Below are 56193 nucleotides of genomic sequence, written 5' to 3'. Positions count from 1 at the left end.
AGGCCGCGGTGAGGGCGGCCAGGACCGCCCCGGGGAGCTCGAACTCGGCGCCGAACAACACGCGGATGAGCCACGGTCCCACGAGCCAGGCGGCGCCCGCGCCCACCAGGCCGACCGCGGTGACCAGGCCGAGGGGCGCGGCCAGGGCGCGCGGTCCGAGCTCGCGACGCTGCACGAAGTAGACGATGATCGCGCTCTGGAAGCTGGTCAGCGGCACGAGCAGGGGGGCGCGGGTGAGGGTGATGGCCAGGATGACCGCGCCGACCAGTGGCGCGGGGTCCGACTCGCGGACGGTGGCGGTGACGAACACGGGGAAGCCCACCACGAGCGCCGCCGTCCCCGCCGAGGCCAGCATCGCCGAGGCGGTGTTGCGCCAGAACCGTCGACGCCCCACGTCGAGCGCGCGGGCCAGCGCCTCGCGGGTGGCCGGGGAGAGCGAGACCATCAGGGCCCAGGTGAGCGTGCCCGCGACGGTGGCGAGCGCGAACCCGAGTCCGGCGTCGCCGGCCCACCACGCCAGCCCGGCCACCACCAGTCGCAGTGCGGCGTCCACGGTGAGCAACACCGCGTACAGGCCCCAGCGCTCGGACCCCGAGAGCGCCCCGGCCGTAGCGGCCTGGAGGCTGAAGCCGAGGATCCCGACCGCCATCACCGCGACGCCCACCCCGGAGAAGGTGGGCAGGCCCAGGGCGGGCCAGGCGGGAGCGCTCACCGCCACGACCGCGGCCAGCGCCAGGCCCAGCATCAGCCCGGCGGGCAGGAGTCGGACCCGGCCGCCCGTACCCGGGGCCGGGGCGTGGCCCCTCGTGTCCGGTGCCGGGGCGTGACCCAATCGCACGGTGTCCGGTGTCGGGCCCACCCGCGCCGACCGCACGGCCCGCGTGGCCTCCTGCATGAGTCCGTTGGCCACCCCGCCCAGGGCGAAGAACGCGCCCCAGTAGGTGGCGAAGAGGGGGTAGTCCGCCGGGCCCAGCGCCCGGCCGGCGACCAGCATGACCAGGTAGCCGGAGGCGGCGGCGAACACCGTCGCCAGAGTCAGGGCCCGCATCCCACCCGCGGCGCGGCGGCCGGCCGTGGGCGTCGGTTCAGCGGCGGCCGGCGTGGTCATCGGGGATGCCGAGGGTGGGTGGCAGCGGTTCCGAGAACAGCCACGCGGACCACAGGGGACGCAGGTCGACGGGGGAGTGGTCGGCGGCCATGTGCAGGAAGTCGTCGGTGGTCGCGGTGCTGCCCGAGTACTTGGTCACCCAGTCACGCAGCAGCTGGAAGAACTGCTCGTCGCCGATCGTCAGGCGAAGGGCGTGCAGGGTGAGCGCGCCGCGCTTGTAGACGCGGTCGTCGAACATGTCCTTGGGGCCGGGGTCGGCCAGGAGCAGGTCCTGGGGTGAGTTCTGCAGCTTGGAGTAGTAGCGCAGCGCGTGGCTGCCCGCGTCCGCGCCGCCGGAGAACTCGGTCCACAGCCACTCGGCGTAGCAGGCGAAGCCCTCGTGGAGCCAGATGTGCTTCCATTCGGCGGCGGTGACGGCGTTGCCGAACCACTGGTGCGCGAGTTCGTGGGCGATCAGCCGCTCGTCGTCCGTGCCCGCCTCGGCGGTGTTGCGGCCGAACGTGGACATGCCCATCGCCTCGAGGGGGATCTCCAGCTCGTCGTCGGTCACCACCACCTTGTACTCACCGAACGGGTACGGGCCGAACAGGTCGGTGAAGACCTCGATCATCTCGAGCTGCCGGGCGAACGCCACCCGGAAGTCCCGCTTGAGGTCCGCGGGCAGGTAGGCGTGGAACGGCACCGCCCCACCCGTCACCTCCAGGTGCTCGTACTGCCCCAGGTTGATCGTCACGAGGTAGGTGGAGGTGGGCTGCGGGAGGTCGAACTCCCAGGTGGTGGTGCTGCCGCTGCGCTTCTTGCCCACCAGCGAACCGGTCACGACCGCGCGGTACGGGGAGTCGGTGGTGAGCCGGATCCGGAACGGGGCCTTGGACGACGGGTGGTCGTCGCACGGGAACCAGCTGGCGGCGCCGTTGGGCTGGTTGGCCACCAGGACCCCGTCGGTCAGTTCCTCCCACCCGACCTCACCCCATGCGCCACGGATCGGGCGCGGGTTGCCCGCGTACCGGATGGTGAGCGTGAACGCGGCACCGACGGGGATCGGCTCGGCCGGGGTGACGGTGAGCTTGCCCCGCGGTCGGCTGTACCTGGCGACCCGACCGCGGTCGAGAGACACCTTGGACACGTCGAGGTGGGGGGACAGGTCGAGCTGCACCGAGTCGAGCGGTTCGGTGGCCGTGGCGGTGATGACGGCCTGGCCACGCAGGTTGTTGGAGCTCATCTTGTAGGTGAGGTCCAGTTCGTACCGGGTCACCCGGTAGCCGTGGTTCCCGGCGCTGGGCAGGTAGGGGTCGACCGGATCGGCGCGCGACGAATCGCGGGGGGCTGCGATCTTGGCGATGAGGTCCTTCTTGACTGCCTTCAATTCCATGACCTGCGCGAGTGTAGTGGACCCGGGGTGATCGGCACCGCCCCCGGCGGCCGGGCGGCAGAAACTACTTGCCAAAGTGGAAAGTAGTTGCCTATGGTCTAGTCATTTCCCGGGTGGACACTCCCGGGACCGTCACGAGGAAGGTGTCGTCATGACCACGGAGAACCGCACCACCGGCGAGCTCGATCGCGCCGAGGCCGCCCGGCTCCTCGCGGAGGTCGAGGGTCGCCCGCCGGTGAGCTCCACGCGCGACGCCCAGGTCTTCGCCTGGTTCGCCGCCGTCATCGCGGTGGTGATGGGTGCCGGGACCATCGCGATAATTTTCTCCAACTGGGCAATGGTGGCGTACGTGGTGCTGCTGTTCGCCGTGATCTTCTGGCAGCGGCGATCGATCGGCGCCAGTCACCGTGGTTCGGCCCGGACGTACCTCTGGGGGGTCGCGGGCTCCGGCGTGGTGGTCCTCGTCGTCGTCACCGGGTTGCACGTCATCCGCACCACGATCGGCCTCACCCCCTGGTGGTACCTCCTCGGTGCGGTGCTGGTGGCGGTGCCCGGACTGATCGCCGCCGCGCGCATCGCACGCCGGGGTGCCGCCCGGTGACCGGCCCGCAGGGCGATGCCCCTGCCGCGCCCGTCGCCCCCGACACCGCCGCCCCCGACGCCGCCGCACCCGCCCACGACGGTGCCGCCCCTGACGCAGGCACCCGGCCGGACGGGCACGCGCGGCACCGGCTCGACGAGGTCATCCACGCGCCGGTGAGGTTCTCCATCGTCGCCGCCCTGGCGGGGGTCGACGACGCCGAGTTCGCCACGATCCGCGACGCCGTCGAGGTGTCCGACTCGACGCTGTCCAAGCAGGTCGCGGTGCTCGAGAAGGCCGGGTACGTCAAAGTCCGCAAAGGGTACGTGGGCAAGCGACCCCGGACCTGGTTGGCGCTCAGTCGCGAGGGGCGCAGGGCCTACGGGTCACACCTGGAGGCGCTCCGCGCGATCGCCGGCGGCTGACACACGCGGGCGCCTCTGCCCTCGTGCGTCCCGCCCGGGTGCGCCCCGCTCAGCCCCGCCAGGGCGCGATCGGGTTGCCCTGCCAGCGGGTGCCCGGGGGGATACGGTCGCCGCGCATGACGAGCGACGCCGGGCCCACGGTGGAGCCGTCGCCGATCGAGGACGCCGGGAGGGTCACACAGTGGCAGCCCAGGGTGGCGCCGTCGGCCATGTCCACCCGGTCGATCTGCATGATGCGGTCGTGGAACAGGTGGGTCTGCACCACGCAGCCGCGGTTGACGGTGACGGCGTCGCCCAGGGAGACCAGGTCGGCCTCGGGGAGCCAGTAGGACTCGCACCACACACCCCGGCCGATGCGCGACCCGAGCAGCCGCAGCATGACGGTGAGGATCGGGGTGCCGGAGGCGGGGCGGGCCATCCAGGGCGCGGCGAGGAGTTCGACGAACGAGTCGGCGACCTCGTTGCGCCACACGAAGGAGGACCACAGGGGTTGTTCGCCCGCGCGGATCCTGCCCACCAGGAGCCACTTGGCCAGCACCGAGACGAACAGGGCCACGAGTCCGGCGTACGCGAGGGTGACCCCGGAGGCCAGCGCCGCGACGCCGAAGCCCCATTCCCGGTGGATCTCCTGCATCACGACCAGGACGCTGACCAGCAGCAGGAACGAGAGCCACACGGGGACCAGGCGCAGGGTCTCCCAGGCGCCGCGGGCCACCTTGAGGCGCCGGGGCGGCTGGTAGGTGCGCACATCGCTCTCGCCGTCGGTCACGGCCCTGGGCAATTTCTGCGGCGGTGAACCGAGCCACGAGGTGCCCTTCTTGGCCTTCTGCGGCGCGGAGGACAGCACGGCGACCAGCCCGCGCGCGGGGACCTTGCGGCCGGCGGACGCGATTCCGGAGTTGCCCAGGAACGCGCGTTTGCCGACCTGCGCCTGCTCCAACCGCATCCAGCCCGATCCCAGTTCGTACGGCGCGACCATCGTGTCGTCGGCGAGGAACGCCCCGTCCCGGACGGTGGTGAGCGAGGGGATGAGCAGGACGGTCGAGGCCTCCACGTCCTTGCCGATCCGCGCGCCCAGCGCCCGGAGCCACATCGGGGTGAGCATCGAGGCGTAGAGCGGGTACAGCCAGTTCCGCGAGGCGTCCATGATGCGCTCGCTGCACCAGGCCTGCCACGCGATGCGCGAGTGAACCGGGTGGAACCCCTCCTCGAGGCCCACCGAGAGCGCACGGACCGACACCAGCGTGAGCGCGGCGAACAACGCGAGCGCGAGCAGCGTCCCGGGGACCGACCACAGGGTGGTACTCAGGAACAGCTGGCCGGGGGTCGTGGCGTCCCGCGCCCCCCAGGCCACCACCGCGAGTCCGGCGGCCAGGGCGAGTAGCGGCATCGCGCCGAGGGCCACCGCCGAGAGCTGGTAGATCACGCTCCACACGCGACTGCGGGGTGCGGGTTCGGCCGGCCAGCTCGAGCCCCGCTTGCCCCGCTTGAGGGCGGGTGAGCCCGCGTAGCGCTTCCCGGCCTTGACGGTGCCCACCACGGCGGACCCGATCTCCACGTGCGCGCCGCTGCCGACCACCGCGCCGGGCAGCAGTGTGGACCGGGCTCCCACCACCGCGTTCTCGCCGATCGCCACGGCTCCGATGTGCAGGACGTCGCCGTCGATCCAGTGCCCGGCCAGGTCGACCTCGGGCTCGATGGAGGCCCCGTCGCCCACGGTCAGCAGCCCGGTGACGGGGGGCAGGGTGTGCATGTCCACGCCGTGGCCGATCGACGCGCCGAGAAGCCGCGCGAACGGTGTGAGCCAGCCGGCGCCCTCGAGGTTGGCGACGCCGGAGGCCTCGACCAGCCGTTCGGCCGCCCAGAGGCGAAGGTGGACCGAGCCGCCCCGCGGATAGGTGCCCGGGGTGACCCCGGCCATGAGGACCCGGCAGAGGAGCCCCGTCACCACCGTGCGGCCCGCGGGCAACAGCAGCAACACCGCGAGGATCCCGAGCACCCACCACGAGACCGGGCGCGCCCAGGGGATTCCCACGGAGGCGGCGACGTTGTTGGCGATCCCCAGCCAGGTGAGCCACTGCAGCCCCGTGACCGTCAGCAGCGGGAGGGTCGCCAGGACCTGCACCACCTGCGCACCGCGGCCGACCGGTCTGACGTGTCGCGGTTCCACCGTGGCCACCGGCTCGAGCTCGTCGAGGTATCCCGCGAAGTCGCCCAGGCGCGGGCGGTCGTAGATGTCCCCCACGGTGACGCCGGGGAAGCGCTCCCGGACCGCCACCACCACGTGGGCGGCGGCGAGCGAGCCCCCTCCCAGTGCGAAGAAGTCCTCGTCCACCCCGGAGACGTCGGCACCGAGGGCCGAGGACCACAGTTCGGCCACCCACGCGTCGGTGCCGTCCAGCTCGGTCTCGGCGGCCGAGGTCTGTGCGAGGGGCCACGGCAGGGCCGCGCGGTCGACCTTCCCCGAGGTGCGGGTGGGCAACTCGTCGACGAGGGTCAGCCGGGGGACCACACCCGCCGGCAGGCGGTCGCGCAGGATCCCGGCGGCGTCGGCGAGGTCGAAGCCCACGGGGTCGTCGGCCACGAGATAGGCCACCAGCACGGACTGGCCCGCGTCGGTCTTCTTGACCGCGGCGGCTCCCGCGCTCACGCCGGGCAGGGCGGACACGGCGGTGTCGACCTCACCCAGCTCGAGACGGCGTCCACCGATCTTGACCTGGTCGTCCACGCGGCCGGTGAAGTACAGGCCGTCGGCCTCGAGGCGCACGACGTCGCCGGACCGGTAGGCGCGCTCCCACCCGAGGGTCTCCATGGGCGCGTACTTCTCGGCGTCCTTGTCCGGGTCGAGGTATCGGGCCAGTCCGACGCCACCGATCACCAGCTCGCCGGACTCGCCGTAGCCGACAGGCAGTCCCGTGGCGTCGACCACGGCCAGGTCCCATCCGTCCAGCGGCAGGCCGATCGAGACCTCACCCCTGCCGTCCAGCTGCGCCGCGCACGCCACCACGGTGGCCTCGGTCGGCCCGTAGGTGTTCCAGACCTCCCGGCCGTCTCCCGCGAGTCGCGCGGCGAGCTCGGGCGGGCAGGCCTCGCCGCCGAGGATCACCAGGCGGATGTCGGCGAGCATCTCCTCCGGCCATATCGAGGCCAGGGTCGGGACGGTGGAGATCACCGTGATCCCGCGGTCGCGCAGCCACGGGCCCAGGTCGAGCCCGGACTTGACGATCGACCGGGGCGCGGGCACCAGGCACGCCCCGTGTGCCCAGGCCAACCACATCTCCTCGCAGGAGGCGTCGAACGCCACGGACAACCCCGCCAGCACCCGGTCGCCCGGGCCGAGCGGGGCGCCGGTGAGGAAGATCCGCGATTCGGCGTCCACGAACGCGGCCGCGCTGCGGTGGGTCACCGCCACACCCTTCGGCAGGCCGGTGGTGCCGGAGGTGAAGATGATCCAGCAGTCGTCGTCGACGGTGGGGGCCCGGTGTCGCGACGGGTCGGCCGGACGTCCGGGGTCGGTGACCCGCATCCCCTGGGCGGTGTAGACGGCCGCCACCTGCGCCTGCCCGAACACCAGCTCGGCGCGGTCGGCCGGATCGTCCACGTCCACGGGGACGTACGCCGCCCCGGCGGCGAGGGTCGACAGGATCGCCAGGTACAACTCGACGCCGCCGGAGGGCATGTGGATGCCCACCCGGTCGCCCGCCCCGACCCCCTGCTGCTGCATCCAGCGTGCCGAGGTGTGGATCTCCTCCCACACCTCGCGGTAGCTCAACACGCGCGCTCCGTCGTCGAGGCACGGGGCGTCCGGGTGACCCTGGGCCGCGGAGCCCAGGACGTCCAGCAATGTCCGGGGGCTCGGGGCCTGTGAGCTGCGAAGATACTGCTCAGGGATGGTGTGCACGTGCGGATGGTATCCCGGTCGGATGAACTTCCCCCCACAGCGTGGGTAGAACTGGTTCTATTGACTCATGTCAGAACCTCTCCAGGGCAAGACCGTCGTGATCGTGGGAGCGGGGCCCGGTTTCGGGCGGACCCTCGCCCTGCGGGCAGCCGAACAGGGGGCGACCGTCGTCGTGGCCGCCCGCACCGCCTCCCGGCTCGACGGGATCGTCGACGAGGTCCGTGCCGCCGGTGGCACCGCGATCGCCGCCGCGGTGGACGCCACGGAGCCCGACTCCGTGCGGGCGCTGCGGGAGACCGTCGCCCAGCACACCGACGCGGTCCACGGCCTGGTCTACAGCGCGTTCGCCGTGCCCAGCATGAAGCCGCTGGCCCAGACCGACCACGAGCAGATCTCGCGGGGGATCGACCTGTCGGTCCTCGGCGCGCTCCGCACCACCCAGGAGTTCACCCCGTTGCTCGAGGCGGGCGCGGAGACCCCGGATGCGGAGCAGATCGACGCCGCGCCCGCGAGCAGCTCCGTGGTGATGATGGCCTCGGCCGTCATCCACCATTCCCGCGAGCGCTACGCCGGCTACAAGATCGCCAAGACCGCCCTCGTCGCGCTGGGGCATTCCCTGGCCACCGAGCTCGGACCGCGTGGGATCCGCGTCAACACCGTGGCGCCCGGGTACATCTACGGCGAGACCCTCAAGGGGTACTTCGAACACCTGGCGGGCAAGTACGGCGGGACCGTGGAGGACGTCTACGCCCACACCGCCGAGAAGATGGACCTGCGCCGCCTGCCCGGCGAGCGCGAGATCGTCGACCCGGTGGTGTTCCTGCTCTCGGACGCCGCGTCGGCGATCACCGGCCAGACCCTCACCGTGGACTGCGGCGAGTTCCACACCTGAGGGCGAGTTCCACAGCTGAGTCCGCGCCCGCTCCCGCGTCCCCACCCCGAGGCGCGGTTCAGGGTCGGATTCGGGGTCCGTCCCGGATGTGGTGGACGCTGCGGGGGAGGAGACTGGAGGTCATCGGGGAGAGGTCCCCGGCCACCAATTTCCGACGACGACGAGGTGACACGTCATGACCTACCCTTCAGACTCCCAGCCCAAGCGACTGACCAGGTCCGAGGACCGCTGGATCGGGGGCGTGTGCGGCGGACTGGCCGACTACTTCGGGCTGGACCCGGTGTTGGTCCGCGTCCTGTTCGTGGCCTCGCTGCTGCTGCCCGGGCCGCAGGTGCTGCTCTACGTGATCCTGTGGTTCGTCATGCCTGACGCCCGCGCCTGAGGAGGCCATGGCAGGCTGAGCGCATGAGCACTCCAGACACCTCAGCCGCGCCCGGTCAGTACTCCTCCGTCCGCATCGAGAAGGGGGTCCGGGACCCGTTCGTCGCGCAGGTGACGCTGATCGGGCCCGGCCCCCACAACGGTATGGGGCCCGACTTCTGGGCGGAGATGCCCCGTGTGATGGCGGAACTCGACGCCGATCCGGAGGTCCGCGCCGCCGTCATCGCCGGTGAGGGCCGGAACTTCTCCTACGGGTTGGATCTGATGGCGATGATGCCGCAGTTCATGGACTTCCTGCCCCAGGACAAGACCCCGGACGCCTCTCGTAACGAGCGGATCCTGGACTTCGTGGAGAACATGCGCCGCGCCATCGACTCGGTGGCGTCGGCCAAGACCCCGACTGTCGCGGCGGTCCAGGGCCGCTGCATCGGGGGCGCCGTGGACCTGATCTCCGCGTGCGACGTCCGCCACGGTGCCGCCGATTCCTCCTACTCGATCCGCGAGGTCAAGGTGGGGATCGTGGCCGACATGGGGTCGCTCGCGCGGCTGCCCCACATCATCGGCCAGGGGCTGACCCGGGAGCTCGCCCTGACCGGACGGGACATCGACGCGGAGACCGCCCTGCGCTACGGGCTGGTCACCCACGTGGCCGAGGACGCCGCCGGCGTGTTGGACTCGGCCCACGCCACCGCCGCCGAGATCGCGGGCAACCCCCCGCTCGTCGTCCGCGGGACCCGCGAGGTGTTGAACCGCGGCATCGAGGGACAGATCTACGAGAACAACCGCTACGTGGCCACGTGGAACGCGGGCTTCCTCGCCTCCGCCGACATGATGGAGGCCATCTCGGCGACGCTGGAGAAGCGCGAGGCCAGGTTCACCGGCCGCTGAGTCCCGGCGCAGACCGCCCCGCCAGGCTCGCCCCGCCCCGCCCCGCCCCGCCTCGCCTGGCCCGGCCGGCACACCCGCCTCCTGCATCGACAAGAGCGTTCCGCGCACCCGCCTCTCGGGCGATGTGTGCGGAACGCTCTTCGCGTCGTCGTGGGACGGGATGCGGCGGGCCGGGGTCAGCCGCGGTTGGGCTCGGCCTTCTCCTCAGGATGCGTGCCATAGTTCTCGATCCCCTCGGCCACGAGCTTCTCGCCGTGGGCCTTGTCCCGCCACTCGCCGGGGGTGACGTGCTTGCCCGGCTCGAGGTCCTTGTAGTGGAGGAAGAAGTGCTCGATCGCCTTGAGCTCGTACTCCGGGACGTCGTTCACGTCCTGGATGTGCTCCCACCGCGGGTCCAGGGCCGGCACGCACAGCAGCTTGTCGTCGCCGCCGGCCTCGTCCGACATCGTGTAGACGCCCACGACGCGGGAGTTGACGATCACGCCGGGGTACACCGACTCGTCGAGCAGGACCAGCGCGTCGCACGGGTCGCCGTCGTCGGCCAGGGTGTGGTCGATGTAGCCGTAGTCGGCCGGGTAGCCCATCGAGGTGAACAGGAACCGGTCGAGGTAGATCTTCCCGGTCTCGTGGTGGATCTCGTACTTGTTGCGCGAGCCCTTGGGGATCTCGATGGTCACTTCGACGGACACTGGCGTACCTCGCTGATCGGCGTTCTCGGGACCCCGGACGCGCGCCCGGGAATTCGCGTCGAGTGTAGTAGGCCGGTTCGGCACCGGGGGCGCTCGTCGTCAGGTCGCCCGCTAGCGTGGGTGGTTGATGGCCGCTGCCCGGTCGGGTGCGGGGTGAGTCCGGGAGGGTGGGGGTCGGTGACCGAACGGCGCGTGTGGCGGGGGCGGGGCCCGGCGTGGCGGATCGGGGTCGTCCTCGTCACCGTCGCGCTGCTGGTGGCGGGCCTCGTGGTGGCGGCACTCCTCACCGATGTCGAGGGGGAGCTGCGTGCCGGCCGGGACGTGTCCGCGTCCGCCTCGCCCCCGCCGTCGCCCGGACTCGTGGCCGCCGGTGACGACGCACCGACGCCCGACCCGGCCGCCCTCGACGGCATCCTGGGGCCGCTGGCCTCGTCGCCCGCGGTCGGGGACCTCACCGCGAGCGTGGTGGACGACGCCACCGGGCAGGTTTTGTGGGAGCGCCGCCCACGCGACGCCAGGGTCCCGGCCTCCACCGTCAAGCTGCTCACGGCCGTCGCCGCGCTCAGCCGACTGCCCGCCGACGCCCGCGTCGACACCGTCCTGGCGCGCGGCACCCGGCCCGACACCCTCGTGGTGATCCCGGGTGGCGACCCCACCATGTCCGGCTCCGCCGAACCCGGCCCGCTCTTCCCCGGCGCAGCCACGATCGCGCAGGCCGCGGGGGTCGTGCGCACGGCCGGCCAGACCCCCGCGCGCATCGTGGTGGCCCCGGGTCCGTACACCGGCCCGCGCCTCGGCCCCGGGTGGTCCCCGGTCGACATCGCGGCGGGGAACATCGCCCCGGTCCAGGCGTGGATGCTCGACGCCGGTCGGCTGGACCCGGCGGACGAGTACTCGCCCCGCACCTCCGAGCCCACGCTGGCGGCCGGCCGGGCACTGGCCCGTGAGCTGGGCGTGGACCCCGCCGAGGTGCAGGTCTCGGAGGAGCCGGTGGAGACGACGGAGGAGTTCGGTCGCGTGTCCTCCGCGCCGCTCACCGAGCGGGTGCGGTCGATGCTCGTCCACTCGGACAACGTGCTGGCGGAGGCGATCTGCCGGGAGGTGGCGCTCGACCGGAACCCGGACCAGGCGGTCGGGTTCACGGCCGGGACCACCGCCGTGGTGGACACCCTCGCCGAGCGGGGTCTCGACATGTCCGGGGTCCGACTCGACGACTGCTCGGGCATGAGCGCCGGCAACCGGCTCTCGGCGGCCGCCCTGACCGACGTCCTGCGCACCGCCGCCGCCCCCGACGCGACCAGGGAGTTGCGCGACCTGCTCGACGCCCTGCCCGTCGCGGCGGGGTCGGGGACGCTCGCGGACCGCTTCGACGGCCCGTCGGCGGCGGGTGCGGGGTGGGTGCGTGCCAAGACCGGCACCCTGAGGGGGACCAGCGCGCTGGCCGGGACCGTGACCAGCGCCGACGGCCGCACGATGAGCTTCGCGTTGCTGGCCTCCGGCACCGACCCGACCGTCGCTCGCCCGGTCCTCGACCGGATCGCCGCCGAGCTGCGCAGCTGTGGCTGCCGCTAGCGGATCGGACCGGGCCCAGGCCCGGTCCGCCGGCGCCCAGTCCACCGGCGCTCCACCCACCAGTGCCCGGTGGACCGGCCCGGCGTGGACGGTCCGCGCGGCCGTGCGGGCGTTCCGCCGCACCCATCCCGAGGTGGGCGACGAGGTGTGCGTGGCGCTGTCCGGGGGTGCGGACTCGCTCGCCCTCACCGCGGCCGCGGTGACCGAGTTCGCGGACGTGACCGCCCTGGTCGTGGACCACGGCCTGCAGACCGGATCCGACGAGGTCGCCCGGAGTGCATGCCAGGCGGCGCAGCGACTGGGTGCGAGGTCGCGGGCCCTCGTCGTCGTCGTCGACCCGGACGGTTCCGGCCCCGAGGCCGCCGCGCGCACCGCGCGGTACGCCGCGCTCGACGCCTCGCGCGAGGGACGACCCGTCCTCCTGGCCCACACCCTCGACGACCAGGCCGAGACCGTCCTGCTGGGCCTCGGCCGCGGTTCGGGCGCGCGGTCCCTGCGCGGGATGGCCGCCTGGGACGCGCCGTGGGGCCGCCCGCTGCTCGGTGTGCGCGCGACCGACACCCGCGCCGCCTGCCGTGCACTGGGCCTGGACTGGTGGGACGATCCGCACAACGTCGACCCGGCCTTCACCCGGGTGCGGCTGCGCCGCGAGGTGCTCCCCCTCCTCGAGGACGTCCTGGGGGGCGGGGTGGCGGAGGGGTTGGCGCGGACCGCGGAGCTGCTCCGGACCGACGACGACGAGCTGGACCGTCTCGCCGCCGCCGTGCCCGTCTCCGGAGACGGCGGACTGGACGTCTCCGTCCTCGAACCGTTGCCGACCGCCGTACTGACCCGGGTCCTGCGGCGATGGCTGCTGGCCCACGGCTGCGCCTCGCCCACGTACGCGCACCTGTCGTCGGTGGCCGCCCTCGTCACCGACTGGCACGGGCAGGGGGGAGTGGCGGTCGGGGGCACGGGCCCGGACGGGTCGGGTGTGTCGGCGGGCCGGGGCAGGTTGGTCGCTCGGCGACGGCATGGAAAGGTGGTCCTCGAGATCGACCGGGCGAGTGGAGCGGGGACGTAGATGAGCACGGACAAGTACGCCGACGAGATCGAGTCGGTGCTCATCGACACCGATGTGATCCGCGACCGGATCGCCGAGATGGGCGCGACGATCGGGGAGCGCTACCGGGACTCCGAACAGGAGGTCGTGCTGGTCGCCGTGCTCAAGGGCGCGGCGATCTTCGTCTCCGACTTCGCCCGGGCGCTGACCATCCCCTCCGAGCTGGAGTTCATGGCGGTCAGTTCCTACGGCTCCTCCACCAGCTCCTCGGGAGTGGTGCGGATCCTCAAGGACCTCGACCGCGACATCGCGGACCGCGACGTGATCATCGTGGAGGACATCATCGACTCGGGCCTGACCCTGTCGTGGCTGATGCGCAACCTCCGCACCCGCAATCCGCGCTCGCTGGAGATCGTCACCCTGCTGCGCAAGCCCGACGCGGTCAAGGCCGACCTGGACATCCTGGAGATCGGGTTCGACATCCCCAACGAGTTCGTGGTGGGGTACGGCCTGGACTTCGCCGAGCGGTACCGCGACCTGCCGTACATCGGCCGGCTGCACCCGCGCATGTACTCCTGACCGACGCTGTTGGACACATGTCTGGCAATTTCGTGATCCAGGTCACGCGAGGCGGTTAGCCTGGCGACATGTTCCCGGGAACCTTCGCCGCCACCACGCCCGACAAGCCCGCCGTGATCCGCCCCGCGACGGGCGAGCAGATCACCTACGCCGAGCTCGAGGCCAGGTCGGCCCAGCTCGCGCACGTCCTGACCGACGACTGGGGGCTTCGGCCCGGCGACACCATCGCCGTGGTCTCGGACAACACCCTCGAGATGGTCGAGATCTACTGGGGGGCACTGCGGGTCGGGCTCTACATCGCCGCCATCAACCATCACCTGACGGCCGACGAGTCCTCCTACATCATCGGGGACTGCGGTGCCCGCGCCCTCTTCGTCTCCGCTCCCGTGGCCGACCACGTCGACCTGTCCCCGGACGCGCACCCCGACGTCGAGCACCGGGTGGTGTTCGGCGGGACGCTCGACGGGTTCGCGGACTACCGAGAACTGCTGGCCGACAAGCCCACTGATCCGCCCGCCGACCAGCCCCGCGGCCACGACTTCCTCTACTCCTCCGGCACCACCGGACGGCCCAAGGGCGTGCGCGTGGACCCGCCGGAGGGGCAGATCGACGAGGTCCCCGACGTCTACACCCCGGTGTTCAGCTTCCTCTACGCGTTCGACGCCGACAGCGTGTATCTGTGCCCCGCGCCGCTGTACCACGCGGCCCCGCTGCGGTTCTGCGGCGTGGTCAACTCCGTCGGCGGGACCGTGATCCTCATGGACCGCTTCGACGCCGAGGAGTCACTGCGCCTCATCGAGGAGTACCGCGTGACCCACTCGCAGTGGGTGCCGACGATGTTCGTGCGCATGCTCAAGCTGCCGGAAGAGACGCGGATGCGTTACGACGTGTCCAGCATGACCCACGCGATCCACGCCGCCGCCCCGTGCCCGCCCGAGGTCAAGCGCCGGATGATCGAGTGGTGGGGCTCGGTGATCCACGAGTACTACTCGGCCACCGAGGGCATGGGGATCACGTTCATCAACTCGCAGGAGGCGCTCGAACGCCCCGGATCGGTGGGCCGCGACGGGCTCAAGGGCATCGCGCACATCTGCGACGAGGAGGGCCGCGAGCTGCCCATCGGCGAGATCGGCACCATCTATTGGCAGCAGGACGAGGGCACCTTCGCCTACCACGGCGATCCGGACAAGACCGCGTCCGTCTTCCACCCCGAGCACCCCAACTGGTCCACCTTCGGCGACGTGGGTTACCTGGACTCCGACCGCTTCCTCTACCTCACCGACCGCAAGGCGTTCACCATCATCTCCGGCGGCGTGAACATCTACCCGCAGGAGATCGAGAACGCACTCGCGCTGCACCCGGCGGTCGAGGACGTCGCGGTGATCGGGATCCCGGACGAGGAGATGGGGGAGAAGGTCCACGCCGTGGTGGTGCCCGCTCCCGACCGCGCCGACGACCCCGACCTGGGCGAGGAGATCCTCGGATCGCTCCGCGGCCACATCTCGGACTTCAAGATCCCGCGGGCGGTGGACTTCGTCGACGAGCTACCCCGCACGCCCACCGGGAAACTGGTCAAGCGCCGGATCCTCGACCGCTACACGAGCGGAACCGTCGCCTGAGGCGCCGATGGACCTGACCGGCGAGTTCGAACGCGAGCGACCGAGACTCACCCGGATCGCCGCGCGAGTCCTCGGTGATCCGGCCGAGGCCGAGGACGCGGTCCAACAGGCGTGGCTGCGGCTGGCGAGGACCGACGCCGCCGCCGTCGACAACCTGCAGGGATGGCTCACCACCGTGGTCACCAGAGTGTGTCTGGACCGTCTCAAGGCCGCGGTGCCGGTGCCCGTGCCCGGGGACGCGCCCGATCGTCCGGGTGCCGATCCCGACCCCGCCGAGGAGGTGGCCCTCGCCGAGTCGGTGGGGTCGGCGCTGCACCTGGTGCTCGACCGGCTGTCCCCCGCCGAGCGGGTGGCGCTGGTCCTCCACGACTCGTTCGCCGTCGACTTCGCCACCATCGCCGGGATCCTGGACTGCACCCCGGCCGCCGCCCGCAAGCACGCCTCCAGGGCCCGGTCCAAGGTGGCGGCGCCGCCGGGCGGTCAGGGAACGGCGGACTGGGACGTGGTCGACGCCTTCCTCGCCGCGGCCCGGGACGGCGAGTTCTCCCGTCTGCTCGGGCTCCTCGCGCCGGACGTGGTGGTGGCCGGTGACCCGGTCGCCGTGGGCCTGGGGACCCCCGCGCGCATCGAGGGGCGCGACGCGGTGGCGGAGTTCTTCAACGGCGCCGCGGCCGCGGCGCTGCCGGTGTTCGTCCACGGCCGACCCGGAGCGGCGTGGTTCGACCGCGGAGTCGCCCGAGTGGCGTTCGACTTCCGCGTGTCGGGTGGACTGGTCACGCGCATCGACTTCCGCGCCCAGCCGGAGGCACTGGAGACGATCAACCGCCGGCGGGGCGGCGACCTGCGTTGACGTCCGCCGGGGAGGCGCCGCCTCTCCGGCCTCGGGTGGGTCACATCTCCGGCCCGCCGCTCGTCATCATGGTGAGGAGCGCACACCGCGCTACCCGGACACGGGAGGAACGCCCCCATGAAGACCATGACCTGCAGAGATCTCGGAGGTCCCTGCGACCTCGCCCACTCCGGTGAGACCGCCGACGACGTGATCAACGCCCAGGACGCCCATCTGAAGAAACTCGTCAAGGCGGGGGACGAGGCACACGGGCCCGCGCGGAAGGAGATGAAGGGGCGGTGGATGCGGCCCCGGCAGGCGCTCGGGTGGTACAACGACGTCAAGAAGCGCTTCGCCGAGCTGCCGGAGGACTGACCCGGAGGACTGACCCGCAGGACTGACCCGGGTGGCCCGCCCGTCGCCGTCCCGCCCGCGTCAGGCCCCGGCCCCCTCGATCTCGGCGGCCAGCGAGAGCAGGGTCGGCTCCGAACCGGGCCGCCCGACGAGTTGCACCGAGGTCGGCATGTCCCGGCCGGCCGGGGACACGGTGCGACCGCACGGGACGGACACCGCGGGCCACCCGAGCACGTTGGCCAGAGGGGTGAACGGGGAGAACCTCATCGAGGCCCACAGCGAGCGTCCCCACGACCGCCGGTGCCAGTCGGTCGCCTCGGGTGGCAGGTCGGCCAGGGCCGGGGTGAGCCACACGTCCACGCCGGCGGTGTCCATCGTGCGCTCGACCTCAGTGCGCAGCGCCTCGGTCGCCCGGTTCCACCGGGTGTCCCCGTCGCCCGCCCCGCCGTTCCGGAACGCGGTGCGGCCCAACAGGGCGTGGTGTCGGGTGCGGCGCTCCATCGCGGAGAGCGGGAGGTTCTCGTCCTCCGCGGCGCGGGCCACCGCGGACGTCCACCGCGCCAGATAGAGCACCGGGTCGCGAGGTGACGGCAGCGTGGTGTCGACGACGACGAGGTCCCGGGCCCGGAGCAGATCGGCAGCCTCCCGGGCCGCGCGCGTCCACGGCTCCCGGACGCGGACCAGATCCCGGCCCAGCCGGATCGGGCTCATCACGGACAAGCCCACGCGCGTCCCGCCGGGCACGGCTCCGACGGAGGCGAGCTCCGGTCGCCCCGCCATCACGGACAGTGCCAGTGCCACGTCCCCGACGGTCCGGGCCAGGGGCCCCGACTCCGCGAGGCCGCCCCAGTTGTCGCCGGCCAGTCGGGTGGGGACGACCCCCGGTCCGGGCTTGATGGTGACGATCCCGCAGGCGGCCGCGGGGATCCGTAGGGAACCCATCCCGTCGTCCCCCACCGCGAGCGGGACCATGCCGGCGGCGACCGCCGCGGCCGACCCGCCCGAGGACCCGCCCGCGGACAGGTTCTCGTCGAGGGGGTTGCGGGTGATGCCGTGCTCCTCGGAATCCGTCATCCCCCACGCGCACAGCTGGGGCGCGGCGGTGATGCCCACCGGGACCGCGCCGGCCGCCAGCAGGGGAGCGATCGCCGGGTTGTCGAGGGTCACGGTGCTCTTGACGGCCAGGGGGACCCCGGCCAGGGGCAGTCCCGACCGTCCGGCCGCGTCCCGGGCGTCCACCGCCGCCGCGGCCGCACGGCCGTCAGTCCCGAGGAGAGTGGTGAAGGCACGGAGTGCCGGATCCAGGTGCGCGATCCGGTCCAGGGCGGCGTCGAGCGCCCCCGTCGCGGTGTCGGCGCCGGACCGCACCGCCTCTGCGGTCCGGGACGCGGGCGGGGTGGGGGTGATCACGAGCCCGATGGTACGGGGCGCGTACGACACGATCGCCTGTCCGCCCACGGCGATCAGCACGGTCGGCTGTCGTGCCCCGCAGGTAGCCTGGGGCGATAGGCGACGAGGTCGGTCGCATCACGAGGTCCGCCGACCGGCGGGTCCGTCCTTCGCACTCGAGGACCGAATGGAACGTAAGAGCAACACCGTTTTCCGCAACGTGGCGATCGCGGGCGTCATCATCCTGGCGATCGTCGGTTTCTCGTTCTTCGCGAACGACGAGCGGGGGTACACGGAGGTCGACACCTCGGTGGCCCTCGCGCAGATCGACGCCGGGAACGTCAGGGAGGCGACGATCGAGGACCGCGAGCAGCAGCTGCGGCTCACGCTCGAGTCGGCGATCACCCCTGAGGAGGGTGCGGACGAGACCGACCAGCTGCTCGCCAAGTACCCGGAGCGGGCGGCGGCCCAGATCTTCGACCGGATCGCCGCCGCGGAGCCGGAGAAGTACGACACCACCGTCACCCAGCAGGGCTTCCTCACCCAGATGCTGTCGTTCCTGCTGCCCATGCTCATCCTCTTCGGGCTCCTGTTCTACTTCATGACGCGCATGCAGGGCGGCAAGGGCGGCCTGTTCGGCGTCGGCAAGTCGCGGGCCGTCGAGTTCACCAAGGACATGCCGCAGACCACGTTCGCCGACGTCGCCGGTGAGGACGAGGCCGTGGAGGAGCTCAACGAGATCAAGGACTTCCTCCAGAACCCGGCGCGGTACGAGCGCCTGGGCGCCAAGATCCCCCGCGGCGTCCTCCTCTACGGGCCACCCGGAACGGGCAAGACCCTGCTGGCGCGGGCGGTGGCCGGCGAGGCAGGGGTGCCGTTCTTCTCGATCTCGGGCTCGGACTTCGTGGAGATGTTCGTGGGCGTGGGCGCCTCGCGTGTCCGCGACCTGTTCGAGAAGGCCAAGCAGAACGCGCCCTGCATCGTGTTCGTCGACGAGATCGACGCCGTCGGTCGGCACCGCGGCTCCGGGACGGGTGGCGGCCACGACGAACGCGAGCAGACCCTCAACCAGCTCCTCGTGGAGATGGACGGGTTCAGCGACCGTGAGACGGTCATCATGATCGCGGCGACCAACCGTCCCGACGTGCTCGATCCGGCCCTGCTGCGGCCCGGTCGGTTCGACCGCCAGGTGCCGGTGACCAACCCGGACCTGCGCGGTCGCGAGTCCATCCTCGCCGTCCACTCGGTGGGCAAGCCCCTGGCCGCCGACGTGGACATGCGGTCGCTGGCCCGGCGCACGATCGGCATGTCCGGCGCGGACCTGGCCAACGTGCTCAACGAGGGCGCGCTGCTGGCCGCCCGGATGGGCCGGGACGAGATCTCGATCGACATCCTCGAGGAGGCCACCGACCGGGTCGTGGGCGGACCACGCCGCAAGCACCGCGTGATCAGCGAGCACGAGAAGAAGGTCACCGCCTACCACGAGTCCGGTCACGCGCTCGCGGCGTGGGCGATGGAGGACCTGGAGCCGGTCCACAAGGTCACGATCCTCGCTCGCGGCCGCACCGGGGGGCACGCACTGGTCGTCCCGGAGGACGACAAGTCCCTCATGACCCGCGCGGACATGATCGCGCGGATCGTCATGGCCATGGGCGGCCGCGCAGCCGAGGAGTACGTCTTCGGCGAACCGACCTCCGGCGCCAGCTCGGACATCGAGCAGGCCACCAGGATCGCCCGCACGATGGTCGCCGAGTACGGCATGAGTTCCAGGCTCGGGGCGGTCAGGTACGGCGGCGAGGGCGGGGACCCGTTCCTCGGACGCGGCGGCGCCGGGGGCTCCGAGTACTCCCCGGAGGTGGCCAAGGCAATCGACGACGAGGTCCGCCGGATCATCGACGCCGCGCACACCGAGGCGTGGAAGGTCCTCGAGGAGAACCGGGAGATCCTCGACTCCGTGGCAGGGGAACTGCTCGAGAAGGAGACGCTCCGGCAGGAGGATCTCCAACGGCTGTTCGCGGACGTGGTCAAGCGTCCGAGGATCACCGAGTTCGACGACTTCTCCGGTCGTGTCCCGTCGACCCGGCCGCCCATCAAGACACCGGGTGAGCTGGCGAAGGAACGCGGCGAGCCGTGGCCGCCACCGACGAGCGACCCGTTCTCGATGCCCGTCCTCCCGGCGAGCCGAGAGCAAGGTGGCACCGGGCAGGACGCGGGCCGGGACCCGGGCGACCGGACCGATCGCGAGCGTGAGTCGGTTCCGGCGGGCGCGTCGTCCTCCGGGATCCCGGCGTACGGCACGCCACCGCCCCCCGGCTGGTCGGCGCCCGGGTGGCCCCCGCGGGCGTCGGCGCCGGGTCCGGGCCGGGCACCGGACCCGGGACGGGGCGGCGGCCAGGGACCCGGCGTGGACCGTCCCCTGGACAGGACGTATGGTCCGAGCGAGTCCGAGACCACCCGTCTCCCTGCCGCCCCCGCCGACCCCGAGACCACGGTCGAGGAGCCCGGCAGCCCGGGGGACCGGGACGCCACGCCGTCCGATCGGTCGACCCGGGCGTGGTCGGCGGTCGACGGTGACGGGCGTCGGAGCGGGTCGCGGCGACGCGAGGACAAGGAACCCGGGTGGCGTGCCCCGTGGGAACGTGACGACTGACCTCCCGGTCGGTGTCGTGCGAGAAGAGGACTGATGACAACCCCTGACCACATCCCCGCGGCCGACGCCCGGTCGAGGTCCACCGACCGCGTGTTCGACGCCGAACGCGCCGAGGCCGCGGTCCGGGAACTCCTGATCGCCGTGGGTGAGGACCCGGAGCGCGAGGGACTCCTGGACACCCCTGCCCGCGTCGCCCGCGCCTACCGGGAGGTGTTCGCGGGGCTGTACACCGACCCCGCGGACGTGTTGTCCAAGACCTTCGACGAGGATCACCGCGAACTGGTGCTGGTGCGCGACATCCCCATCTACTCGACCTGCGAGCACCACCTGGTGCCGTTCCACGGGGTGGCCCACATCGGATACATCCCGGGGCGATCCGGTGCCGTGACCGGGCTGAGCAAGCTCGCGCGACTCGTGGACCTCTACGCCAAGCGCCCTCAGGTCCAGGAACGCCTGACCGGCCAGGTCGCCGACGCCCTGGTGGACAGGCTCCAGCCCACCGGCGTCCTCGTGGTGATCGAGTGCGAACACCTGTGCATGAGCATGCGGGGGATCCGCAAAGCCGGTTCCGTGACCACCACCTCCGCGGTCCGGGGCAGCATGCGGTCCAACGCCTCCACCAGGGCGGAGGCCCTCGGCCTCCTCCGGGGTACGTGAGCCACCCGGCCGCCCCGCCGCGCCCGTCCGTACTGCCGCGCCCGGGCCGCTGCGCGGTGATGGGCATCGTCAACGTCACGGAGGACTCCTTCTCCGACGGTGGGCGGCACCTCGCCCCCGAGGCGGCCCTCGCCCATGCGCGTCGCCTGGTCTCCGAGGGCGCCGACCTCCTCGACGTCGGCGGGGAGTCCACGAGGCCGGGTGCGATCCGGGTCGATCGGACCGACGAGGCGGCCCGGGTGATCCCGCTGGTCCGCGCACTCGTGGAGGAGGAGGTCACGGTCTCGGTCGACACCATGCGCGCCTCCGTCGCGGCGGAGGCCCTGGACTCGGGAGCGGCGCTGATCAACGACGTCTCCGGAGGCCTCGCCGACCCCGGCATGCTGGAGGTCGTCGCCGACCACGGCTGCCCCGTGGTGCTCATGCACTGGGTGTCTCCCGACCAGTACCGGGCGGGCGCCGGCGGGCGTGCCGACTACGGCGGGGACGTGGTGACCTCCGTCCGTGACCACCTCGCCCGCCGCGCCGACGCGGCGGTGTCCGCAGGCGTCGACGCGGGCTCGATCGTGGTGGACCCCGGGTTGGGCTTCGCCAAGGACGCCGCCGACAACTGGGCGCTGCTCCACCGACTCGACGTCCTCATCGACCTGGGCTTCCCGGTGTTGGTGGCCGCCTCCCGCAAGCGCTTCCTCGGGTCGCTCCTCGCCGACACCGCCGGTGTGCCCCGGGCGGTGGCCGACCGTGACCCGGCCACCGCGGCAGTCACCGCTCTCGCGGCGGCGGCGGGGGCGTGGGCCGTGCGAGTCCACGACGTCCCGCCGAGCGCCGACGCCGTACGGGTGACGGCCGCCTGGGCGGCCGGAGGGGTGGAGGAAGGCTGATGGCGGACCGGATCGAACTGAGGGGCCTGCGGGTCCGTGGCAACCACGGTGTCTTCGAGCACGAGAGACGCGACGGCCAGGACTTCCTCGTGGACCTGGTCCTGTGGACCGACTTCACCGCGGCCGCGGCGTCCGATGACCTCGCCGACACGGTCGACTACGGTGCGCTGGCGCTCTTCGCCCGCGACGTGGTGTCCGGGGCCCCCCGCGACCTGATCGAGACGGTGGCCTCGCAGATCGCCGACGGGATCATGGACCTGGCCCCGCAGGCACACGCGGTCGAGGTGACGCTGCACAAGCCGCAGGCCCCCATCCCGGCCGAGTTCGCGGACGTCGCGGTGGTGGCCCGACGCTCGCGTGTCCACGTCGACGGCCCGGGTGTGGACCGGTGACCTGTCGGGCCGTGCTGTCGATCGGCGGAAACCAGGGGGATTCTCTCGACCTGCTCCGTGGGGCGGTGGCCGCCGCCGCCCGGGAGGGCATCCTTCGTCGCGTCTCCTCCGTCTACGCGACCCCACCGTGGGGCGGGGTGGAGCAGGACGACTTCCTCAACGCGGTCCTCGTCGTCGACCACCCCGGGTCCCCCCGCGACGTGCTCGACTGGGGCTTCGCCCGGGAGCGCGCCGCCGGCCGCACACGCGAGGTCCGTTGGGGGCCGAGGTCCCTCGATGTGGACGTGGTGTCGGCGGAGGTCGACGGGACGCCGGTGCACTCCCGGGACGAGTCCCTGACCCTGCCCCACCCGCGCGCCGCCGAGCGCGCGTTCGTCCTGGTCCCGTGGTCGGAGGTCGAGCCCGGGGCCCGGCTCGACGGCCTCGCTCTCACCGACCACCTCGACGCCCTGGACCCCGCCGAGGTCGCCGCGGTCCGCCGGACGCACGACCGGCTGGCCCCCGAAGGGTGGAGCCGCTGACATGACTCGCATCGCGGTGTCCACCCTCGTCCTGGTCGCACTCGTCGCCGGTGTGGCCGCCTACTTCCTGACCGGTTCGCTGCTCGGGTCGCTGCCGCCCCTCGGGTGGGGATGGGTCACGCTCCCGGTGGTGGCGTTGATCGACGTGCTGCTTGCGCTCCGGATCCGGTCCGCGATCTCCGACGGCGGGGTCGGTCAGGACCGCAGTCAGATGCACCCGTTGACGATCGCGCGGTGCGCAGCCCTCGGGCAGGCGTCGGCCGTGCTGGGGGCCGCGGCCGGAGGTCTGGGCGTCGGACTCGTCCTCTACTTCGCACCGAGGTTGGGTGAGCTGGCGGCGGCCAGCGCCGAGCTGCCGCCGTCCGTGGCGGTGCTGGTGTCCGGGGCGCTGCTCGTGGGGGCAGGTCTGTTCCTCGAGTCGTCGTGCGAGACCCCGCCCTCCGACGATGACGTGGGGGGACTGGCCCAGTCGACCTGAGCGGATCGAGCGGTCAGCAGACGGCGGGCATCTGGAGGAACACGCGCTGGTTACCCGTGTGACTAGTGGTTCTCTGCGTATCATGCGGGGCATGAGTTCCGACGGCGCGATCGACAAGCCCCGATCCGTCCGCCCCGTCCGCGGCGACGACCGCGGCCTGGCGGGGATCGCTCTCGGGGCGCTCCTGGTGCTGGCACTCATCGCGACCGTGGTGATGGTCTTCTCCGACAATCCGGTGTGGATGCGGATCGGCACCCTCTCGGCACTCTGGGCGGCGTTCATCGGGGCGTTCCTCGTGGCCCGCTACCGGCGGCAGGCGGCGGCCGAGGCGGCCCGGGTCCGCGACCTGCACACCGTGTACGAACTGCAGCTCGAACGCGAGATCTCCGCCCGCCGCGAGCACGAGCTCGTGGTGGAGAAGGACCTGCGCGACTCCGTGCGTGCGGAGACCACCGACTCCATCCACGCGCTCCGCCACGAGATCGCCGCGTTGCGGGAGCAGCTCGGGCAGATGGGCGTCACCCTGACCGACGAGCGTCTCGCCGTGGGTGGTGACACCACAGCAGGGGAGCTCGGCGCCGGGTCGTCACTGCCATCGGTGCCGTCCGAGCGCGTCGAACCACGTCGTCGAGCACCGGAATCGACCCTGACACCCCCGTTCGGGACCTCTCCGTCGGGTCGCGCCTCGACCACTCCCGCCTCGACCACTCCCGCCTCGAGCAGCCCCGCGTCGTCCGGCAAGGCCGGTTCGACCCCACCCGCCTCGTCGAGCCCCTCCGGCCCGGTGCGCCCCCGGCCGTCGACGCCCGAGCCGACCGTCACCGGGGTCGGTCGTGACGTCACACCCAGCACCGAGCGCACCGAGAAGTTCTCGCCGGTCGAGGCGGGGGAGTCCCGCCCCGCCGGCTCCCGGGGCGACACGCCCCGTGGCCCCGCGGTCCGCCCCGCCGGCCGTTCGAGGTCGGAGCCGCCCACCCCGCCCACCCCGCCGGAACCGCAGAAGCCCGAGCCCGCACGGGAGCAGGCGCAGAAGCCTGAGCCCGAGCCCGCACGGGAGCAGGCGCAGAAGCCCGAGCCCGCGGCCACCGAGTCCGCGCCGCACAGCCGGCACGGCGAGGGCGGCGGGCTCTCGGTCGCCGAGCTCATGGCACGCCTCGGCGGTGACGAGGCTCCCGGCCGTGGGCGTCGCCACCGCCATTCGGCTGACTGAGGCAGCGCGACCCGGCCGATCGAGCCCCACCCCGACTTTGTGAGGTACGCCACTCGGGCGTGCCCCGGTCGGAGAGTGCGACTATTCTCGCCCCCGAGATGTCCGGGACCCACCACGTGAGCGGGCCTGGAACGGATCGAGCACTGGAGCACCTCATGATGTCCGAGTTCGGCGTCACCGGAACACCCCCTGCCCGCCTCTCGGTCGGCCTCGTGTCCGCGGGACGCGTCGGCACGGCGATCGGCGCCGCGCTGGAGCGTCGTGGCCACGTCGTCTCCGCGGTCGTCGCGCGCTCCGAGCGGTCACGTGAGCTCGCCTCCCGCCGTCTGCCGGAGGCGCGATTCTCCGATCCGGTCGCGGTGGCCGGGGCCGGGGAACTGCTGATCCTCGCGGTGCCCGACAAGGACTTGCCCGGAGTGGTCGCGGAACTGGCCGACGCCGACGCCTTCCGCCCCGGCCACATCGTGGTCCACGTCGCCGGCGCGGTGGGTGCGGACGTGCTCCGTTCCGCCGCCGACGCCGGCGCGGTCGTGGTGGCGGCCCACCCCGCCATGACCTTCACGGGCGGAGACTCGGACATCGAGCGCATGGAGGGCTGCTCGTGGGCCCTGACCTCCCCGGACGAGGTCGGCCTGGTCGTCGGACAGATGCTGGTGATGGAGACCGGCGGGCTGCCCGTCACCGTCGCCGAATCCCACCGGGCGCTCTACCACGCGGCGCTCGCGCACGGCGCCAACCATCTCGTCACGCTGGTCAACGACGCCGCAGAGGCGCTCGCGGCGTCCTTCTCTGTCCTGCCCGGCGGCGGGGTCCAGGGTGACCCGGACGGCATGCTCGGTTCGGACGCCGGGGCGCTGGCCCGCCGTACCCTCGAGCCGCTGCTGCGGGCCGCGCTCGACAACGTCCTGGCCTCCGGGGAGTCGGCGCTGACCGGCCCCGTGATGCGCGGCGACGCGGTGACGGTGTCGCGCCACCTCGACGCGCTCGAGGACGTGGACAGCGGAATCGCCGCCGGGTACCGCGCGCTCGCGCTGCGGACGGCGGATCGCTGCGGTGCCGGACGCGACGTCACCGACCTCCTGGCCCCCGACCTGACGGAGCAGCTGCGATGACCACCTCGACCCTCCCCGTGCGGACGGCGGTCCCGGGACGGCCGGGTACCGGCTACACCCGGGGCGAGCTGACCGTCCACCACGACCCCTCGGCGCTGCACGCGGTCACCCGGTCGCTGCGCAAGGTCGGCAGGCAGATCACCTTCGTCCCGACGATGGGGGCGCTGCACGAGGGACACCTGGCCCTGGTCGAGGCCGCCCGCCGGACTCCCGGCTCCGTGGTGGTGGTGTCGATCTTCGTCAACCCGCTGCAGTTCGGGCCCGGTGAGGACCTGGACGCCTACCCGCGGACACTCGACGAGGACGTGGCCAGGCTGGCCGCCGCCGGGGTCGAGCTGGTCTTCGCCCCCAGCGCCGCCGCGATGTATCCGAACGGGCCGAGGACCACCGTGCTGCCCGGGCCGACGGGGGACATCCTCGACGGTGCCTCCCGCCCCGGGCACTTCGCCGGGATGCTCACCGTGGTGGCCAAGTTGTTCAACATAGTCGCCCCTCACCAGGCGTTCTTCGGGGAGAAGGACTATCAGCAGCTGGTCCTGATCCGTCAGATGGTGGCCGACCTGGACATGGACGTCCGGGTGGTGGGTGTGCCGACCGTCCGCGAGTCGGACGGGTTGGCGATGAGCTCACGCAACCGCTACCTCTCCGGGGAGGAGCGGGAACTGGCCACCACGCTCAACGCGGCGCTCGTGGCCGGGACGTTCGCGGCCAAGGGGGGCGGGCAGGCCGTGCTCGACGCCGCCCGCGCGGTCCTGGCGGAGCGACCGCAGATCTCGATCGACTACCTCGAGCTGCGGGCCGGCGACCTCGGCGAGCCGCCGCAGGAGGGTCCGGGGCGGCTCCTCGTGGCGGCCCGGATCGGCTCCGCCCGCCTCATCGACAACGTCGGCGTGGCCATCGGCACGGGGTTCCTCGCCGCCGCCGAGGCGACCGTCGCCTCCCAGCAGGCCGAGCTGGCCGCAGACCTCCAGGAAGGCATCTAGATGCAGCGCACCATGCTCCACTCCAAGATCCACCGGGCGACGGTGACCCAGGCGGACCTGCACTACGTGGGTTCCTGCACCATCGACGCGGACCTCATGGACGCCGCGGACCTGCTCGAGGGGCAGCAGATCGACATCGTCGACATCGACAACGGCTCCCGTCTGACCACCTACGCCATCACCGGCGAGCGGGGCTCGGGGGTCATCAGCATCAACGGTGCGGCCGCGCACCTCGTCCATCCCGGGGATCTGGTGATCATCATCGCGTACGCGGTGATGGAGGACGCCGAGGCGCGGGCCTACGAGCCGCGCGTGGTCTTCGTGGATGCCCACAACCGCACGCTCACCGAGGGCACCGATCCGGCGGACGTCCCCGAGGGGTCGGGCCTGAAGAACCCGCGCGTCCCCGAGCCCGCCACCGTCTAGGTGTCGGGGTAGGGCCGTGTTACTCACCGTCGACGTCGGCAACACCCACATCCGGCTCGGCGTCTTCCCCCCCGATGGCGGTCCACTCGAGCGCACCTGGAGCATGCGGACGTCGCCGGCGGTGACCTCCGACGAGTTGGCGCTGACCATCCGGGGGTTGCTCGGCGAGTGCGCCGAGCGGCTCACCGGAATCTCGGCGATGTCGGTCGTGCCGTCGGTGACGGGCGAACTGCGACGGATGGCCGCAGATTACTGGCCCGGGTTGCGCGCGGTCGTGGTGGCGCCCGGAGTGAAGACCGGGGTACCACTGCTCGTGGACTCTCCGCGGGAGGTGGGGTCCGACCGGGTCGTCAACGCCCTGGCAGCCCACACCCTGTTCGAGGGCGCGGTGATCGTCGTCGACGTGGACACCGCGACCACGGTCGACGCCGTCTCCGCCCGCGGCGAGTTGCTCGGTGGGGCGATCGCGCCCGGGATCGACATCTCCGTGGACGCTCTCGCCGAGCGCGCGGCCGCGTTGCGCAAGATCGAGGTCGTGCGGCCCCGGGGCGCGCTGGGCAAGAACACGGTCGCCGCGCTGCAGGCCGGGATCGTGATCGGGTTCGCCGGGCAGATCGACGCGCTGGTCGACCGCCTGCGGACGGACGTCGCCGAGTTGGCCGACGCGGCGGTGGTGCTGACCGGACTGCGTGCGGACGTCGTGGCGGAGGAGTCGCGGACGATCACCGACGTGGAGCCGGAGCTCGCGCTCGAGGGACTGCGACTGGTGTTCGAGAGGAACACCTGAATCCCGCCCCGCGCCGGTGGCATGCTGTCCGCCATGGACGGGATCGGACGGAGAGAGATCGACGACGACGAGGTGATCCGCAGGGACACCTCCGAGTTCGACCGCGGGGTGTCCTTCTTCGACGCCATCTACGGCTTCGCCGTCACGCTGCTCATCGTGAACGTCGACCTGCCGGGGCCGGAGGCGTGGCAGGACCTCGGCTCCCTGGCGGCATCCGGGCTCGGGCAGCAGCTGACCGGGGTCGCACTGAGTTTCGTGGTGATCTGCGCGCTGTGGCGGGTCAACGTCAGGATGATCAAGGGCCTCACCGGACTCGACGGCCCGATGGTGGTCGGCAACCTCCTGGCGACGGGCCTGGTGATCCTCGTGCCCTTCACCACCGACGCGATCAGCAACCCGGCCACGGCCGATCTCGACATGCCGACCGCGCTCTACGCCCTCAACATCGCCGGGGTGTCCCTCGCGCAGGCCGCCGTGTACCAGCGTGGTCGCGCGGTCGGACTGGAACGCCGTTCCACGTCGGCGAGGGAGAACCGCAGAATGCTCCTGGCGGCGACCGCCACCCCGGTGGTGTTCCTGGCATCGGTCCCCGTGGCGGTGACGGTCGGCGCGGGGACCGCCCAGCTGATGTGGGTGTCCTTGGTCGTGCTGCTGCCGTTGACGGGCGGCCTCGCGAACCGGGCCAGGGGGACCTGACGGCGCAGCGGGGTCAGGCCGCGCGTGCGGGTCAGGCCGCGGAGCGGTAGCTCGTCATGGAGACCGACCCCCAGGCGTACCCCTTGCTGAAGGCGTCCAGCTTCTCGCCGGATCCGGCCGCCATCCCCGCCGTGTAGAGCAGGGGCAGGAAGTGGTCGGCGCTGGGGACGGCCAGTCGGGCGTCGGGGTGTTCGACCAGAGAGAGGGCGTCCTCCGGCCGCTCGGTGAGCAGTTCCTGGGCGTGGTCGTCGAATCGGTGCGCCCAGTCCGTCCCCGAGTCCCCGCGGGTGGGGTCCGCGGCCGCCAGGTTGTGCACCACGTTGCCGCTGGCCAGGATCAGCACACCGGAGTCCCGCAGCGCCGAGAGCCTGGTGCCCAGGTCGAAGTGGTAGCCCGCGGGCTTGGAGGCGTCCACCGACAACTGGGCCACCGGGACGTCGGCATCGGGGAACACGTGGGTGAGGACGGACCACGTGCCGTGGTCGAGCCCCCACGAGTCCCGGTCCTCGCCGACCCAGGTGGGTTTGACCACCTCGGCCACCTCCGAGGCGAGCTCGGGTGCACCGGCGGCCGGGTAGTCGAACTCGTTGAGCTCCCGTGGGAAGCCGTAGAAGTCGTGGATCGTCCTCGGGTTGGCCATCGCGGTCACCGCGGTGGCCCCGATGTACCAGTGGGCCGAGACGGCCAGCACGGCGCGGGGACGTTCGGGGAGGGAGGTGCCGAGCGCGGCCCATTCGCGGGTCCACTGGTTGACCTCGAGCGCGTTGAGGGGGACGCCGTGGCCGATGAAGACGGCGGGCTGACGCGTGCGTGCGGTGGTCATGATGCTCCTTCGGTCTGACTATATGATGCATCAACTAATGTTCGGGCGCCAGCGGGTGTGCTGTCGGGTGTGGTCAGCGGGCCGAAGGAATCCGCTCTTGTCGTAGATAGACCGGTCTGTCTATTATTGGGGCCATGCACGCACGACGAATGCCCTCGGCCGGTCCGGCGGGCTCCGCACGTGCGCAGCACTGGTGTCCCCGACCGGCAGCAGCACCCTCGAACGGACCGACCGGGACCCGCCTGACCAGGAGCACCAGATGACCTCTCTCGCCGTCACCCTCACCGACCCCGCCGCCCTCACGCTGGACGTGGCGGACTACCGCACCACCGTCGAGGCGGGGGCGCTCGTCGTGGACATCCGCTCACGGGTCCAGCGCGAGCGGCAGGGTGTGCTGGCCGGGGCGGTCGCGGTCGAGGCCCGCCCCGTCGTCGAGCTGCTCGATCCCCGTTCGGCGGCACCCCTCGCCGCCGTGGACGAGGGGCGCGAGGTGCTCCTCGTCAGTGACGACGGCCTCGACGCCGAGCTGTTCGCCCTGGAACTGCACTCCCGTGGTGTGCGAGGGGTCCGGGCGGTGGACGGGGGGCACGACGCACTGCGGGCGGCGGGGGCGCTCGGCCTGCTCTCGGACGCCGAGCACCTGCTGCGCGAGCGATCCGCGATCTCGGCGCACTGAGCGCGGCACCACGCCCGACCGGGGGCGCGCGGGCACCGGCCCCGGTACGGTCGCGTCCATGACGGACCACATCTCGGCAGACCTTCTCCAGGGCATCCTCGACGAGGTCCGTGACGACTCCTCGGGCGAACTGGTCCCGCACCTCGGCGACTACGAACACCCGAACCCCGACGCCCTGGCGATGGCGGTGTGCGACCTCGAGGGCACCGTGACCTCGGCGGGGGACGACGACATCCGCTTCGATCTCCAATCCGCCTCCAAGCCCTTCGTGTACGCCCTGGCCCTGGACCAGAAGGGCGTGGACGAGGTGGCCAAGCGGATCGGGGTCGAACCCTCCGGGGACGCCTTCAACGAGATCTCCCTCGAGGCCGGGACCGGCCGGGCACCCAACGGTCTGGTCAACGCCGGGGCGTTGGCCGCCCACGCGCTCGTCGGGGACACCGACGACGACGAGGTCTCGCGCTTCGAGCACATCCGCGCACTGCTCTCCCGCCTCGTCGGCCGTGACGTGGAGGTCGACGAGGAGATCGCCGACATCGAGGCCAAGAGCGCACACCGCAACCAGGCGCTCGCGCACCTCCTCGCCGAGGAGGGCACCCTCGCGGACGACCCCCACGAGGTGGTGGCGGGGTACGGACGCCAGTGCGCGGTCCGCGTGGACGTCCGGGAACTCGCCCACATGGCCGCCATGTTCGCGAACGGCGGTCTGAAGCCCGGCAGCGACGAGCGGATCCTCGGGCGCAAGGCGGTCCGCTACGCCAACAGCGTGATGTTCACCTGCGGCATGTACGACGCGGCGGGCGACTGGGTCTACCAGGTCGGACTGCCCGCGAAGAGCGGGGTGTCGGGGTGTCTGTTCGCGGTGGTTCCCGGTAAGTTCGGGATCGCGGCCTACTCGCCGCGCCTGGACGAGCACGGCAACAGTGTCCGGGCGGCGGCCGCCATCGAGCAGCTGTCGGACCGGTTCGACCTCCACGTCCTCGACCACGTGCGCGGTGACGGGTTCGGCCCCGCCGCATAGGGACGACTATCCTCGGGAGTCGTGACCGACTCGACCCCCGCCGCGACCGAGCCCGCCGACGACACCCCCGAGCAGCTGCGTATCCGTCGCGACAAGCGGCAGCGCATCCTCGATTCCGGCGTCGACGCCTATCCGGTCGAGGTCCCCCGCACGCACGGGCTCGTCGAGATCGCCTCGGATCCGCGCTTCGTCGCCCTCGAGCCCGGGGAGGAGACCGACGTCCGGGTCTCCGTCGCGGGCCGCGTGCTGTTCGTCCGCAACACGGGCAAGCTCTGCTTCGTCCGACTCCAGGACGGCGTGAGCCCGGACGCCGACCTGTCGGTCCCGGCGACCGAGGGCGGGCCCGACTCGTTCGCCCCGCAGTTGCAGGCGATGCTCTCGTTGGCCAACGTGGGCGAGGAGCGGCTCGAGGCGTGGAAGCAGGACGTGGACCTCGGTGACCACGTCTCGGTGACCGGCCGCGTGGTGCGGTCCAGGCGCGGCGAGCTGTCCGTCATGGCCGACTCGTGGGTGCTGGCGGCCAAGTCGCTGCGTCCGTTGCCGGTGGCGCACAAGGAACTGAGCGAGGACACGCGCGTCCGTCAGCGCTACACCGACCTCATCATGCGCGACACGGCCCGGCGCAACGCGGTCACCCGCATCAAGGTCGTCCGGGCCCTGCGGGACGCCCTCGACAGGCGGGGGTTCCTGGAGGTGGAGACGCCGATGCTGCAGACGTTGCACGGCGGCGCCGCCGCCCGGCCGTTCGTCACGCACTCCAACGCCCTGGACCTGGACCTGTACCTGCGCATCGCCCCCGAGCTCTACCTCAAGCGATGCGTGGTGGGCGGCATCGAGCGGGTCTTCGAGATCAACCGCAACTTCCGGAACGAGGGTGTGGACTCCTCACACAGCCCCGAGTTCGCGATGCTCGAGACCTACCAGGCCTACGGGGACTACGACACGTCCGCCACGATGATCCGTGAGGTCATCCAGGAGGTCGCGCGCGAGGTGTTCGGCACCACCACCGTCACCCTCGCCGACGGCACGGAGTACGACCTGGGCGGGCAGTGGCGTGAGATGCGTATGTACCCCTCGCTCAACGAGGCCCTGCGCGCGCAGCACCCCGAGGTGGTGGGGAACACCGACGAGGACACCGTCACGGTCGACTCGACGGTCGAGGAACTCACGGAACTGGCCGGCGAGGTCGGGCTCGAGGTGCCCTCGGGCAGGGGCTGGCTGCACGGCAAGCTGGTCGAGGAGCTGTGGGAGCACCTGTGCGGTGACCAGCTCGAGGGGCCGGTGTTCGTCCGCGATTTCCCGGTGGAGACCTCCCCTCTGACCCGCGATCACCGCACGGATCGGGGGGTCACCGAGAAGTGGGACCTCTACGTCCGTGGGTTCGAGCTGGCGACCGGCTACTCGGAGCTCGTCGACCCGGTGATCCAGCGTCGCCGGTTCGAGGACCAGGCGCGGCTCGCCGCGGCCGGTGACGACGAGGCGATGGTGTTGGACGAGGACTTCCTGGCCGCGATGGAGCAGGGGATGCCGCCCACCACCGGGTTGGGTATGGGGATCGATCGTCTGCTCATCGCGCTCACCGGGCTGGGCATCAGGGAGACGATCCTGTTCCCGATGGTCAAGCCGCTACCGCGGGACTGACGCGACCGTCACCGGCGACGCTCTGGCTGCGTCAGTCCGGCTGCGCCCACGCCGCCGCCACGAGTTCGCGGAGCACGGGTTCCCGGATCCGGGCCAGGGTCGTCACGTAGAGGCACCCCGTGCCGGTCTTGTGCGGCCCCAGCGTCGCGAGCAACGCGTCGGCTCCCGGGGCCCTGAGCAGTCCGTAGAGGCTGATGGCGGAGGCGCGGGGACTGAAGCCCACCCGGAGGGTGTCGCCCTCACGACCGCTGTCGTACACGTAGTGGTGCGTGCCGTAGCCCACGATCGACGGGCCCCACATGGACGGTGGTTCGCCGGTGACCTCGCCGAAGAGCTCGAGCAGGCGCAGGCCGTCCTCCACCCGCCGGGCGGTGGGCAACCCCTCGATCCACTGCCGTGGGGAGCCCGGTGTCTCGAGAAACGCCGTGTTGTCGTTGCGGCCGGTGGCGCGGGGCCGCGAGAGCGGATCGGCGAGGGACAGCCCCGCCGCGGACAGTGCGTCGCGCAGCACGCCGAGCTGGGAGGGGCCGACCCCGTGCAGCGCCAGAACGTCCCTCTCGGGCGTTCCGTCCAACTGGCGGAGGTCGGTGATCCCGGCCGCGGCGAGGGCGCGGGACGCCGGCGCGGAGAGCCGGGGGAGGGGAAGCGGTGACTCGCTCATGGTCCAGACGGTAGACCTCGCGCCGGTCGAGCGCCCGGGTCGAGACCGGACCGTGACAGCGAGTCGTCCGTCCGGGTGACGTGCCCCGGACATAATCACGGCATGAGAAGAATCCCCTCGCGAGTGGTGGCCGGCGCGGTGGCGGCGTTGCTGATCGCGGGTACCTCCACGTCCGCCGCCTCGGCCCAGGTCCCCCTACCGCCGGAGGCCCAGCAGGTGCTCGATCAGGCCCTGGCGGGATCCGTACAGGCGGACGCGGACCTGCGCACCGCCGCCGGCGGCTGGCTGGAGTCGGCGGGGATCACTCCTCCGCCCGGGTTCGTGCCCCCTCCGGCCGCGCCCCCGCCGCCGCCGGACCCCACCCCGCAGAGCCCGTGTCCGCGTACGGCCGCCGCGTGCGTCGACCTCGACGGGAACCGGACCTGGCTGCAGTCGGGGGAGCGGCTGAGCTACGGGCCGGTACGGATGTCGCACGGAAGGGTCGGTTGGGAGACCCCTCGCGGGACGTTCCAGGTCACCCGGAAGGTGCGCCACGAGGTCAGCCGTCTGTTCGACGACGCCCCGATGCCGTACTCGGTGTACTTCGTGGGAGGGATCGCCTTCCACGAGGGCGATCCGGCCTACGAGTCGCACGGGTGTATCCGGATGGACCGGCCCGCCGCGGCGACTTATTTCGAGAGGCTGCAGGTCGGGGACACCGTGGTGGTGTTCTGACGCCTCACGAGCCGGTGAACATGCGGGCCTCGGCGCGGTCCGGGAGCAGGTACTCGGCGGACTTGGCCGCCAACGCCGATCCGATGATCACGAGGATGAATCCGATCGCCGCGACGAACGGACCGTAGGTGACCGAGGTGCCGTCCGGCAGGCCCGCCAGCATCGGATCCGAGGTGTCGGTCGAGTTGAACAGGACCCAGACAAAGATGAGGTGGGCGATCAACACGAGGGACGCGAGTACCGCGTTGGCGGCCGCGAAGAATCCCAACCGGGTGAACAGCGTGACCGCCACCAGGACCGACAGCACGAGAAGCCCCAGGAAGTTCAGGGGCGCCATCGCGCGCAGGTCCAGGATCTCGGTGAGGTCGAGCGCGCTGATCCCTCCGCCGGTCCCGGTGCTCAACCAGGGGAGGTACAGACTGAGCAGGGCGAGCGCCAGCCCCACTACGGCGATCAGGCCGCCGACGCGGTTTCGCAGGTGCGGGATGATCTTGCCGCCGGTCGGGGTGCTCGCCGACGACGGCGAGGTGCGGGTGACGGGCGTTGTCTGTGCGGCCATGGCGGGTGCCCCTTAATCGGACCGGAACCTGTGAAGTGAGGTAAGTCACATAATAGGCGGGGTGTCCGGGTTCTGCCACAACGGTGCGTTCCGGCCGGACGGTGCGGTGGCGGACTGTGACCGCCGGACCGGGCCCGCCCGTCACGTCACGGGATCGACCGGATAGCGAGCGGACCGGGCGGCCCAGGCCGACCCCGCCGACACCATCACGAACCCGAACGCGGCCACATAGGGCCCGGAGGTCACCGTGGCGTTCGCGGGCAGGCCCGAGAGTGCCGGCTCCGTCGACCCCGTGGACAGGATCAGGGTCCAGACGAAGGCGAGGTGTCCCGCCAGGACCCCGATCGCCACCACCGCCGCCGCGACGGCGAACGACCCCAGGCGGGTGAGCGCGGTGACGGCCACGAGCAGGGCCAGGACAAGTAGTCCGACGAACAACACCGGTGCGACGCTGCGGACGTCGATGAGCTCGGTGATCCCCAGGGCCGAGATCCGCTCGTCCGCGCCCGTGGCCAGCCACGGCAGGTAGAGGCTGAGCAGCGCCAGCGCCAGACCGGTGAACGTCACCAGGGCCCCGATCCGGTTCCGGACGCGCGGGATCCGCTTGGTCCGTGCGGGGGTCCTGGTCGGGAGGGGGACCCGGTGGGGTGCGGGTGGGGTGTACGCGGGCATGGCGATCACGCTCCGGGCGGGGTCGACGGACGCAGGTGCGCTGACTCACATGGTATGAGGCGGACAACTCCGGGGCAGTGCGGCAGGGCGGTTCGTTATGGTAACGGGATCCTCAATGTCGACGGTTGGTCCGACGAGTGGGTTCGGCGCCCATCGGGTCCTCCGGCCACGGGTGCCGGGGATAGCGGCCCCGCATCTCCGCCCGTACACCGGGATAGGCCTCGCGCCAGAAGAACTCCAGGTCGCGGGTCACGGCGAGTGGCCGTCCGGCGGGGGAGAGCAGATGGACGGTCACGGGGACCCGCCCGTCGCAGATCCGGGGTGAGGTCGTCCACCCGAAACACTCCTGCAGCTTGACCGCCAGCACCGGTGCCGCGTCGGATCCGGGTTCGGGGTAGTCGACACGGTATGACGACGAGCTGGGCACCTGCAGGCGGTCGGGCACCAGCTCGTCGAACCGGGTCGCCTCCGGCCACGGGAGCAGCCGCCGCAGCGCGGGGCCGACGCCGCGTCCCGCCAGCTTCCCGCCACGCGTGAGGGCGTCGACCTCCGGCCCGAGCCATTCGGCCAGCCGGTCCGCGAGCGCCTCGGCCGACACCTCGGGCCAGGGCGGTCCGAGTTCCCGATGCGCGAGAGCCAGCCGGCGCCACAGGCGTAGAGCCTCGTCGTCGGGTCCGAGTGCGGACAGGCCGTCGGAGCGGACGGCGGCCGCCACGGCCGACACGGCGGCGGCGGGGCCCGGCCGCACCGGGGTGACGGAGAGTTCGATAGCCCCGAGCCGGCGGATCCGGCGTCCGGTCAGTGCGCCGCCCGAGAAGGTGGCCGCCTCGTCGTCGTCGAGTAGACCCGCCGCCGCTCGTTCGGCTCCCTCCCGGTCCACCGGGGCGGCGGCCCGGATCACGGCCCCCGCCTCCCCGGCGGCCCGTCCGGACGCCCGTGCGACCTCGGCCACCGCGAGCCACTCGTGGCCGGTGAGGGCGGACCCGGGCGGGAGGACCGCCCCTGTGCCCGACGCGAAGGTGTACTGCCCGCCCCGGCGGCGCGCCACCCGATCGGGATGGGCCAGGGCCACGATCAGGCCGACGGCGTCCTCGATCGGCATCCCGCCCGGCCCGCCACCGCTTCGGACCACGCGTTCCAGGCGGCGGGCCTCGCGCTCCCAGGTCCGGTGGTCCGCCGCGCGGCCCCCGCGTAGGGCGCGCAGGTCCGCCACGAGGTCGCCTGCGGGCGAGCGGCGACCCGAGGTCAGCAACGACACCACCTCCGCCGCCATCGCGCGGCCGACCACGGGGGCGCCGTCGAGCAACGCGCGGGCGTGCCGCGGGTCCGCGGGGACCCGGGCCAGGTCGCGCCCGCGGTCGGTGGCGCGGCCCAGGGCGTCAAGCGCGCCCAGGCTCTGCAGCACCGACTGGGCACGGCGGATCTCCCCGGACGGTGGGGGGTCGGGTAGTGCCAGACCCTCGCCCCGCGGGGCGCCCCAGCAGGCCACGTCCAGGGCGAACGCGGTCAGGTCCGAGGTGGCGATCGCCGGCGTGCGGTGCGCCGGCACGCGCGAGAACTCGTCCTCGGACAGGCAGCGCACCGCGATCCCCGGGCCGAGACGGGCCGCGCGGCCCGAGCGCTGCACGCAGGAGTCGCGGGAGGCGGACACCGTGACGAGCCCGGTCATGTCGCGTGCGGCGTCCCTGCGGGGTTCGCGGCTCAGGCACGCGTCCACCACCACCCGAACCCCGGGGACGGTGAGGGAGGACTCCGCCAGGTCGGTCGAGACCACCACCCGGGGCCGGGGTCCGGCCGCGCCCCGGCCCGGGGTCGGGTCCCCGCGGCCGGATCCCGAGACCGCCCGGTCCTGCTCGGCCGCGTCGAGCCCGCCGTGGAGGGGCAGGACCTCGGCGCGCCCGCCCAGTCGTGCCGTGAGCGAGCGCACCACGCGGTCGATCTCGCGGACCCCGGGGAGGAAGACCAGGGTGTCCGACCCGCTCGCGGTCACCTCGTCGGCCGCCACGGTGGCCACGTGGTCGAGGAAACCGTCGGTCACCCCACGGGAATCCAGTCGGGGAGCGAGGGGCGGGCGGTAGCGGATCTCCAGCGGATGAAGGACGGCCGGGATGTCGATCACCGGCGCCGAGGCCTCCGTTCCGGCGCCGCCCAGCAGGCGCGCGAAGCGACCGGCCTCGACGGTCGCGGACATGGCCACCACGGGCAGGTCGTCGCGGAGTTGGCGCAGCTCGCAGAGCAGGGCAAGGGCGAGGTCGGACTCGACGTCCCGCTCGTGGACCTCGTCGAGCACCACCGCCGCGGTCCCGGGCAGGTCCGGGTCGGCGATCAGGCGCCGTACCAGCACCCCCGGGGTCACGAACTCCACGAGGGTGTCCCGGCCGACGCTGGAGTCCCCGCGCACGGAGTAGCCCGCCAGGGTGCCGACCCCCGTCCCGGTCAGCGCCGCCAGTCGTCGCGCCGCCGAGCGGGCCGCCACCCGTCGGGGCTGGGTGACGACGACCCGTCCCGCGATCCCGTCCGCCGAGGCGACCGCCGGTGGGGCGAGGGTCGTCTTCCCGGTGCCGGGCGGGGCCTGGACGACCGCGGTCCCCCTGGTGGCGAGGGCGTCCCGGAGGGCGGGCAGCGCGGCGGCGAAGGGCAGTCCGTGGCCGATCCGGTCCAGATCGAAGGGGGTCACGTCCCCGCTCCGTCCACCCGTGTCATGTCCACGACCCTAGGCGCCGACGACGGAAGTCCGTCCCCCGGCGCACGGATCGGCGGCGTTCGCTGTCGGCGTACACGGATCTGCAATGGATCCCCGACCTGCCGCGTTGAACCCTGGTGACGGACCCGCTCCCGCTCCTGCGGTGCAGCGCGTCAAGCACGGCCACTAGAGTGGACGGAACCCGAGGAATGTGAGGTAGCACGATGTTCGAACGGTTTACCGACCGCGCGCGTCGCGTCGTCGTCCTGGCCCAGGAAGAGGCCCGGATGCTCAACCACAACTACATCGGCACCGAGCACATCCTGCTGGGTCTCATCCACGAGGGCGAGGGAGTGGCCGCCAAGGCACTCGAGTCCCTGGGGATCTCGCTGGAAGCGGTGCGGAGTCAGGTCGAGGAGATCATCGGCCAGGGCCAGCAGGCGCCCAGCGGGCACATCCCGTTCACGCCGCGGGCCAAGAAGGTCCTGGAGCTGAGCCTGCGCGAGGCGCTGCAGCTCGGCCACAACTACATCGGCACCGAGCACATCCTGCTCGGCCTCATCCGTGAGGGCGAGGGCGTCGCCGCCCAGGTGCTGGTCAAGCTCGGAGCGGACCTCACCCGGGTCCGCCAGCAGGTCATCCAGCTGCTGTCGGGCTACCAGGGCAAGGAGGCCGAGGCCACGGGCGCCCCCGCCGGCACCGGTGGTCGCGAGTCCGGTACGCCGTCGTCCTCGACGGTGCTGGACCAGTTCGGTCGCAACCTCACGCAGGCCGCCATGGAGGGCAAGCTCGACCCGGTCGTCGGCCGCGCCAAGGAGGTCGAGCGCATCATGCAGGTGCTCTCCCGGCGCACCAAGAACAACCCGGTGCTCATCGGCGAGCCCGGCGTGGGCAAGACCGCGGTCGTCGAGGGCCTGGCCCAGGCCATCGTCAACAACGAGGTCCCCGAGACCCTCAAGGACAAGCAGGTCTACTCGCTCGACCTGGGGTCGCTCGTGGCCGGTTCCCGCTACCGCGGAGACTTCGAGGAGCGCCTGAAGAAGGTGCTCAAGGAGATCAACCAGCGCGGCGACATCATCCTGTTCATCGACGAGATCCACACCCTCGTCGGCGCGGGTGCCGCCGAGGGTGCGATCGACGCCGCGTCGATCCTCAAGCCCAAGCTGGCCCGCGGTGAGCTGCAGACCATCGGCGCCACCACGCTCGAGGAGTACCGCAAGCACATCGAGAAGGACGCGGCGCTCGAGCGTCGTTTCCAGCCGGTCCAGGTCCCGGAGCCCAACGTGGAGCTGTCCATCGAGATCCTCAAGGGTCTGCGGGACCGCTACGAGGCCCACCACCGCGTCACCATCACGGACGCCGCCCTGGCCGCGGCGGCCCAGCTCGCGGACCGGTACATCAACGACCGCTTCCTCCCGGACAAGGCGATCGACCTCATCGACGAGGCCGGCGCCCGCATGCGGATCAAGCGGATGACCGCTCCGCCGGACCTGCGGGAGTTCGACGAGAAGATCGCGGAGGCCCGCCGTGAGAAGGAGTCCGCGATCGACGCGCAGGACTTCGAGAAGGCCGCGGGCCTGCGGGACACGGAGAAGAAGCTCATCGCCGAGCGCTCGGAGCGCGAGAAGCAGTGGCGTGCGGGCGACATGGATGTGGCCGCCGTGGTCGACGAGGAGCAGATCGCGGAGGTCCTGGGCAACTGGACCGGGATCCCCGTGTTCAAGCTCACCGAGGAGGAGACCACGCGTCTGCTCCGCATGGAGGACGAGCTGCACAAGCGGATCATCGGCCAGGAGGACGCCATCAAGGCTGTCTCCCGGGCCATCCGCCGCACGCGGGCCGGTCTCAAGGACCCCAAGCGGCCCTCGGGTTCGTTCATCTTCGCCGGCCCGTCCGGTGTCGGTAAGACGGAGCTCTCCAAGGCGCTGGCGAACTTCCTGTTCGGCGAGGATGACGCGCTCATCCAGATCGACATGGGCGAGTTCCACGACCGCTTCACCGCGTCCCGTCTGTTCGGCGCACCTCCCGGGTACGTCGGCTACGAGGAGGGCGGCCAGCTCACGGAGAAGGTCCGGCGCAAGCCGTTCTCGGTGGTCCTGTTCGACGAGATCGAGAAGGCCCACTCCGAGATCTACAACACGCTGCTGCAGGTGCTCGAGGACGGCCGTCTCACCGACGGGCAGGGCCGCATGGTGGACTTCAAGAACACCGTGTTGATCTTCACCTCCAATCTGGGCACGAGGGACATCTCCAAGGCGGTCGGGATGGGCTTCCAGTCCTCCGACAACACCGAGGACGCCTACGAGCGGATGAAGCAGAAGGTCAACGACGAGCTCAAGAAGCACTTCCGGCCCGAGTTCCTCAACCGCATCGACGAGATCGTGGTGTTCCACCAGCTCACCAAGGCTCAGATCGTGGAGATGGTCGACCTCATGGTCAGCCGCGTCGGCGTGGCGCTCAAGGCCAAGGACATGACCATCGAGATCACGGACCGGGCCAAGGAGCTTCTCGCCAAGAGGGGTTTCGATCCGGTATTGGGTGCGCGGCCGCTGCGTCGCACCATCCAGCGCGAGATCGAGGACACGCTGTCGGAGAAGATCCTCTTCGGCGAGGTCGCGGCCGGCGAGCTCATCACCGTCGACGTCGAGGGCTGGGACGGCGAGTCCGACAAGACCGAGGACGCCCGGTTCACGTTCACCGGGGTCCAGCGCCCGGACGCCGGGTCCCGCGAGGGTGAGGAGATCACCGCGAGCGTCGCACCCACCGGTGAGGCCGGCCCGGGCGACTCGCTCCCGCCCAGCTCGGGCGGCTTCGGTGGCGCAGCCCCCGGCGGCCCGTCGGGTAGCGGTGGGGCGGCTCCCGCCACCACCTAGGCCGGACACGCGGCACGGACACGAGGCGGCCCCCGCTCATCGAGCGGGGGCCGCCTCGTCGTCGGCCGATCTCGTGGTCGGTCGGCCTCGTGGTCAGTCGTGGTCAGTCGTGGGACGTGGTCACTCGTGGGCCGTGGGCACCGCACGGAAGCCGCCGTCGAGCACCACGAGCGGATCGCCGGGATCCTCCTCGTCGAACCAGGCGTCCAGCAGCCGCGCGACCACCAGGACGTGGTCGCCCGCCGGGACGAGACGATCGAGGGCGACCCGGAGTCGCGCCCGCCCGCCGTGGAGGAGCGGTTCACCGGTCTCGGCCCGGGTCCACAGGGAGTGGTCGGCGAACCGGCGGTGGGAGGGGCCGGCGAACCGGAGCGCGAGTGATCGGTCGGCCTCGCCCAGCAGGTGGATCACCGCGGTCCGGGCGTCGAGCACCGCCGCCAGGCTGGACGACGAGATCCCGACGTTGAAGCTCACCAGGGCGGGCCTCGACGACAGGCTGGACGGTGATGACGCGGTGAACCCCACCGGCCCGTCGGCGCCGTCGAGGGTGATGATCGTGACGCCGGCGGGATGCATACGCATCGCCCGCCGATGGGTCTCCGCCGGGACGGACTGGTGAGCGGTGGACAGGCTTCGTTCGGTCATACGAGAAGTCTGTGGGGGTCCGCTACGGATGTCGAACATTACTGTCGCGGTGACCGGAAAGGGTCAGGACACCGACAGCAGCCTCGACGGCAGCGCGCTCGTGGGGTCGGCCGAGATGGTGTCGAGCGCCACCGCCATGGCCGCCAGCTGCTGGATCCGCCCGCCCGCCGTCGACACCCTGAGTTCGGGTGCCCCGCCGGCGAGAGGGGTCTCCCGTGAGGCTCGCAGGAGGGGTCCCAGGTAGCGCGGGTGGTCCGTGAAGGCCTGTCCACAGAGCACCACCGAATCCGGCCGAGTGATGGCCGAGACCAACCCGACCAGGCGGCCGAGGATGGTCGCCCGCTCGACGAGGATCGCGTCGGCCATCGGGTCACCGTGTGACCGGGCCGCGAGCTCCGGCACCGACCCGACGGTGATCCCGCGGGCGGCCGCAGCCCGGACCAGTCCGGAATCGCCCACCACGTCCAGGAGGCCACCGCCGCGGTCGTCGAGGTAGGTGGTCGGCCCCACGGGGAGGTGGGCGAGTTCCGCCGAGCCGGCCCGTGGCAGGTGCACGGCGCCGTCGATCACGAGGGCGGAGCCCAGATGCTCCCGCGCGTAGACGACCAGCGTCGTGCCCGTGTGGGACTCGTGCCCCACGAGCAGCTCCGCCGCGGCCATCGCCTCGACGTGGGGGGCCACGGAGAAGGGCACCCCGATTCGATCGGCGAACAGGTCCGCCACCGGAACGTCCCGCCACCCCAGCAGGTCGTGGTCGATCCTGCCCGGCGCGGTGATCCTCGCGGCCGTGGCCACGCCGCCCCAGACCAGCCGGCGGTCCCGGTGGCCGTCGAGGAGCCGGAACGCGATCGCGGACAGCTCGTCCGCGATCACCTCCGGATCCCGGCCCGGGGTGGGGATCGCGTACTCGGACAGGATCCGGCAGGCGAGATCACTGATGGCGACCACGCACCGGCTGAGGCCGATGTGGACGGCCACCACCACGGGCCCGGCGGGATCGATCTCCACGGGGATGCTCGGCCGGCCCACGGAACCGTCGTGCATGAGTTCGGGTCGCTCGCGGATGACCCCGGAGGACAGCAGCGCTGCCGTGGCTCGGCTGACCGTCGCCACCGACAGGCCCGTGGACGCGGCCACCTCCGGACGGGTCACCGGCCCCCGGAACCGGATCGTGCGCATGACCCTGGCCGAGCTCACGTCGGACAAACGCAGGTCAGGGGCGGGTGATCGGGGTGTCATGGGGGAGAGGGTACCACAGCCTATAGACCGATCGGTCTACTCGTGTAATTGGTTTCCTTCCCGGTGACGGCAATTGTGGCCCCCCGTCTCCGTCCGGCCGCACGATGTGTCGGTCCGCACTCCGACCCGAGACACCTCAGGAGCCGTCCGTGGCCACCGACCCGACTCATCCGAACCCCGACCAGACTGGGTTGCACTTCCACTGGTTCCTGCCCACCTACGGGGACTCGCGCAACCTCGTGGCCGGTGGGCACGGCACGCTGATGTCGGGGGACCGTCCGGCGACCCTGCCGTATCTGCGGCAGATCGTCGCGGCGGCCGAGCACAACGGGTTCGAGTCCCTCCTCACTCCCACCGGCGCCTGGTGCGAGGACGCGATGATCACCACCGCTCTGCTCGCCGAGTCGAGCGACAGCATCAAGTTCCTCGTGGCGCTGCGCCCGGGGCTCATGAGTCCCACCCTCGCCGCGCAGATGGCGACCACCTTCCAGTGGCAGACCGGTGGCCGCCTGCTCCTCAACGTGGTCACCGGAGGCGAGTCCCGCGAGCAACGCGCCTATGGGGACTTCCTGGACAAGGAGGCCCGATACGCCAGGGCGGACGAGTTCCTCGAGATCGTCCGAGGACTCTGGGATTCGGAGAACCCGCTCTCCTACAGCGGTGACCACCTCGCCGTCGTCGATTCCGTCCTGGCGCGTCGACCGGACCCGGCGCCGCCGATCTTCTTCGGCGGCTCCTCCGCGGCCGGAATCCGCGTCGCCGCCCGCCATGCGGACACGTACCTGACCTGGGGCGAACCCCCCGCTGCCGTCGCCGGGAAGCTGGACCGGGTCCGGGACGCCGCGGCCGTTCACGGCCGGACACCCTCGTTCGGGATCCGGCTCCACGTGATCTCCAGGGACACCTCGGAGCAGGCGTGGGCCGAGGCCGATCGGCTCCTGGCGGGGATCGACCCCGCGGACGTGGCACGGGTGCAGGCCTCGCTGGCCGCCAGCGAATCGGAGGGCCAGCGCCGGATGCTCGACCTGCACGGCGGCCGGACCGGGTCGCTCGAGGTCTCGCCGAACCTGTGGGCCGGTGTCGGCCTGGTCCGCGGGGGCGCGGGGACCGCGCTCGTGGGCTCCCACGAGGAGGTCGCCGACCGGATCGCCGAGTACGCCGAGCTGGGCCTCACGCACTTCGTCCTCTCCGGGTACCCGCACCTGGAGGAGACGTACACCTTCGGGGAGGGCGTCCTGCCCGTCCTGGCCCGTCGTGGGTTGTGGACCCCGGTTGATCGGCGCCGCGAGACCGTGTCCGTGCCGTTCGCCACCGCCACCGCCACCACCACCACCACCACCACCAGCGCGACCACCACCGACGCGACCACCACCGACGCCACCGCGGCCGATGCCAGCGGGACCGACATCTGGCCCGGGCAGCCCGCCACCGTCGGCGGGTGACGAGACGAGGAGACCTCACCATGACCACCGTTCTCGCCTCCACGCCGACGGGCCCGCGTGAGGTGGCCGCCGGCCCCACCGCGGAGACGCCGGCTCCCGGGCGCGGCACTGTCGGCCGCCGCCGGCCCCGCCGCCGGACCACCTGGCTGCGCTGGCTCAGCCCCGTCGTACTGATCCTCATCTGGCAGATCGCCGGAGCCACCGGCATCCTGCCGGAGCGGATCCTTCCCGCCCCGCAGCTCATCGCCTCCTCCGCACTGGAGCTCATCGCCTCAGGTGAGCTCGCCGACGCGCTGGCCGTCTCGAGCGTCCGCGTGGTCCAGGGGTTCGTCCTGGGGGCCGTGGCCGGACTCGTCCTGGGGGTGATCGTCGGAACCTCGCGGATCGCGGACGCCCTCGTCGACCCCCCGCTCCAGATGCTCCGCGCGTTGCCGCACCTCGGGCTGATACCGCTGTTCATCCTGTGGTTCGGCATCGGTGAGACCCCGAAGGTGCTGCTCATCGCACTCGGTGTGGTCTTCCCGATCTACCTCAACACGGCCTCGGGCCTGCGGCAGGTGGATCCCAGGCTGCAGGACATGGCGACGGTCTTCGGATTCAGCCGACGCCAGCGGCTCACCGAGGTGATCCTCCCGTCGATCGCGCCCCAGGTCCTGGTCGGCGTGCGGCAGTCGCTCGCGATCGCCTGGTTGACGCTCATCGTGGCCGAGCAGCTCAACGCCACCAACGGCATCGGCTACCTCATCATGAACGCCCGCGACTACTTCCGGATCGACGTGATCATCGTCGGCCTGGTCGTGTACGCGCTGCTCGGCATCCTCACGGACGCGGTGGTCCGCGTCGCCGAGGCCCGTGCGCTGCGCCACTACCGGTGACCACCGACCACCACCCAGGAGCCACAGTCATGACCACCACCCTCGCCCCCGCGGGCGCGCTGCGAGATGTCACCCGCAGCTTCGGCGACACCGTCGTTCTCCGCGATCTCGACCTGACGATCCCCCGCGGCGACATCGTCGCCCTGCTCGGTCGGAGCGGTAGCGGCAAATCCACCGCGCTGCGGATCCTCGCCGGACTGGACCGGGAGCTCGACGGAGGGAGCGTCCACATCGAGGGCCCCCCGGCCGTCGTGTTCCAGGACTCCCGGCTGCTGCCCTGGCGCACCGTCGCCGAGAACGTCAGGCACGGCCTCAACCGGGTCGACGTCGGACGGGGGGAAAAGACCGACCGGGTCACCGGGATCCTCGCCGAGGTGGGGCTCGGGGGCCGCGAGGGCGCCTACCCGGGGGAACTCTCCGGCGGGCAGGCGCAGCGGACCTCGCTCGCCCGGGCGCTCGTCGCCGAGCCGTCGCTGTTGCTGCTCGACGAGCCCTTCGGCGCGCTCGACGCCCTCACCCGGCGCACCATGCACCGCCTCCTGCTGCGGCTGTGGGCGCACCACGGTCTCGGGGTCCTGCTGGTGACGCACGACGTCGACGAGGCGGTGGCCCTGGCCGACCGTGTGCTCGTCCTGGACGACGGCGTCGTCGGCCACACCGAGGCCATCGACCGACCCCGCGGCGGGGGCGGGACGAGCCACCACCGCCGCCGCCTACTCGACGCGCTGGGCGTCGACCACACAGACGAGGACTACTCGATATGACCACCACACTCTCCCCGATCCACCGACGACCCGCGATCGGTGTCGCGCTGCTCGCGCTGGCGTTGATCGTGCTGCTCGTCGGCGCCGGGTGCGCCACCCGCGACTCCGAGGCCGCGGCACCCGTCCCCGACCGGGTCGACCTCGCGGGCCTGTCCGACCTCGTCCTCCGGGTGGGCGACCAGAAGGGCGGCACCCAGGCCCTGCTCACCGCGGCGGGACAGCTCGACGACCTGCCGTACGAGGTCGAGTTCTCCACGTTCACCTCCGGGCCGCCGCAGGTGGAGGCGCTCAACGCCGGTCAGATCGACGTGGCCGTCACCGGTAACACCCCGCCCGTGTTCGGCGCGGCCGCCGGGGCGCGGGCGTCGATCGTCTCCGCCTACGCCAACGGCGGGGAGGGGGACCGGATCCTCGTCCCCGGGGACTCGTCCGTGCGGACCGTGGCCGATCTGGCGGGTCGGAAGGTGCTGGTGGCCAAGGGGACCTCCGCCCACGGGCATCTGCTTCTCCAGCTCCGCAGGGCCGGGGTCTCGCCGGAGTCCGTCGACCTGGTCTTCCTCCAGCCGGCCGAGGCGGGGTCCGCGTTCTCCCGCGGCGACGCCGACGCCTGGGCCATCTGGGATCCGTACACGGCCATCACGCAGACCACCACCGACGCCCGGACCATCGCGACCGCGGCGGAGGCGTCCAACGGATTCTGGTTCGGGCTCGCCTCCCACGACGCCCTCGCGGACGCGCGCCGCCAGACGGCGATCGCGGACCTCCTGGTCCGGCTGGCCGAGGCGGGGACCTGGAGCGCGGAGAACCCGGCGCGGTGGGCCGCGTTCTACGGTGAGGCGGTGGGGCTGACCCCCGAGGCCGCCGAACTCTCGCAGAGTCGCAGCACCCGCCGACCGGTGGCGCTGGCGGACACGGTGCCCGGCGAGCAGGAACTCGCCGACGTCTTCACCGAGGACGGGCAGATCGCCGCCGTCGACGTGGACGCACTGGTCGACGACAGGTTCCAGGACGTGCTCGGGCCGGTGGTCGGGCCGCTGCCCGGGAGCTAGCGGACCGGGCCCGGCCGGGCTACGAGGTGATCCCGGACCAGAGTGTGGCGATCGCGGCCCAGCCGACCATCCCGACGGTGGAGTAGAGCGTCGCCCACATGAGCCCACCCACGGTGACCGCCGGCAGGTACCGGGTCAGCGGCATGCGCGTGAACCCGGCGGTGAAGTTGATCGCCGTCTGCACGCCCACGGTGAGGAAGGACAGCGGAACCGCGATCACCCCGTAGCGCGCGGACAGCCGCTGGGCCCGCTGCATGTGCCGCCCGTCCAGGTGGCGGGCGGCCTTCCGGCTCAGTCTCCCTCCGTTCAGCGCTCCCCGGCCTAGCCAGTAGGTGGCGTTGGCCCGCAGCATCACGATGACGAACAGCGCGCCGAAGGCGACGGCGAACGGCTGTTCCGAGATCCGGTCCATGAAGGCGCGGCGGCGGTGGAGGGCCCGGTCAGGCGGAGGGCTTGACGTCCATCACGACGTCGAACTCGAGGAGGGTGGCCCCCTCGGCGACGGGCTTGCCGTGCTGACCGGCGTGGGCGGTCCGGGCGTCGCCGTCGCGCCATGCGGCGAAGGACGCCTCGTCCTGCCAGGTGGTCACCACGAAGTAGCGCTCCTCTCCGGCGGTGGGGCGCAGCAGCTGAAAGCCGAGGAAACCGGGGGAGTTCTCCACGGTGTGGGCGCGCTCGGCGAAGCGACGCTCGAGCTCGGCACCGGCCTGGGGCGGCACGGACAGGGCATTGATCTTGACGACGGCCATGTAGGTGAGCCTACGCTTTGGTGCCGCGGTCCCGGCCGGTCAACCCGGCAACGAGTACACGTCCCCGGTCCGCACCATCAACCCGTCGGCCACGAGCGAGTCGAGTGCGCGGCCGCGCTGGACCGGGTCGGGCCACACCGCGGCCAGACGGTCCCGGTCGGCGGTGCCGTCCCCGTCGCGCAGGACGTCGAGGAGCAGGCCGCGTACCTGGCGGTCGGTCCCGGCGAAGGTCTGGGTGCGGCGCCGCGGCCCGTCCCACTCGGGCCTGCCTGCGGCCAGCCACGCGCACGAGGAGGCCAGCGGGCAGTCGTCGCACCGCGGCACCCGGGCGGTGCAGACCAGCGCCCCGAGCTCCATCAGGGCCACGGAGAAGGCGACCGCCCGTTCGCGGCCCGACGGCAGCAGGGCGTCGACCTCCGCGAGGTCGCGCCGGGTGGACGGCGGTCCGGCCTTGGCCGCGCCGCCCACCGCGCGTGCGACCACCCGTCGCACGTTGGTGTCGACCACCGGGACGCGCTGGCCGTGGGCGAAACACGCCACCGCGCGGGCGGTGTAGTCGCCGACGCCCGGGAGCGCGAGCAGGGCCTCGACGTCGGTGGGGACCTCGCCGTCGTGTCTGTCGACGACGACGAGGGCACACTCCTGCAGTCGGAGGGCGCGGCGGGGATAGCCGAGCTTGCCCCACATCCGGATCACATCGGCGGCCGGCGCCGCGGCGAGCTCGGCCGGACCGGGCCACCGCTCGAGCCACGCCCGCCAGACCGGTTCCACCCGTGCCACGGGGGTCTGCTGGCTCATGACCTCACAGAGCAGGATCTCCCACGCGCCGACACCCGGGCCGCGCCAGGGGAGGGGGCGGCCCGCACGGTCGAACCAGGACAGCAGGGCGGAGGTGTCGACGGAGGTCACCGTGTCTCCGCGGGAGCGGGGTGTGCACAATATGAGCCATGCCTCATACCGATCCCATCAAGGCCTGGGCCTCGCTCCGCGACGGCAATCATCGATTCGTCGAAGGGCAGATGCGTCATCCCAGCCAGAATACCGAGCGGCGGGAGAAGCTCGTCGCGGCGCAGCACCCCAAGGCCGTCCTGTTCGGCTGCTCGGACTCCCGGGTGGCGGCCGAGATCATCTTCGACCAGGGTCTCGGGGACCTCTTCGTGATCCGCACCGCCGGCCACATCAGCGACTCGGCGGTGCTCGGCTCGATCGAGTACGCGGTCCACGTCCTGGAGACCCCGCTGATCGTGGTGCTCGGTCACGACAGCTGTGGCGCCGTCAAGGCCACGGTCGACGCGCTCAACACCGGTGAGATCCCGCCCGGGTTCCTGCGTGACGTGGTGGAGAAGGTCTCGCCCTCGATCCTCAACGGTCGCCGCGAGGGGCTCAGCACCATCGACGATTTCGAGGCGCGCCACGTCCTCGAGACCGGCGAGCTCCTGCAGCAGCGCTCCAAGATCATCAGTGACCGGATCGACGCGGGGCGGCTCGCGATCGTCGGTGTGACGTACAAGCTCTCGGACGGGCGCGCGTATCTGCGCAGCGCGTTGGGGGAGGTCGAGGACACCCCCCACGGTCCGGGTGAGGAGATGATCGCGGTCTAGGGACACGCCGCGAGGGGGATCCGGTGCGGCGCCCGCTCGGCCCTAGAGTTGGGCCCGTGCACGAACCCCAGGGCTCCCTACCGCGCGAAGTCTATGTGCGTCGCCGCGTCGCCGCCGTCGCCATCGCGGTCGTCGCCGTCCTGGCCGTGGTGCTGGCGCTGTTCCTGGCCTCCAGGGACAGCGGCACGGACACCCAGGAGTCGGCGGGCGGCGGCGAGGTCGACACGGCCGAGGCGGCCACCACCTCGGAGACCACGACCACCGGGACCACCGCCCGGGATGACGGCGGCGCCTCGCGCGGCCGGTGCGCGGACGAGGACTTGAGCCTGGAGGTCTGGTCCGCCGAGCCCAACGTCCCGGTCGGCGAGGACGTCCGGTTCTTCGTCAACATCCTCAACACCTCGGACACCACGTGCGACCGCGACCTCTCCGAGGCGCCGCTGTCCTTCGAGGTCTACCGCCTGGACACCAACGTCAAGGTGTGGTCGAGCATCGACTGCACCACCCCCCGCGAGGACGACGAGGTCGACCTCCGCCCCGGTGAGCCCGAGCCCCGCCAGATCGACTGGACAGGCCGCCGGTCCGCGGAGGGCGCCTGCTCGGAGGCCGATCGGACCCCGGTCGAGGTGGGCGCCTACCAGGTCTACGCGCTGGTCGGGAACGTCTTCAGCCCGGCGGCCACCTTCAACGTGGTCGAGGGCGACTGACCGTTCGGGGTGTCGGGCGCGACTGGCATCTGAGGCAGGCGCCGCGGACGCCGTCCGCTAGGTCGACCCGAGGCCGGTGAGCCACTGGCGCACGTGCCGGGCCCACAGGGCGCCCACACCCTCCACGTCCGCGAAGTCCGTCTGCTCCGCGGCGAGCAGCGCCGGAACCGAGCCGAACCGTTCCACCAGGGCGGAGATCTGCACGGGCCGGAGTCTGGGGATGTGGGCGAGCATCCGGTGACCCCGTGCGGTGACGTGCTCGTCGAGGTCCTCCGGCTCCGCGGGCAGCCCCAGGCAGCGTGCGACGGGGCCGGGCAGGAGCAGGTCGGCGTCGGTCAGGGCGGCCAGGCGCTCGAGGCCGGTCGTCACCTGGTCGGCGGTGGGGACCGTGCTCCCGCCCGCGGGGTCCACGGCGAGGTGATCGGCGACCAGGCCCCACAGCTCGTCCGGGGTGTCGGCCAGCAGTTCCTCCAGCTGGAGGGTGGTCTGGCGGCCGTACTCGCCCATCTCCACGGTGAGTTCGGCCAGTTCCGCGCCGAGGCGATCCAGACGGATCAGGCGCTGCGCCATCGTCACCACGTCGCGGACGGACGCGTAGCCACCGATCTCCGCGCGGTCGAGTCGGGCGCGGGCCCGGGCGGTGCGGGCGCCGTGGCGTTCCATCGTGGCGACGGTCTGATCCGCGCGCGCCAACAGCACCACGGGGTCGGCCAGGACGCGCGCCTGCCCGCCGGCGTAGACGGTCACGGTGGTCATCGAGGCGGAGACCGCCACGGACGGGACCCCGGTGTGCAGCGCGGTGCGCTCGGCCGCCCGGTGCCGGGTCCCGGTCTCCACCGCCGGGAGGGAGGGATCCGGGACCAGGTGGACGTTGGCATGGGTGATGCGCCGGCCGTCCGTGGACAGGACCACGGCGCCGTCCATCTTGCTCAGCTCGCGCAGCCTCGCCGGGGTGAACTCCACGTCCAGCGAGACGCCACCGTCGCAGATCTCCCGGACGGCGGGGTCGTCACCCAGCACGACGAGACCGCCGGTGCCGCTGCGCCGGATGCGGTCCAGCGCGTCACGGAGCGGCGTGCCCGGGGCCAGACGGCGGAGGACGGCGCGCACCGCCGCGTCGGCGGGGGAGCCGTCGGCCGCGCGGGCGGACAGGGCGGACGTCTCAGTGCCCCTCGGAGTGGGTCTCGACCGGACGGGTGTACTCGTCGCTGGCCGGGACCTCGGCGATGACGGCTGCCGCCATCTCGATCTGGTCGCCGTTGGAGAAGGAGACGGTGGCCGGCACCGAGGTGCCGATCTGGAGGTCGTCCGCACCGGGGAGGGTGGCGGTGGTCCGCTCGACGCAGAGGTCGTCCCCGCCGGGGACGGGCTCTGCGTCCTCCGCCGCCGAGACGATCAGCGAGCACCCGCGCTCGAGGGGCTGCGACTCGCCGATCTGCGCCTCGATCCCGTCGATCTCGAGACGGTCGAGGGAGATCGACTCACCAATGCCGGTCCCGGTGAAGGAGGCGACGAACCCGAGACGCGCCTCCCCCGTCTCGGGGAGGACCACCACGAGGTCGTTGACGTACAGCTCGCCCGCGGAACCCTGTCCACCGTCCACCGCGGCGACCTGACCGGCCGTCTGCGAGATCTGGCCGGCGCCACACGCGGACATACCGACGGCGGTACCCACGGCCAGGACTACGAGCGCGGTGCGGCGCAGGCCGGTGTTCGGTGAAGTCACGTCAGGCTCCTCGGGAGATGGTCGTTCTCAGGCCGGTCTCATCGTAGTCCACGGCCGGTCGTGACCGGCGCCAGAGTGCGCCCCTCGCACCCCCCGGATGCGCCGGTCGGGCCGTTCGGGTTGCTGACCTGCATAAACGGATAACCCCAGCGCTGAGGGCGTGCTAAGATGGCTCAGTCGAAAGGGGAAAGCCACTCATGGAGTTCAAGGTCGGCGACACTGTCGTCTACCCGCATCACGGCGCCGCAAGTATCCAGGCGATCGAGATGCGGACGGTCAAGGGCACCGAGAAGGAATACCTCGTCCTCAAGGTTTCACAGGGCGATCTCACGGTCCGGGTTCCGGCCGAGAACGCCGAGTACGTGGGCGTGCGCGACGTGGTCGACGAGGCGGGGCTCGACAAGGTCTTCGATGTCCTGCGTACCGAGCACGCGGAGGAGCCGACCAACTGGTCGCGCCGCTACAAGGCGAACGGCGAGAAGCTGGCCTCGGGGGACGTGAACAAGGTCGCCGAGGTCGTCCGCGATCTGTGGCGCCGCGACCTGGACCGGGGACTGTCCGCCGGCGAGAAGCGCATGCTCGCCAAGGCGCGGCAGGTGCTGGTCGGCGAACTCGCGCTGGCCGACCGTGCGGACGAGCACCGTGCGGACGAGCTCCTCGAGCAGGTCCTGGCCGCCGCGGCCGCGCCGGCCTGACGCGACCCGCGCGAGTGACCCGGTCCTCTGTGACGCGGAACGGATCGAGTGGCCACCCGGCCCCCACGGGCAGGGTGGCCGCCGTCGTTCCCGCGGCGGGGTCCGGACTACGGCTGGGAGCCGGGGTGCCCAAGGCCTTCGTCGAGGTGTCGGGCCGGACGATGCTCGAACGGGCCGTCGCCGGGTTGCTGGCCAGCGGGGCCGTCGACGACGTGGTGGTCGTGGTCCCGGACGACCGCGTCGCCGAGTCGGAGGCCCTGCTCGCCCCTCTCCGGACGGGGGACCACCTCGTCGTCGTCACCACGGGCGGCGCGCAGCGCACCGACTCGGTGCGCAACGGCCTGGCGGCGCTCACCGCCGGCCTCCCGCGGTCCGGTACGTCGGTACACGACGTCGTCCTGGTCCACGACGCGGCGCGCTGCCTCACCCCCGCGGGCCCCATCGTGCGGGTGGTGGAGGCGGTCCGATCGGGAGAGGTCGCGGTGGTGCCCGTCCTCCCCGTGGTCGACACCGTCAAGGAGGTCGACGCCGCCGGATACGTGGTGGGTACGCCCGACCGCGCCGCCCTCCGGGCCGTCCAGACGCCGCAGGGTTTCGCGCCCGACGTGCTGCTGGCCGCCTACGACGCGGCCGGGGACGTGGCCACCGACGACGCCGGGCTGGTGGAGCGGCTGGGCGGGACGGTGGCGACCGTCGACGGCGACCCGCTCGCCTTCAAGATCACCACGGCATCGGACCACGTCCGAGCCCTGCACGAAGTCCGTGCCCTGTCGGAAGCCCGTGCCCTGCACGAAGTCGGCGCACCGCAGGAGCCCGGTGCACGCGAGAACCCGGAGGAGCACCCGTGACCGGACCCGTGATCCCGCGCGTCGGCATCGGCACCGACGCCCATCAGGTGCAGCCCGGCAAGCGATGCATGATGGCCTGCCTGCACTTCCCGGACGACCACGGGTGCGAGGGGCACTCCGACGGCGACGTGGTGGCCCACGCCCTGGTCGACGCGCTCCTGTCCGCGGCCGGTCTCGGTGACCTCGGCACCCTGGTCGGCACCGGTCGCCCCGAGTACGACGACGTCTCGGGTGAGCGGCTCCTGCGCGAGGCGGTGGCGGAACTCGCCGGGCACGGGTGGGCGATCGGGAACGCCGCCGTGCAGATGGTGGGCAACCGCCCCAAGATGGGCCCGCGGCGGGTCGAGGCGGAACAGACCCTCTCGGCGATCATCGGCGCCCCGGTCTCCGTCTCGGCCACCACGACCGACGGCATGGGCTTCACCGGTCGCGGTGAGGGGGTCTCCGCCGTGGCGACGGCCCTGGTGTTCCGGAGCTGACGAAGCGGGCGGGAGGGTGCGTCACCGGTAGACTCGCTACCCGTGACGCTCCATCTGTACGACACCGCCACCCGCTCCCTCCGGGAGTTCACCCCAGTCCGGGAGGGGCACGCGTCCGTCTACCTCTGTGGAGCCACCCCCCAGTCCGTGCCGCACATCGGCCACGTCCGGTCCGGGGTCGCCTTCGACGTCCTGCGCCGCTGGCTGCTGGCCACGGGCTACGACGTGGCGTTCGTCCGCAACGTCACCGATATCGACGACAAGATCCTCACCAAGGCCGCCGAGAACGGCCGGCCGTGGTGGGAGTGGGTCGCCACGCACGAACGCGAGTTCACCAGGGCGTATGACGCCCTCGGGGTCCTGCCGCCGTCCACCGAGCCGCGGGCGACCGGGCACGTGACGCAGATGATCGACTACATGGAGCGGCTCATCGAGCGCGGCTTCGCCTATCCGGCCGAGGGCAGCGTCTACTTCGACGTGGCCGCCTGGTCGGCCGCACCGGAGGGCGATTACGGCCACCTCTCGGGACACCGCCTCGAGGAGGTCGACCAGGGTGAGGCGGCGGACCTGCGCGGCAAACGGGACCCGCGGGACTTCGCGCTGTGGAAGGCGGCCAAGCCGGGGGAGCCCAGCTGGCCCACCCCGTGGGGGGAGGGCCGTCCGGGCTGGCATCTCGAGTGCTCGGCCATGGCGACCTGGTACCTCGGTGGGACCTTCGACATCCACGGCGGTGGTCTGGACCTGCAGTTCCCGCACCACGAGAACGAGGCGGCGCAGTCCCACGCGGCCGGAGACGGCTTCGCCCGGTACTGGCTGCACAACGGGTGGGTCACCATGGCGGGGGAGAAGATGAGCAAGTCGCTGGGCAACGTGCTCAGCGTGCCCAACATCCTCAGCGCGGTGCGACCCGTCGAGCTGCGCTACTACCTCGGCAGCGCGCACTACCGCTCGATGCTCGAGTACTCGCCGGAGGCACTGCAGGAGGCGGCCGCCGGGTACCGGAGGATCGAGGCGTTCGTGCGGCGCGTGACCGAGGCCGGCGTCGAGGTGCCCGTGGGTGACTGGACGGACGGGTTCGCCGCGGCGATGAACGACGATCTCGGGGTCCCCGCCGCACTGGCGGAGATCCACGGTCGGGTGCGCGAGGGGAACACCGCCCTGGCGTCCGGCGACCTCGACGCGGCGCTGACGGCCGCGTCGGCCGTGCGGGCGATGACGGCGGTCGTGGGCGTCGATCCCCTCGACCCCCACTGGGTGGCCGAGGGCGGCGCGGACGACGCCGCGACGACAGCGCTCGACTCGCTCGTGCGCGCAGAACTCGAGGCGCGCGACATCGCGCGTTCGAACAAGGACTTCGCCACCGCCGACGCGATCCGGGACCGTCTGGTCTCGGCCGGCGTCGAGGTGGCAGATACCGCGGACGGCCAGAGATGGTCGCTCGCCAACCGGAAGGACTGACATGGCTGGCAATTCGGCCCGACGCGGAGCGATCCGCAAATCCGGCACCAAGAAGGGCCAGGTCGTCGGATCCGGCGGTCAACGGCGGCGGGGCCTCGAGGCCCGCGGCGCCACGCCCAAGGCCGAGGACCGCACGTACCACTCCGCGCACCGCAAGGCCAAGGCCGCCTCGCGGAAGGCGGAGACCACGCAGCAGCGGCGCCGGTACGCCGAGAAGCAGGCCGATGGTCCGGAGTACGTGGTGGGCCGCAACCCGGTGGTGGAGTGCCTCCGGGCCGGCGTGCCCGCGACCGCGCTGTACGTCGCGGTCGGCTCGGACGCCGACGAGCGACTGACCGAGGCCGTCCACCTGGCCGCCAACAAGGGCATCTCGATTCTCGAGGTGCCGCGCACGGACCTCGACCGCATGGTGTCGAACGGGATGCACCAGGGGATCGGGCTCCAGGTGCCGCCGTACCAGTACACCGATCCCAAGGACCTGCTCGACATCGCGATGGGAGCATCCGAACCCGCGCTGCTCGTGGCCCTGGACAACATCACCGACACCCGCAACCTCGGCGCGGTCATCCGTTCGGTCGCCGCGTTCGGCGGACACGGCGTCCTCATCCCGGAGCGGCGCAGTGCGTCCATCACGGCCGTCGCGTGGCGCGCCTCGGCCGGTGCCGCCGCCCGGCTGCCGGTCGCGCGCGCGACCAACCTCAACCGCACGCTTCTTGACTGGGCCAAGGCCGGGGTGCAGCTCGTGGGTCTGGACGCCGACGGCGACACCACCCTGGACACCTACGACGGCACCGGCCCCACGGTCGTCGTGGTGGGCTCCGAGGGTAAGGGTCTCTCACGGCTGGTGCGCGAGAACTGCGACTCGATCCTCTCGATCCCGATCTCCGGAGGGGTGGAGAGCCTCAACGCCTCGGTCGCCGCCGGCGTGGTGCTGTCCGAGTTCGCCCGCCAGCGTCGCGTGAAGGGCTGACGGGCCCCTCGGTTCCCGTTCAGCCCGGCGGGCGGCGGGGCGATCGACAACGATCGAACGTCGCCCGTGCGTACTCCCACGTCTCCTCGCCGTAGTACAGGTGCCCGACGACCATGTAGAGCCCGGCGAACCGTTGGTAGGTCCACGCCCGGTCGAGGAAGGTCGAGTCGATCCGACCGACGTAGCGCGCGAGCACCTCGTCGACGAAGC

General features: G+C 72.1%; 56 protein-coding genes and 1 pseudogene (1 of these 57 cut by a window edge). 39 read left to right on the top strand and 18 right to left on the bottom strand.

What is annotated here, in order from left to right; translation table 11 throughout:
* On the bottom strand, positions 1 to 1108 hold the 5' portion of the coding sequence (locus ABD250_RS06060; RefSeq protein WP_344391245.1) for a polysaccharide biosynthesis protein. The gene continues 242 nt to the left of window position 1, outside the view; the window shows 1108 of its 1350 coding nt (coding positions 1-1108); the start codon lies at positions 1106 to 1108; its stop codon lies beyond the left edge, outside the window.
* Positions 1086 to 2474 (bottom strand): M1 family metallopeptidase, encoded by a 1389-nt coding sequence (locus ABD250_RS06055; RefSeq protein ID WP_182658844.1) that lies wholly within the window; start codon positions 2472 to 2474, stop codon positions 1086 to 1088. The genes ABD250_RS06060 and ABD250_RS06055 overlap by 23 nt, the downstream gene beginning before the upstream one ends.
* A gap of 157 nt (positions 2475 to 2631) precedes the next feature.
* Between ABD250_RS06055 and ABD250_RS06050 the strand changes: the two genes are divergently transcribed.
* Together ABD250_RS06050 and ABD250_RS06045 are read left to right on the top strand one after the other, a co-directional pair.
* Positions 2632 to 3081, top strand: coding sequence for a hypothetical protein (locus ABD250_RS06050; RefSeq protein ID WP_182658843.1), 450 nt, complete (start codon positions 2632 to 2634; stop codon positions 3079 to 3081).
* Entirely contained in the window at positions 3078 to 3485 is a 408-nt protein-coding gene (locus ABD250_RS06045) for a winged helix-turn-helix domain-containing protein (RefSeq protein WP_344391243.1), read from the top strand. Before ABD250_RS06050 ends, ABD250_RS06045 begins: the two co-directional genes overlap by 4 nt.
* 49 nt (positions 3486 to 3534) lie before the next feature.
* On the opposite strand, the gene ABD250_RS06040 is transcribed toward ABD250_RS06045, so the two are convergent.
* Complete coding sequence (locus ABD250_RS06040; RefSeq protein ID WP_182617501.1) at positions 3535 to 7386, bottom strand: Pls/PosA family non-ribosomal peptide synthetase; 3852 nt, start codon at positions 7384 to 7386, stop codon at positions 3535 to 3537.
* Between the two features lie 67 nt (positions 7387 to 7453).
* On the opposite strand from ABD250_RS06040, the gene ABD250_RS06035 reads away from it, so the two are divergent.
* The 3 genes from ABD250_RS06035 to ABD250_RS06025 all read left to right on the top strand — a co-directional run bounded on the left by ABD250_RS06035 (position 7454) and on the right by ABD250_RS06025 (position 9547).
* Positions 7454 to 8278 (top strand): SDR family oxidoreductase, encoded by an 825-nt coding sequence (locus ABD250_RS06035; protein WP_182658177.1) that lies wholly within the window; start codon positions 7454 to 7456, stop codon positions 8276 to 8278.
* 175 nt (positions 8279 to 8453) lie between these two features.
* Positions 8454 to 8660 carry a PspC domain-containing protein gene (locus ABD250_RS06030; RefSeq protein ID WP_182644919.1) on the top strand — a complete coding sequence of 69 codons (207 nt, stop codon included), beginning with the start codon at positions 8454 to 8456 and terminating at the stop codon, positions 8658 to 8660.
* A 23-nt stretch (positions 8661 to 8683) separates the two neighbouring features.
* Positions 8684 to 9547: a crotonase/enoyl-CoA hydratase family protein gene (locus tag ABD250_RS06025; protein ID WP_179524464.1), complete on the top strand. Its 864-nt coding sequence runs from the start codon at positions 8684 to 8686 to the stop codon at positions 9545 to 9547.
* Positions 9548 to 9723: 176 nt separating this feature from the next.
* Here the strand turns inward: ABD250_RS06025 and ABD250_RS06020 are convergent, their stop codons facing one another.
* Positions 9724 to 10236, bottom strand: coding sequence for an inorganic diphosphatase (locus ABD250_RS06020; protein WP_179524465.1), 513 nt, complete (start codon positions 10234 to 10236; stop codon positions 9724 to 9726).
* A gap of 177 nt (positions 10237 to 10413) precedes the next feature.
* Here ABD250_RS06020 and dacB point away from each other — a divergent pair, with 177 nt between their 5' ends.
* From dacB to ABD250_RS05990, 6 genes are all read left to right on the top strand, one after another.
* Positions 10414 to 11808 carry a D-alanyl-D-alanine carboxypeptidase/D-alanyl-D-alanine endopeptidase gene (gene dacB / locus ABD250_RS06015; protein WP_344391234.1) on the top strand — a complete coding sequence of 465 codons (1395 nt, stop codon included), beginning with the start codon at positions 10414 to 10416 and terminating at the stop codon, positions 11806 to 11808.
* Positions 11795 to 12871, top strand: a complete 1077-nt coding sequence (gene tilS / locus ABD250_RS06010) for a tRNA lysidine(34) synthetase TilS (RefSeq protein ID WP_425551868.1) — start codon at positions 11795 to 11797, stop codon at positions 12869 to 12871. The genes dacB and tilS overlap by 14 nt, the downstream gene beginning before the upstream one ends.
* The gene (gene hpt / locus ABD250_RS06005; protein ID WP_182610652.1) at positions 12872 to 13429 is read left to right on the top strand and encodes a hypoxanthine phosphoribosyltransferase; all 558 of its coding nucleotides are present in this window, start codon (positions 12872 to 12874) and stop codon (positions 13427 to 13429) included. It abuts the gene before it with no gap.
* Positions 13430 to 13497: 68 nt separating this feature from the next.
* The gene (locus ABD250_RS06000) at positions 13498 to 15048 is read left to right on the top strand and encodes an acyl-CoA synthetase (RefSeq protein WP_182659415.1); all 1551 of its coding nucleotides are present in this window, start codon (positions 13498 to 13500) and stop codon (positions 15046 to 15048) included.
* A 7-nt stretch (positions 15049 to 15055) separates the two neighbouring features.
* On the top strand, positions 15056 to 15898 hold the full coding sequence (locus tag ABD250_RS05995; RefSeq protein ID WP_344391231.1) for a sigma-70 family RNA polymerase sigma factor: 843 nt from the start codon (positions 15056 to 15058) through the stop codon (positions 15896 to 15898).
* Positions 15899 to 16015: 117 nt separating this feature from the next.
* Positions 16016 to 16252: a DUF1059 domain-containing protein gene (locus ABD250_RS05990; RefSeq protein WP_344391229.1), complete on the top strand. Its 237-nt coding sequence runs from the start codon at positions 16016 to 16018 to the stop codon at positions 16250 to 16252.
* 60 nt (positions 16253 to 16312) lie between these two features.
* Here ABD250_RS05990 and ABD250_RS05985 read toward each other — a convergent pair whose 3' ends face one another.
* A complete protein-coding gene (locus tag ABD250_RS05985; protein WP_344391227.1) occupies positions 16313 to 17641 on the bottom strand; it encodes an amidase in 1329 nt (442 codons plus the stop codon).
* Between the two features lie 166 nt (positions 17642 to 17807).
* On the opposite strand from ABD250_RS05985, the gene ftsH reads away from it, so the two are divergent.
* The 12 genes from ftsH to ABD250_RS05925 all read left to right on the top strand — a co-directional run bounded on the left by ftsH (position 17808) and on the right by ABD250_RS05925 (position 28413).
* Entirely contained in the window at positions 17808 to 20270 is a 2463-nt protein-coding gene (ftsH, locus tag ABD250_RS05980; protein ID WP_344391225.1) for an ATP-dependent zinc metalloprotease FtsH, read from the top strand.
* A gap of 33 nt (positions 20271 to 20303) precedes the next feature.
* The gene (gene folE, locus ABD250_RS05975; protein WP_179524473.1) at positions 20304 to 20927 is read left to right on the top strand and encodes a GTP cyclohydrolase I FolE; all 624 of its coding nucleotides are present in this window, start codon (positions 20304 to 20306) and stop codon (positions 20925 to 20927) included.
* 59 nt (positions 20928 to 20986) lie between these two features.
* Positions 20987 to 21808 (top strand): dihydropteroate synthase, encoded by an 822-nt coding sequence (gene folP / locus ABD250_RS05970; RefSeq protein ID WP_179526138.1) that lies wholly within the window; start codon positions 20987 to 20989, stop codon positions 21806 to 21808.
* A complete protein-coding gene (gene folB, locus ABD250_RS05965) occupies positions 21808 to 22200 on the top strand; it encodes a dihydroneopterin aldolase (RefSeq protein WP_179524474.1) in 393 nt (130 codons plus the stop codon). The genes folP and folB overlap by 1 nt, the downstream gene beginning before the upstream one ends.
* Positions 22197 to 22721, top strand: coding sequence for a 2-amino-4-hydroxy-6-hydroxymethyldihydropteridine diphosphokinase (folK, locus tag ABD250_RS05960; RefSeq protein ID WP_182610840.1), 525 nt, complete (start codon positions 22197 to 22199; stop codon positions 22719 to 22721). Before folB ends, folK begins: the two co-directional genes overlap by 4 nt.
* Before the next feature lies 1 nt (position 22722).
* Positions 22723 to 23199, top strand: coding sequence for a DUF3180 domain-containing protein (locus tag ABD250_RS05955; protein WP_182659131.1), 477 nt, complete (start codon positions 22723 to 22725; stop codon positions 23197 to 23199).
* A gap of 91 nt (positions 23200 to 23290) precedes the next feature.
* On the top strand, positions 23291 to 24409 hold the full coding sequence (locus ABD250_RS05950; RefSeq protein ID WP_179524477.1) for a DUF6779 domain-containing protein: 1119 nt from the start codon (positions 23291 to 23293) through the stop codon (positions 24407 to 24409).
* 158 nt (positions 24410 to 24567) lie between these two features.
* Complete coding sequence (locus ABD250_RS05945; protein WP_179526139.1) at positions 24568 to 25521, top strand: DUF2520 domain-containing protein; 954 nt, start codon at positions 24568 to 24570, stop codon at positions 25519 to 25521.
* Complete coding sequence (gene panC / locus ABD250_RS05940; protein ID WP_179524478.1) at positions 25518 to 26504, top strand: pantoate--beta-alanine ligase; 987 nt, start codon at positions 25518 to 25520, stop codon at positions 26502 to 26504. The genes ABD250_RS05945 and panC overlap by 4 nt, the downstream gene beginning before the upstream one ends.
* Positions 26505 to 26930 carry an aspartate 1-decarboxylase gene (gene panD, locus ABD250_RS05935; protein ID WP_179524479.1) on the top strand — a complete coding sequence of 142 codons (426 nt, stop codon included), beginning with the start codon at positions 26505 to 26507 and terminating at the stop codon, positions 26928 to 26930. It begins immediately after the preceding gene.
* Between the two features lie 16 nt (positions 26931 to 26946).
* The gene (locus ABD250_RS05930) at positions 26947 to 27717 is read left to right on the top strand and encodes a type III pantothenate kinase (protein ID WP_182645543.1); all 771 of its coding nucleotides are present in this window, start codon (positions 26947 to 26949) and stop codon (positions 27715 to 27717) included.
* A 33-nt stretch (positions 27718 to 27750) separates the two neighbouring features.
* On the top strand, positions 27751 to 28413 hold the full coding sequence (locus ABD250_RS05925; protein WP_182659106.1) for a TMEM175 family protein: 663 nt from the start codon (positions 27751 to 27753) through the stop codon (positions 28411 to 28413).
* A gap of 31 nt (positions 28414 to 28444) precedes the next feature.
* On the opposite strand, the gene ygiD is transcribed toward ABD250_RS05925, so the two are convergent.
* Positions 28445 to 29236: a 4,5-DOPA-extradiol-dioxygenase gene (gene ygiD, locus ABD250_RS05920; RefSeq protein WP_182659107.1), complete on the bottom strand. Its 792-nt coding sequence runs from the start codon at positions 29234 to 29236 to the stop codon at positions 28445 to 28447.
* Between the two features lie 259 nt (positions 29237 to 29495).
* Here ygiD and ABD250_RS05915 point away from each other — a divergent pair, with 259 nt between their 5' ends.
* From ABD250_RS05915 to lysS, 3 genes are read left to right on the top strand one after another with little or no spacing between them, the layout of a single operon-like run.
* A complete protein-coding gene (locus tag ABD250_RS05915) occupies positions 29496 to 29912 on the top strand; it encodes a rhodanese-like domain-containing protein (protein WP_241731117.1) in 417 nt (138 codons plus the stop codon).
* 58 nt (positions 29913 to 29970) lie between these two features.
* Positions 29971 to 30933, top strand: coding sequence for a glutaminase A (gene glsA, locus ABD250_RS05910; RefSeq protein WP_179524484.1), 963 nt, complete (start codon positions 29971 to 29973; stop codon positions 30931 to 30933).
* A 21-nt stretch (positions 30934 to 30954) separates the two neighbouring features.
* A complete protein-coding gene (gene lysS, locus ABD250_RS05905) occupies positions 30955 to 32574 on the top strand; it encodes a lysine--tRNA ligase (RefSeq protein WP_182659061.1) in 1620 nt (539 codons plus the stop codon).
* Positions 32575 to 32605: 31 nt separating this feature from the next.
* Here the strand turns inward: lysS and ABD250_RS05900 are convergent, their stop codons facing one another.
* Positions 32606 to 33235, bottom strand: a complete 630-nt coding sequence (locus tag ABD250_RS05900; RefSeq protein WP_182659062.1) for a DUF1801 domain-containing protein — start codon at positions 33233 to 33235, stop codon at positions 32606 to 32608.
* 102 nt (positions 33236 to 33337) lie between these two features.
* Here ABD250_RS05900 and ABD250_RS05895 point away from each other — a divergent pair, with 102 nt between their 5' ends.
* The gene (locus tag ABD250_RS05895) at positions 33338 to 33949 is read left to right on the top strand and encodes a L,D-transpeptidase (protein ID WP_182645538.1); all 612 of its coding nucleotides are present in this window, start codon (positions 33338 to 33340) and stop codon (positions 33947 to 33949) included.
* A 4-nt stretch (positions 33950 to 33953) separates the two neighbouring features.
* Here ABD250_RS05895 and ABD250_RS05890 read toward each other — a convergent pair whose 3' ends face one another.
* The 3 genes from ABD250_RS05890 to hrpB form a co-directional block, all read right to left on the bottom strand.
* A complete protein-coding gene (locus tag ABD250_RS05890; protein WP_182610523.1) occupies positions 33954 to 34508 on the bottom strand; it encodes a hypothetical protein in 555 nt (184 codons plus the stop codon).
* A 141-nt stretch (positions 34509 to 34649) separates the two neighbouring features.
* Positions 34650 to 35180 (bottom strand): hypothetical protein, encoded by a 531-nt coding sequence (locus ABD250_RS05885; protein WP_182659063.1) that lies wholly within the window; start codon positions 35178 to 35180, stop codon positions 34650 to 34652.
* Between the two features lie 112 nt (positions 35181 to 35292).
* Positions 35293 to 37857 carry an ATP-dependent helicase HrpB gene (hrpB, locus tag ABD250_RS05880; RefSeq protein ID WP_344391209.1) on the bottom strand — a complete coding sequence of 855 codons (2565 nt, stop codon included), beginning with the start codon at positions 37855 to 37857 and terminating at the stop codon, positions 35293 to 35295.
* Positions 37858 to 38087: 230 nt separating this feature from the next.
* Between hrpB and ABD250_RS05875 the strand changes: the two genes are divergently transcribed.
* On the top strand, positions 38088 to 40736 hold the full coding sequence (locus ABD250_RS05875; protein ID WP_179524491.1) for an ATP-dependent Clp protease ATP-binding subunit: 2649 nt from the start codon (positions 38088 to 38090) through the stop codon (positions 40734 to 40736).
* A gap of 120 nt (positions 40737 to 40856) precedes the next feature.
* Here the strand turns inward: ABD250_RS05875 and ABD250_RS05870 are convergent, their stop codons facing one another.
* Together ABD250_RS05870 and ABD250_RS05865 are read right to left on the bottom strand one after the other, a co-directional pair.
* Positions 40857 to 41381 carry a flavin reductase family protein gene (locus ABD250_RS05870; protein ID WP_182641396.1) on the bottom strand — a complete coding sequence of 175 codons (525 nt, stop codon included), beginning with the start codon at positions 41379 to 41381 and terminating at the stop codon, positions 40857 to 40859.
* Positions 41382 to 41444: 63 nt separating this feature from the next.
* On the bottom strand, positions 41445 to 42620 hold the full coding sequence (locus ABD250_RS05865; protein ID WP_182641397.1) for an ROK family transcriptional regulator: 1176 nt from the start codon (positions 42618 to 42620) through the stop codon (positions 41445 to 41447).
* 149 nt (positions 42621 to 42769) lie between these two features.
* On the opposite strand from ABD250_RS05865, the gene ABD250_RS05860 reads away from it, so the two are divergent.
* Genes ABD250_RS05860 through ABD250_RS05845 form a run of 4 tightly spaced genes read left to right on the top strand, consistent with a single transcriptional unit; the run spans position 42770 to position 46750 of the window.
* Entirely contained in the window at positions 42770 to 44062 is a 1293-nt protein-coding gene (locus tag ABD250_RS05860; RefSeq protein WP_338404135.1) for an LLM class flavin-dependent oxidoreductase, read from the top strand.
* Between the two features lie 20 nt (positions 44063 to 44082).
* Positions 44083 to 44937, top strand: a complete 855-nt coding sequence (locus ABD250_RS05855) for an ABC transporter permease (protein ID WP_182645104.1) — start codon at positions 44083 to 44085, stop codon at positions 44935 to 44937.
* A 29-nt stretch (positions 44938 to 44966) separates the two neighbouring features.
* Positions 44967 to 45701: an ABC transporter ATP-binding protein gene (locus ABD250_RS05850; protein WP_182658022.1), complete on the top strand. Its 735-nt coding sequence runs from the start codon at positions 44967 to 44969 to the stop codon at positions 45699 to 45701.
* Positions 45698 to 46750: an ABC transporter substrate-binding protein gene (locus tag ABD250_RS05845; RefSeq protein WP_182658023.1), complete on the top strand. Its 1053-nt coding sequence runs from the start codon at positions 45698 to 45700 to the stop codon at positions 46748 to 46750. Before ABD250_RS05850 ends, ABD250_RS05845 begins: the two co-directional genes overlap by 4 nt.
* 19 nt (positions 46751 to 46769) lie before the next feature.
* Here the strand turns inward: ABD250_RS05845 and ABD250_RS05840 are convergent, their stop codons facing one another.
* The 3 genes from ABD250_RS05840 to ABD250_RS05830 are packed head-to-tail and all read right to left on the bottom strand — an operon-like array spanning position 46770 to position 48408.
* On the bottom strand, positions 46770 to 47162 hold the full coding sequence (locus ABD250_RS05840; protein WP_182641584.1) for a DedA family protein: 393 nt from the start codon (positions 47160 to 47162) through the stop codon (positions 46770 to 46772).
* Between the two features lie 28 nt (positions 47163 to 47190).
* Positions 47191 to 47499 carry an antibiotic biosynthesis monooxygenase family protein gene (locus ABD250_RS05835; RefSeq protein ID WP_182639553.1) on the bottom strand — a complete coding sequence of 103 codons (309 nt, stop codon included), beginning with the start codon at positions 47497 to 47499 and terminating at the stop codon, positions 47191 to 47193.
* A gap of 39 nt (positions 47500 to 47538) precedes the next feature.
* Positions 47539 to 48408 carry an HhH-GPD family protein gene (locus tag ABD250_RS05830; protein ID WP_344391199.1) on the bottom strand — a complete coding sequence of 290 codons (870 nt, stop codon included), beginning with the start codon at positions 48406 to 48408 and terminating at the stop codon, positions 47539 to 47541.
* Between the two features lie 38 nt (positions 48409 to 48446).
* On the opposite strand from ABD250_RS05830, the gene ABD250_RS05825 reads away from it, so the two are divergent.
* Positions 48447 to 49100 (top strand): carbonic anhydrase, encoded by a 654-nt coding sequence (locus tag ABD250_RS05825; RefSeq protein WP_179524500.1) that lies wholly within the window; start codon positions 48447 to 48449, stop codon positions 49098 to 49100.
* Between the two features lie 56 nt (positions 49101 to 49156).
* Positions 49157 to 49807, top strand: a complete 651-nt coding sequence (locus tag ABD250_RS05820; RefSeq protein WP_182639751.1) for a hypothetical protein — start codon at positions 49157 to 49159, stop codon at positions 49805 to 49807.
* 57 nt (positions 49808 to 49864) lie between these two features.
* Here ABD250_RS05820 and disA read toward each other — a convergent pair whose 3' ends face one another.
* Positions 49865 to 50917 carry a DNA integrity scanning diadenylate cyclase DisA gene (disA, locus tag ABD250_RS05815; RefSeq protein WP_179524502.1) on the bottom strand — a complete coding sequence of 351 codons (1053 nt, stop codon included), beginning with the start codon at positions 50915 to 50917 and terminating at the stop codon, positions 49865 to 49867.
* A gap of 52 nt (positions 50918 to 50969) precedes the next feature.
* Positions 50970 to 51533: a hypothetical protein gene (locus ABD250_RS05810; RefSeq protein ID WP_182641627.1), complete on the bottom strand. Its 564-nt coding sequence runs from the start codon at positions 51531 to 51533 to the stop codon at positions 50970 to 50972.
* A 197-nt stretch (positions 51534 to 51730) separates the two neighbouring features.
* On the opposite strand from ABD250_RS05810, the gene ABD250_RS05805 reads away from it, so the two are divergent.
* The 5 genes from ABD250_RS05805 (at position 51731) to rlmB (ending at position 55983) form a co-directional block, all read left to right on the top strand.
* The gene (locus ABD250_RS05805; RefSeq protein ID WP_179524504.1) at positions 51731 to 52228 is read left to right on the top strand and encodes a CarD family transcriptional regulator; all 498 of its coding nucleotides are present in this window, start codon (positions 51731 to 51733) and stop codon (positions 52226 to 52228) included.
* Positions 52229 to 52302: 74 nt separating this feature from the next.
* Positions 52303 to 53076 carry a 2-C-methyl-D-erythritol 4-phosphate cytidylyltransferase gene (gene ispD / locus ABD250_RS05800; RefSeq protein WP_344391192.1) on the top strand — a complete coding sequence of 258 codons (774 nt, stop codon included), beginning with the start codon at positions 52303 to 52305 and terminating at the stop codon, positions 53074 to 53076.
* Positions 53073 to 53555: a 2-C-methyl-D-erythritol 2,4-cyclodiphosphate synthase gene (gene ispF / locus ABD250_RS05795; RefSeq protein WP_179524505.1), complete on the top strand. Its 483-nt coding sequence runs from the start codon at positions 53073 to 53075 to the stop codon at positions 53553 to 53555. Before ispD ends, ispF begins: the two co-directional genes overlap by 4 nt.
* 42 nt (positions 53556 to 53597) lie before the next feature.
* Complete coding sequence (gene cysS, locus ABD250_RS05790) at positions 53598 to 55013, top strand: cysteine--tRNA ligase (protein ID WP_182659365.1); 1416 nt, start codon at positions 53598 to 53600, stop codon at positions 55011 to 55013.
* A gap of 1 nt (position 55014) precedes the next feature.
* Positions 55015 to 55983: a 23S rRNA (guanosine(2251)-2'-O)-methyltransferase RlmB gene (rlmB, locus tag ABD250_RS05785; protein ID WP_179524507.1), complete on the top strand. Its 969-nt coding sequence runs from the start codon at positions 55015 to 55017 to the stop codon at positions 55981 to 55983.
* A 19-nt stretch (positions 55984 to 56002) separates the two neighbouring features.
* On the opposite strand, the pseudogene ABD250_RS05780 reads toward rlmB, so the two are convergent.
* Positions 56003 to 56193: pseudogene (locus tag ABD250_RS05780) on the bottom strand (aminoglycoside phosphotransferase family protein); the annotation flags it as partial.

It is taken from the genome of Dietzia cercidiphylli (genome assembly GCF_039531545.1).
Taxonomy (GTDB): Bacteria; Actinomycetota; Actinomycetes; order Mycobacteriales; family Mycobacteriaceae; genus Dietzia; species Dietzia natronolimnaea.
This window is presented reverse-complemented; position numbering and strand designations above follow the sequence as displayed.

Bases quoted from the DNA above. Each gene is read 5' to 3' on its own strand.
- ABD250_RS05895 (WP_182645538.1), top strand. From the start codon at position 33,338: ATGAGAAGAATCCCCTCGCGAGTGGTGGCCGGCGCGGTGGCGGCGTTG.
- ABD250_RS05900 (WP_182659062.1), bottom strand. From the start codon at position 33,235: ATGAGCGAGTCACCGCTTCCCCTCCCCCGGCTCTCCGCGCCGGCGTCC.
- folE (WP_179524473.1), top strand. From the start codon at position 20,304: ATGACAACCCCTGACCACATCCCCGCGGCCGACGCCCGGTCGAGGTCC.
- ABD250_RS05855 (WP_182645104.1), top strand. From the start codon at position 44,083: ATGACCACCGTTCTCGCCTCCACGCCGACGGGCCCGCGTGAGGTGGCC.
- ABD250_RS05945 (WP_179526139.1), top strand. From the start codon at position 24,568: ATGTCCGAGTTCGGCGTCACCGGAACACCCCCTGCCCGCCTCTCGGTC.
- folB (WP_179524474.1), top strand. From the start codon at position 21,808: ATGGCGGACCGGATCGAACTGAGGGGCCTGCGGGTCCGTGGCAACCAC.
- ABD250_RS05875 (WP_179524491.1), top strand. From the start codon at position 38,088: ATGTTCGAACGGTTTACCGACCGCGCGCGTCGCGTCGTCGTCCTGGCC.
- ABD250_RS06035 (WP_182658177.1), top strand. From the start codon at position 7,454: ATGTCAGAACCTCTCCAGGGCAAGACCGTCGTGATCGTGGGAGCGGGG.
- ABD250_RS05825 (WP_179524500.1), top strand. From the start codon at position 48,447: ATGCCTCATACCGATCCCATCAAGGCCTGGGCCTCGCTCCGCGACGGC.
- ABD250_RS05925 (WP_182659106.1), top strand. From the start codon at position 27,751: ATGGACGGGATCGGACGGAGAGAGATCGACGACGACGAGGTGATCCGC.
- ABD250_RS05955 (WP_182659131.1), top strand. From the start codon at position 22,723: ATGACTCGCATCGCGGTGTCCACCCTCGTCCTGGTCGCACTCGTCGCC.
- ABD250_RS06030 (WP_182644919.1), top strand. From the start codon at position 8,454: ATGACCTACCCTTCAGACTCCCAGCCCAAGCGACTGACCAGGTCCGAG.
- ygiD (WP_182659107.1), bottom strand. From the start codon at position 29,236: ATGACCACCGCACGCACGCGTCAGCCCGCCGTCTTCATCGGCCACGGC.
- ABD250_RS05890 (WP_182610523.1), bottom strand. From the start codon at position 34,508: ATGGCCGCACAGACAACGCCCGTCACCCGCACCTCGCCGTCGTCGGCG.
- ABD250_RS05835 (WP_182639553.1), bottom strand. From the start codon at position 47,499: ATGGCCGTCGTCAAGATCAATGCCCTGTCCGTGCCGCCCCAGGCCGGT.
- ABD250_RS06000 (WP_182659415.1), top strand. From the start codon at position 13,498: ATGTTCCCGGGAACCTTCGCCGCCACCACGCCCGACAAGCCCGCCGTG.
- rlmB (WP_179524507.1), top strand. From the start codon at position 55,015: ATGGCTGGCAATTCGGCCCGACGCGGAGCGATCCGCAAATCCGGCACC.
- hpt (WP_182610652.1), top strand. From the start codon at position 12,872: ATGAGCACGGACAAGTACGCCGACGAGATCGAGTCGGTGCTCATCGAC.
- ABD250_RS06025 (WP_179524464.1), top strand. From the start codon at position 8,684: ATGAGCACTCCAGACACCTCAGCCGCGCCCGGTCAGTACTCCTCCGTC.
- ABD250_RS05865 (WP_182641397.1), bottom strand. From the start codon at position 42,620: ATGACACCCCGATCACCCGCCCCTGACCTGCGTTTGTCCGACGTGAGC.
- panD (WP_179524479.1), top strand. From the start codon at position 26,505: ATGCAGCGCACCATGCTCCACTCCAAGATCCACCGGGCGACGGTGACC.
- glsA (WP_179524484.1), top strand. From the start codon at position 29,971: ATGACGGACCACATCTCGGCAGACCTTCTCCAGGGCATCCTCGACGAG.
- ftsH (WP_344391225.1), top strand. From the start codon at position 17,808: ATGGAACGTAAGAGCAACACCGTTTTCCGCAACGTGGCGATCGCGGGC.
- ABD250_RS06050 (WP_182658843.1), top strand. From the start codon at position 2,632: ATGACCACGGAGAACCGCACCACCGGCGAGCTCGATCGCGCCGAGGCC.
- ABD250_RS05915 (WP_241731117.1), top strand. From the start codon at position 29,496: ATGACCTCTCTCGCCGTCACCCTCACCGACCCCGCCGCCCTCACGCTG.
- ABD250_RS05850 (WP_182658022.1), top strand. From the start codon at position 44,967: ATGACCACCACCCTCGCCCCCGCGGGCGCGCTGCGAGATGTCACCCGC.
- ABD250_RS05870 (WP_182641396.1), bottom strand. From the start codon at position 41,381: ATGACCGAACGAAGCCTGTCCACCGCTCACCAGTCCGTCCCGGCGGAG.
- ABD250_RS05995 (WP_344391231.1), top strand. From the start codon at position 15,056: ATGGACCTGACCGGCGAGTTCGAACGCGAGCGACCGAGACTCACCCGG.
- ABD250_RS05885 (WP_182659063.1), bottom strand. From the start codon at position 35,180: ATGCCCGCGTACACCCCACCCGCACCCCACCGGGTCCCCCTCCCGACC.
- panC (WP_179524478.1), top strand. From the start codon at position 25,518: ATGACCACCTCGACCCTCCCCGTGCGGACGGCGGTCCCGGGACGGCCG.
- ABD250_RS05845 (WP_182658023.1), top strand. From the start codon at position 45,698: ATGACCACCACACTCTCCCCGATCCACCGACGACCCGCGATCGGTGTC.
- folP (WP_179526138.1), top strand. From the start codon at position 20,987: ATGGGCATCGTCAACGTCACGGAGGACTCCTTCTCCGACGGTGGGCGG.
- ABD250_RS05805 (WP_179524504.1), top strand. From the start codon at position 51,731: ATGGAGTTCAAGGTCGGCGACACTGTCGTCTACCCGCATCACGGCGCC.
- ABD250_RS05950 (WP_179524477.1), top strand. From the start codon at position 23,291: ATGAGTTCCGACGGCGCGATCGACAAGCCCCGATCCGTCCGCCCCGTC.
- ABD250_RS05840 (WP_182641584.1), bottom strand. From the start codon at position 47,162: ATGGACCGGATCTCGGAACAGCCGTTCGCCGTCGCCTTCGGCGCGCTG.
- ABD250_RS05990 (WP_344391229.1), top strand. From the start codon at position 16,016: ATGAAGACCATGACCTGCAGAGATCTCGGAGGTCCCTGCGACCTCGCC.